We start from the raw sequence: 57,671 nt of genomic DNA on the forward strand, positions 1-57,671 counted from the left end.
CTCCGCGGTGCTGGCGGGCCTCGCCCCCCGGAGCCTCACCCTCCTGCTGGCGGCCTTCTCGGCCTTCGCCATCGCGGAGGAGGTGCCGGGGACGGACCGCCCCGGCCATTACCGGACGCTTCTCAGCGAGCACCGGGTGTCGGGGCCCATCGTCGTCCTCCACTCGGCCCATGACCGGGCCCTCGGCTCGATCTACCCCGCCGTCACCGGCGCGGGCCAGCTCGATCGCGCCCCGAACCCGGGGCGCCTGGGGCACGTCCGCGAGGTGGTGGCGGCCAGCGCGCTCGGCTTCGCGGGCGCCCGCGGCGTGCTGGCGCCCCAGTTCGACCTGCTGGAGGTCCAGCGCACCGGGCTGCCCTGCCAGCCGGTGATCAACGTGAATGCCTCGAAGGTCGTCCGCGAGAGCCAGTGGCTCCTTGGCGCTCATAGGGACATCTACCACCCGGAGATCGCGATGCTGATCCTGATGGCGGCGGGCCAGATCAAGGGGAGCCCCGAGGGCCCGCGCCGCCCGCCGCTCAGCCCGTGGAGCGAGCCATGACCTGCCGGGTCGCCGCGGGCCCGCCCCCGCCGCAAACCGAGTGGCTGATCCTCGCCTACATGGCCGGCGACAACAACCTGGAGGGCGAGCTGCTCGGAGACCTCGCCGAGATGGAGCGCGTGGGGTCGCACCCGGGCCAGGTCGAGATTCTTGCCCAGGTGGACCGCTCGCCCGGGCAGGACGCGTCCAAGGGGAACTGGCACGGCGCCCGGCGCTACTACGTGCTGAAGGGTACCGACCCGCGCAAGCGCGCCTCACGGCTCATCGCCGACCTCGGCGAGACCAATACCGGCGGCCCGCGGGTGCTGGAGGACTTCATCGCCTTCGGGGCCAGGAACCTGCCTGCCCGGCGTACGGCGCTGATCCTCTCCAGCCACGGCTCGGGCATGTACACCCCGCCCGAGATGGGCTCGGCCCGGCGCGACCCATCGTCCCCGCATCGGCGTCGCCGCCGGCCCTTCTTCCACCCCACGCGCGAGCGACTCCGGGAGACGGCCCCCAGCACCCGCGGCATCGCCTACGACGACACCTCGGGCGACTGCCTCGACATGCTCGAGCTCAACCGCGTGCTGGCCCGCGCCCACCGCCTCCTCGGCCGGAAGGTGGATCTCGTGGGCATGGACGCCTGCCTGATGACCATGATCGAGGTCGCCTACCAGATCAAGGACCACGCCCGCGTGCTCGTCGGCTCCGAGGAGCTCGACCCCGGCGCCGGCTGGCCCTACGCGGCGATCCTGGGAGACCTCGCCGCGAAGCCGACCCTGGGCTCCGGGGAGCTGGGCGCCACCATCGTCCGCCGCTACATTGAGTCCTACGAGGGCACCGGCCTGGATGCTACCCAGTCGGCCATCGATCTCGACCAGCTCGACGACCTGGTGGAAGCGGTGGAGGCCCTCGTGCTGGCGCTACTCGCCGGGCTCCGCAGCGCTGGCATGCTCGCTGTGCTCCGCCTGGCCTGGCACCGCACGCTGCGCTTCTTCGATGATGCCTACGTAGATCTCCACCACTTCGCCACGGAGCTGGCGCGCGCCACCGATCGCCGGAGGATCCGTCACGCGTGCGAGGATGTGCGCCGGCGTATAGAGGGCAGAGCCGCGCGAAGCCCCCTCTTCGCCGAGGAGCATACCGGACCGCGGGTGGACCCCGCGCGCGGGCTCTCCATCCACTTCCCGGCATTCCGGAACCCGGCCTTCCACTACCGCGAGATCGACTTCGCCCGGCGCACCCGATGGGCCGACGTCATCGACGCCTACCTCGGGCGGGGAAGATGAGGTGGCCTCTGGGGCGTGCCAGAGACACCAGAGCGGTTGACGGCCCTCAGTTCTGCGGCCGCGGGTGGAGTGGGAACCCCTGGGTTGCCCGGCCCCGCGGACGACGAGGGAAACCGGCGGCCGGCCGGCGGAGGCATGGGAGGCCATCGGCTGATGCCGGCTGCGAAGAAAGCGAACAAAGCGAAGAAAGCGAGCGGGCACGGGCCGGACCCGGGGCTTCTTTCGCTTTGTTCGCTTCTTTCGCGGCCGCGGAGGGTGGGAGATTGAGCTACGTGGCGCTGGCCAAGGCCGCCTGCAAAGGCCCTCTCTGCGTTGTCGGTGCCGCGCGAGCCGGGCGGCGGGCCCCCCGGGCGTCCTCCGGTCGACCGCCGGCCCCAGGCGGGCGAGGGAGAGCGCCAGGCCTCCAGCTCTCGATCGCCCTCTGGCTGCCGCGGAAACGGCTCCGGCCGGGGCCCGCTCCCATTAACCGCGCGACGACCCCCTTGCACCCGTCGGGAGGAGGAAAGCCTCGAGATCAGCCGGGAATTGATTCCAGGTCAGGGGTTGCTCGAACACGTCCTCTATCCTGAAGTTGTTCTGCTTGCCGCGCACAACACCTCCCATCGCGGCTCGCTTGGCCGCCGTGGAGGTCAGGATCGTGAACCTGGGTTTCCCGGCGGGCTGGGTCAGATCGGCGAAGCACCATCGAAGAAGGGGGTCCCGGCTCTCGAGGAGATGAGAGGGAAGCAGAAGGAGATCGACTTGAGGTCCTTAGCCGTTCCGATCGCCGAAGCCGATACCCCCCGCCCGATGACCGGCGAAGGCCTTGAACTCGATAAGCCTCAGGGGGGTGCCAGGCGAGGGCGCCACCAGCACGCCGACGTCAAGGGCAAATGGCTCCAGGATGGCGTACCGGAGAGGGCCTGCGGCGCTCGCCTCGAGACGGAGCCGGATCCCGGAGACGGTTGCTGCCTGGAAGTCCGCCTCCGACGCGACGGCGGGGTCTACCGTCTGTGCCAACCGCTCATGCCCTCCTTGAGCCCGCCCAACGGTCGACGGCCTCCCGGAGACGGCTCACCTCCTTGTCGTTGCCTGGGGCGCCCCGATGTCGGTCGTCCCCTCCTCCGGGGAGCCCTCACCGCCGACGGCGAGCTCATCGAACTCCTCGGCCTCGAGCATCTGGCGACGCGGGGCCAGCATGCCGACGAGGTAGCGATCTCCCGCACCGAGTTCTGGTCGATCTCCTCCTCTGGCCCCCCGGCGGGTCCGAGGAGGTCGCGCACAACGATGTCCTCGAACTCCGCACGGATCTGGGAGGGGGACGGCGTCGGCAGCACGGGATCAGGCATCGCTCAGGCCTCCGGAGAGCAGGTCAAGGCAGATCCTGGTAGTCCGTCACTGGCGGTTCCGGCGTACGACGCGGTGGCTCGCACTCAGGAGGCGGCAAGTCGACGTCCGGTCCCTCCTCTGGTGGGATCGACAGGCCATAGGCGACCGCGAAGCGCCGGAAATGCTCGCTGGCCATCCCCGACATGTCGAGGTCGTCCGGTAGGGGGACCTCCTCGAGCGAGTAGCGCCTGACACCAGCGTTTCCGAGGCTACGCTCATCGTAGGTCGAGAGGATCGCAGACCGGAAGAATGACGAGCCGCTTCCACCGCCGCCGACGAAGAGCGGGATGGGCCCCGCAGGATTCGCATGGCGCCTCCGATGGTACGCCTGAGCCAGGTCGTCGAGCCCCTTGCGCCACTCCTTCCCATCCACGCGCTTGCTGCACATGATCACCTTCACGATCAGGTTCTGGATCTGCCGTTCGGCGTCATCGAGGAGCCCGGAGAGGTTGTCCCGACTGTGCGGCTCGGCGAGGATCCGCTCGACCTCGGCAACGGCCAACGAGGTGGCCGCCGCCACCACCCCGGCCACGGCTGCCACACCCAGGTGCTCGACCTCGCCGGAATAGAAGTTGACCTGGGAGGGCTTATCCGGAGGCCGGTGGAAGCGGAACGAGGCGCCGTCGAGTGTCCCTGCCCCGACGTCGAAGTACAGGTAGATGCCCTCCAGCGCCCTGGGCGACGTGATGAAGGAGCGGACCGCAGCGGCGATCTCGGCCTGAACGGAGACGTCGGTGGTCCATCGCACCCGCTCCAGGTCTCGGACGGCGGAGCACGCACCGGCCAGCGTCGTCGACTCGGGGACGCCCCGGCGCGCCCATGTGGCCGCAATGCCAAGAACCCGCCTGAATCTCCCCAGGGCCAAGGAATTCGCGTACTTCACCGGCACACCAATGCTGAACGACCACAGGGGAGCCCGCTCCTTCAAGAGATCCTGCCGCTCCGCCGTCACCCAGCGACACGAGCGGTCGATGACCCGGGCGAGGAAGAACGCAGCGAGCGCCTCGACCCGCTCGGGCGAGTCACAACCATCGACCAGCGCGGGCACCCACGCGCCGGTGCCCATCGGGATGTCGAGCCGCGCCAGCCGCATCTTCACGAAATCGAGGGTGACCGACCCCGGCAGCGGCGCGCGGCGTCGCCATTCGGCCTCGCTGAGACCGGCAAGCACCAGGTCGTCGCGCAACTCGATGTGGGATCCCAGCAGAGCGTCTTCCAGGCGGGGCGTCCCCCTCGCGAACGTCACCACCTCAGACTTGTCGCTCCCGAGGTCGCGGAAGCACACCTTCGTATACCGCGTGCCGAAGTCGATCCCCAGGTGGAGAGGCGCCGTCTGCGTTCGAAGGACCCGTACCGATCCCGCGCGAGCTGGCGTGACACTCACTGGGGGCGGAGACGGTTCCGAGGGCGCTGCGGCGCCTTCGGGCGACTGCGGCGCGCGCGGAGCCGGCGTGGATCTCCGGCCGATCCCGAAGAGCCCAAGCAGGCGCGCCCACCAGGATCCGCCCTCGTGCGACTCAGGAGACATCGATCACTCCGACCGCCAGGAACTGCATCGTCTCATCGACCGTCCGCTGCTCGGCGATTCGCCGGAGCTTGAGCTCCAGCTCGTCGTCGTGCATGCGGATGAGGCCCTCGGTCGGTGGAATCATGGACGCCTTGCCCTCGTGCCGGAATCGCTCGATCCGCTCTCGCAGCTCCGTCACCCGGCGTTCGTGAAACTGGCGAGCGCTCTCTTCATGGACGTTGCAGCGCTGCTCGTTCTCGGCCCTGAATTCCTCGAGGGCCTGGTCGCACGAGGTCAGGAGGGCCTCGACGCACCGTCGGGCGGTTGCGGTCACTCGCGCGATGTCGAGGCGGTTCGCGGCGTTGGGAAGCTCGTGTCCCTGGTGGGCAGCGGCGACCACCAGGCGCTCCGAGGCCTCATCGCCCACGAGACGGTTGTCGACGACCGACGCGACCTTGAAGGCGATGGTGCTTTCCCGGCGGAGGCCGACGAACTCGCGAAGCTGAGCGCAGTAGCCATACTGTCCGGGTGGCACGTCGGCGGCGCTGGCCGGAATACGGGAGGCGGTGACCGGGAAGAATGTCTCGGGCTCAGCCTCGTAATGGCTCGCGATCCACCGGATCGCCGGATGCGTCTGATCGAGGAGCTCGAGTCGGCGGCCCATGACGCCAGCCTGCTTGGGGTCGAAGAAGCACGTGATCGTCCCGGCGCGGTGTAGCTCCGTTGCCCGCGGGCCGTCGTAACGAGCCATGAAGGCCTGGAAGTCATTCCGTGCGGGGTCGGACAGCGTGAGGATGAAGGCTGCCTCACGTGTGTCGTGGGGACGGAGGACGGAGCCTGGGTAGCGCTGTACCAGGAAGTCCTCGACGAAACGCCGCAGCTCGGTCGGCTGGAGCCAGCGGCCCTGGCTGCGTGTCCGGGAGATCTGGGCGAGGATGTAGTCGGAGAACGCCATCAGGTTGATCGCCTCGTGCTCCAGGCGCTCGCGCTGCTGGCGATTCTGGGCGAGGGCCAGCGCGATCTGTTCCTCCCGCTGGCGGATCTCATCGTCCGTCAGGTCGCGCAGGAACGCGTCAACCATGAGCTGCTCGGTCGTCCGGCCGAGGATGTCCTCCAGGTCGCCCAGGCTCTCGCGGAAGATCCCGATCCGATGGTAGAGGCGCTCCAGGATGCGGTCCTCGACGGTGTCCTCCAGGACCAGGTTCACGATGAAGATCCTCTCGGCCGCCTGCCCGAGCCGGTCGATGCGGCCGATGCGCTGCTCGACCTTCATCGGGTTCCACGGCAGGTCGTAGTTCACGAGGAACCTGGCGAACTGAAGGTCGATGCCCTCGCTCCCCACCTCCGACGAGAGGAGGACGCTCGGGCCGTCGGGGGACCTGAACACGTCGAGGACATCCCACTTCTCGTCACCCATCCCCCCCTGGATCAGTCCCACGCGAATGCCGTCGTCGGCGAGGCGACGCCTCAGGTAGGCGAGGGTCCCGCGGAAGAAGGCGAAGATCACCACCTTCTCGCCGGGGTTGCGGGCCAGGAGCTCCCGGAGGTACGAGAAGAGCTGTGCGTACTTGCTGTCCATCCGCTCGAGCGCCAGGTAGTCGACACCGCCCGCGATGGCAGCCGCAGCGTCGTCTGGATTCTCTCCCCCGCGCACGGTGTCCGCCGTATCGTCGAGTTCGGCCGACACGCCGAGATCGTCCCAGAGCAGCTCTTCGAGGTCTCCGGTCTCCCTCCAGGCCTGCAGCGCCGCCACCATGCAGCTCGCCATCCGGCGCTGGCGGGCGATCTCGACGAACAGGGCCACCCCCCGCGCGCCATGGGCGCGCTGGCGGAGGTGGAGCGAGATGCGCTTGTAGAGATCTCGCTCCAAGTTGGTGAGCTGCACCTTGATCGTGATGGCTCGGCGCTCGACGCGGCGGATGATGACGTCGCGCTTTCTCGTGCGTGTCAGGTACTGCCCCAGGAGGGATGCCGACTCGAGCTTGTGCCCGAGACGCACCCTCGTGTCCTCGTCGAGCGCCGCCCGTGCCCCGAGCGCCGTCTGCACGTGGTGCAGCGCGACGTCCCTGGCGAAGTACGGCGATGCGAGAGCCCGGCCCAGCGCCTCCCCGGCGGCGGCGATATCGGGCGGCAGCGCCCACAGATGGCGCTGGGCGGCAACGAGGGGCTTGTTTGCCTCCAGGAGCGCCGTGAAGACATCGGCGAGGAAGAAGACCTGGGGGCTGATGAGACGCAGAAGCTGGTAGAGGTTGTCGTTGTTGAGCTGGATCGGGGTCGCCGTGAGGAGCACCAGGTGCCGGGCGGCGTCCCGCAGCAGGCGGGCGAGGCGGTTACTGGCCGTGCTCGGATTGCGCAGATAATGAGCCTCGTCGATGATGACGAGGTCGAGGAGCCCAGCGTCTTCCGCGGCGGGCGTCCGGTCGAGGAGCCGGGCGATCTGCGCGCGCACGGAGGGGTTAGACTCGTCCTCCCAGTTCGGGTCGGGCCGCAGGCCCTCGAGGCTGGTGATCGCCACGAATGCGGCCCGGCTCCCCCCGCTCCCGGCATCATCCAGGCGTTCCTTGAGGTCCCGCGCGTGGAGGACCTCGGCGCGGATGTTGAAGCGCTGGCGGAGGTCGCCGCGCCACTTCTCCTGGAGCATGGCCGGGCACACCACGAGCAGCCGCTGGGCCTGCTCCCGGGCTTCGAGTTCCTTCCAGATGTACATCGCCTCGATCGTCTTCCCCAGCCCGACCTCGTCGGCGATCAGCAGGCGCCCGTCGGTGGAGTCCAGGAACTTAAGGACGGGCTTGAACTGGTGGGGATAGAAGTCGGTGTTGCTGCTCTCCATGCTGTAGAGGACGTTGGTGAGCTGGCCCCGGACCTTCTGGAAGGTCAGGAGGCGCCGGAGATCCATCGGGGTGCCCAGCTCGCCGCGCTCGAGGCGCTCGAGGGGCGATAACGGCGTGGGACTCTCTCGTTCCAGCACGGCCGCGTGCTTGAAGACGATGTCGTGGGGCCCGAACCGCACCTCCACGCGCAGGCGCTCTCCCTCGCCGGTCACACGGCCCGTCGTCATGCCGAGCCTGCCGGGGTTGTCCCTGAGCCGGACGGCGACCCCCACCCACGCCTCGTCATGCCGCATGGTGATCTCCCGGATACAGCCCTGCTGTGACAGAGAGGGTCGCGGCTCGCCATCCCGCGAGTCCGACGTGGAGAGGCCCGCGGGGTCTTCCTGCCACGGGCGGCAGAGCGCGACCCACCAGGCCCATCTCTCGCCCCAGGTCAGGCTGACATCCGCAGTCAGCGGCGGCCCAAACCGCTGTCTTCCACACGGCGTCGTTCGGCATCACGCTCCACCGGGGGCCGACTCCCTCCAGGTCGCCGCCAGGTCAGCCGCCACGGCCCGCACGCGTGCGAGCACGTCCGGGGGGTGGGCGAGGTCGCGTGGGTGGATGGCCACGCGCCCCCATCGCGCCCCCCCGAGGCTACCGACCAGCACCGGGCTGTAGTTGGAGGGCCCTGCGAATTCAACCGCCCGCGCGAGCGCTCCCGAAAACGACGACGAGGCCCCCACGAAGAACACGGCCGCCCGCAGCACGTTCGGGCTGAATCCCTCTCGCGACAAGTCTTCACCGCGCCGCTCTTCCAGCGCGCGGCGGATCTCTGCCACCCGCCCGGCCGCCGCCCTGTGGAGGGCTTCCTCCCACAACACACCGCGAATCAACGCACGACATAGGACGACAGCGGCGGCGGCCGCATCTCCAGCGAGCGGGTGCCGATGGGTCAGGCATGCCTCGGCCTTTGCAGCGTCGCTCAGTTGCGAATCCTCGATGGCCGCCAGCATGGCAAGCGGTGCGCTGCGATGGGCCGGGTTACAGCCTGCCGTCAGTCCGCCCACCATCGTGTGGACCTGGAGGGATGCGTCCTCGATCAGCACCCCGGAGGACGCTAGCTCCAGTACCCGGGCGGCCGTCGTCCCCGTGTCGAAAGCGCCCTCGCGCCACCACGTGAGATAGCGCGCGCCGATATCCTGTGGATTGAAGGTCCCGAGGTCTCGGAGGCTCTCAGCGACTCGGAGAGCCATGCGGAGGGGTCCCCCGATCCGGTCTCCCGCGGCCAGACCGAGCAGCAGCCCTGCCACACGATCCTCGATCTCACCCACCGTTGATCGGGCTCCGTCACGTCCTGCACGCGAGGACGATACGATGAGGACAATTCGCGAACGGTGATAGCGATCGGGCCTCTCCGCGCCTGGCCTCGGCAACTATAGAGCATGTTGCCGGGACGGTGTCAACGGCCGCGCGAGCAGGGCCACCGGGAGTCGCCCATCGGGAGTCGGTGCCGCGACGAGAACGGAGGACGGGGTGCCTGCCCCCCGCCCGGACGGCCTCCAGGTGGAACAGCCGCACGTTGGCCGCGCGGTCCCGCTGGGTCCAGCAGCGGAGCAGCTCCGGCTCCTGTGGCATCGGTTCCTGGGGGTCCTGGGGCGGCCAGCGTCCGAGTCTGGGAGATTGTGTCACGGGGACGGGGACCCCGGACGGGGCGACCGCGGCCGGCCGGTGCCCGCCGGAGGGCGCTAGAGTTGGCTACGCTCCGCGTACTCGGCGAGCCGGCACAGCGCGTTGACGAGCTCCATCTCCTCGATCGACTGGCAGCGCGCCTCGAGGAGGCGGGGCGAGCAGACGAGGATGGCGAGGCACTGCGCGCGCGAGATCGCGACGTTCAGACGGTTGCGCGAGAACAGGAAGGCCAGGTTGCGGGGCACGTCCTCCCCGCTGGATGCGGCCATCGAGAAGAAGACGACAGGCGCCTCTTGCCCCTGGAACTTGTCCACCGTCCCCACGCGCACACCGGCCGGGAGGCCCGCCCGGAGGCGCCGCACCTGCGCGTTGTAGGGCGCCACGACCATGAAGTCCGCCGGGCGAAGCGGCCGCACCGTCCCGTCGGCGTCTGTGAACGAGCCGCCGACCATGCGGCCGATCTCGCCCGCGATCCGGGCGACCTCCTCGTCCGAGGCGGCGCGGTTTCCCTCATGATCGACCGGCAGAAAGCGGATGCCCGTGCCGAAGTCGGTCCCCCGTCGCGCGGCGGATTCGTCCGACCGGAGCCGGCCGGCGTAGACGATCTCCGAGATGAAGGCGCACACGTCGGGGTGCATCCGGAAGCTCCGCTCGAGGAAGAGACCTCGATCCTCGGGGATGGTCGGCCAGGTCCCCAGGAGGTGTTCAAGGACCGAGACCCCGCTCCCGTCCGGGTGGACCCCTTGCGACACTTGGGCGAGTTGCAGCGGGTCGCCCAGGAAGATCAGATTTCGTGCCGACGTGCCGAGGGCCAGCGTGTCGGCGAGGGAGACCTGCCCGGCCTCGTCGATCACGAGGTCGTCCAGTTGCCCATCGAGCTCCTGTCGGGCAAAGAGCCAGGCAGTGCCGGCAAGTAGCTGGATCCGAGCAGTCGCCCGGACCACCTTCGAGATGTCCGGCTCGCTCGTGATGAATGTTCCGTGGTAGTCCGACTCGGGGTTCCCGCCAGTCGATTTCTTGAGGCCCCGGAAGGAGACGCCTTCGGCGAGCGCGACCTGTTCGACTTCGTCCAGCAGGTTGTGGATCGCCTTGTGGCTCTGCGCGCTGATGCCCACGCGCCGCCGGTTGGCCAGCAGGTGCACGACGAGGCGCGCGCCGGTCCACGTCTTCCCCGTTCCAGGCGGTCCCTGCACGAAGAGGTGGCTGCCAGCGAGCCCGAAGGCGAGCCCCTTCATGGCGGCGAGATCCGTCGTCTGAAGGCGGTCGCCTGCTGGGAGGCCGAGAACGTTCGGGCGTTCCCGGCCGAGGATCGCTCGCAGCGCCTGGTACCCTCCGTCGCCGGCCAGGACGGACTTCGCGACGCGCATCACCGCGTCACGCTGCTGCCGGTCGTCGTAGGGCCCGCCGGGGATCAGGGCCCGGGGGAGCGCGGTGCCAGCGAGCTTCGGGCCGCGTGAGAGTCGAAGCGTTCCCGTCGCGTCGTCGATCTCGAGGATCTCGCCGGCGCCACGTCCGGTCGCCGGATCGTGGGCCGGGCCAGGCGCGAGCTTGTGGTCCTGGGGTGGGAACCTGAGGGTGTGGACCAGTGACCGACTCGACGCGCGGGGGGGCTGGCCCGGGTCGGGCTCGAGCCCACCGATCGACTCCGAATCATCCACCAGCTCGTCTGGCGTCATGCCCAACCGCTCGAAATACCACCACCAGGCCGGGCGCGCCTCCCGTCGGTGGTACTCCAGAAGCTCAGCCGCAAGCCAGCGGGCGGAACGCGGCTCGGCCCCGGCGAGGAGCTGCTCGCGAAGCCGACGGCGCCCCTCCAGGGCCTCGGCGACTTCTTCAGAGGGAGGGCGTGGCTCGGGCGGCGTCGGCCACGGCAGGCTGTCGGGTCGCACCCGATGGAGCCACTCGAGGAGGGCCCGCGTCGCCCGGCAGTCCTCCTCGTTGTAGGCCGCGATCCTGGCGAGGCTCATGCCATCCCCCGTCTCGCGCCACCGCTCGTACTCGAGGATCGCCTCCGTTCCCGACCGGACGGGCGCCGCCCGATGGAAGCCACCCAGCACTTCGAGCTCCTTGAGGGAGTAGCTCGACACGCCGGCCCGGAGTGCCTGGCGGAAGACGGTGTGGAGATCGACGAAGATCTGCCGCCGAAGCAGCTCGTCCACCTCCAGCTCGCGGGTTGCGTGCTCCCCCATGAGCCGCTTGATGGCGCTCGGCTCGTAGGAGCCGAAGTGGTAGACGTGCAGATCGGGGTGGGCCGCGAGCCGCGCGTGGACCAGATCCACGAAGGCCTCGAGCGCGCGCCGCTCGCCCGCCCGGTCGTGTGCCCACAGGGCCTCGTACCGCGGTTCCGCGCGGTCGATGGTCAGGACGCCGAACAGGAACTCGAGGCCTCGCGCGGGCTCGAAGAAGGGGTGGCCTTCGAAGTCGAAGAAGATGTCTCCGGGGGATCGCGGGGGCAGGGCCGCAAAGCCGCGCCCGCTCTCGCAGGGCCGCTCTCGCCACTCGATCGTGCCGGATCGTTGACTGCGGAGTTGGAGGGAGGCCTGTTCTCGCAGTCCCTCGAAGGTTGGGGGCGGGATCTTCGGGATCCGCGTTGCAGGGGGGGCCTCAGCGAGTGCCGTGAGGGAGCGGATCACGGCGCCGAGCAGCCGTCCGACCTGGTCGCGCCTGATGCCGGCCACCCGGACGAGGTGATCCTCGCGCTTCCAGCGCTCCTCGCAGACGGACTGGAACTCGCAGAGCGAGCAGTGCTTGCACGGATACGGTACCGTCGCCGGCCGGCGGGCCACCGCCGCTTCCAGCCGGCGCCGCGCCCGGCGGAAGTAGGCCGAGACGTTCGCGAGCCTGATCGCGACGCCTTCCGCGGTTCCAAGCACGACGTAGGCGAGCTCGGGCTCGATCCCCTGGAGCCCCGCGACCGCCTCGCTGTAGAAGCAGAGCTGTAGCGCGTGCTCGGGTCGAGGGTGCCGAGCCAGCTTCGTGTCGAGCACCCGGTAGCTCCACGCTCCCAGCGTCGAGGGGCGATCGATGCGCTCGAGGAAGTCCGCAACGCCGCGCCACCCGTGCGAGAACAGCACGGCCTGATAGATGTACGGCGCCACCTCCTGCATCGCCCGAAGTGTCGTCTCGGCGGCCGCCTCGAAGTTGCGCGCTTCGCCCAGACCGACTTCGACCACCTCCGAGCCGGCCGTGCGCAGCGCCTCGAGAAAGCGCCGCTCGTGCTCCTCACCCTTGCGCTGGATGAGCTCGCCGTACGGGTTGTCGAAGCGTGGCCGTCCGAGCTCCCCACGCGCGGCCGCCAGGTCCAGCTGGGTCAGGTGATCGCACGCGACGAAATGCGTCAGGTCGGTCGGGGAGAAGAGGATGTGACCGGCGCTAGCCTGCATCAGTCGACTATCTCGGCTCTCTCGTTCATGCCCGTCACCTCGCTTGGTGGGTTGCGGTGCTCGCCAAGTCATGGCTCCGGCCGCAGCCTGAGCGCTGGCGCCTGGCCTGCCGGTAGATGTCCATTATTGACTCGGCATAATACTAATTGACTATTCGAGCGAGTCATGCGATCCTCGTCATGTGAAACTCCCCGATCGGCGGCGCGCCAGTTCGGAAGCCCGGGCCGAGCTGCGCACGCAAGTGCTGACCTTGCGGCGCGACGGCAAGACGTTCCCCGAGATCAGCCAGATCACGGGGTATGCGCGGTCGTACTGCGTGACGTTGGCGGGGAAGCTCGAGGAACGGCCGGAGCTGGCCGGGGTGGTCGCGCGCGGGGGCCGGCCAAAGGGGACGGGGCGGCATCTGACGGCGAAGCAGGAAGCCCGCGCGTTGCGCTTGATTTGTGGGGGCTGCCCCGATCAGCTCCGGCTGCCGTTTGCGCTGTGGACGCGGCGCGCCGTGCAGGAGCTGTTCCGGGTGCGGTTCGCGGTGCGGATGCCGATTCGGACGGTCGGCCTCTATCTCGAGCGCTGGGGGATGACCCCGCAACGGCCGACCCGTCGCGCGTACGAGCGGGACGATGCGGCCGTCCGGCGCTGGCTGCGCGTGGAGTATCCGAAGATCGCGCGCCAGGCACGGGCCGAGGGGGCGGAGATCTGTTGGGGCGACGAGACAGGGCTGCGCAGCGACGAGTCGCGGCATCGCGGCTACGCGCCGCGGGGGCAGACCCCGGTGCTGCGGATCCGGGTCCGCCGGACCAGCCTGTCGGTGATCTCCGCGATCACCAATCAGGGCACCGTACGATTCATGATCTACGCGGGAGCCTTGCGCCCCGCCATTCTCCTGCGCTTCCTGCAACGGCTGACGCGGGGCCAGCGCCGCCGGATCTTTCTGATCCTGGACAACCTCCGAGTCCACAAGGCGCGGACGGTCATGGCGTGGGTGGCGCGCCACGCGGCGCAGATCCAACTGTTCTTCCTGCCCCCCTATTCGCCGGAACTCAATCCCGACGAGTACCTCAACGGCGATCTCAAGCGGGGCGTGCACACCGGCATCCCGCCGCGGGACGCGGCCGACCTCAAGCGGCAGACGCTGTCGCAGCTCAGGCGCATTCAGCGGTTGCCTGCCCGCGTCCGCGCCTACTTCAAGCATCCGGCCATCCAGTACGCGGCGTAGGTCAACTACAAAGCTGCCGGTTCAATAACCACTCTCGAGCGCAGGCCGGGAGATCAGGATCGTCTGAGATCGACGTTGAAGAGCTGGCGGGCGGCTCCCGCCAGTAGCTCGTGGTACCTTCCCACGAGGAATCCATTGTTTGGGAAGCCGCCCGGCTGCCCGGCATGGCGGTGAAAGATGAAGTTGCTGAAGGGGGCATGGCTCCAGGCGTCGTCGTTGAGGCGATCCCGGACGAGTTCGAGGAGACCGCCCCCGAGCGCTTCGACCTTCTCGAGATCCTTGACCGGGAGGATAGTCAGGGGATGCACGTCAGGCTGCTGGAGCAGATTCCGAGCGCGAAGTTCCTGCTCTATAAGGTCGCCGACGAACTTCTCCATGGGCAAGTAATGGAGCGTGACTAGGACGGGATATACACGTTGAATGGCGTCAACGCAGAGACCTCCTACGGCAAAGCGCCCGGCCCGGAAATCATTGATGGCTCGGTCCAGTTGCGACGCGGCCTTGAGGATAGTGCTAGTGAAGTACTGGTCGAATCCAGCAAGGTCCCCGCTGAGCCGCGTATCAAGGAGCAGATAGCTGGACTTGACCTCGAACAAGACAGCGCTCGGGGGATAGGGGAGCCACCCGTCGCCGGCCTCCAGGTTGTTGCCGTAGCGAATCGAATGGACAAAAAGACCGGGAAACGCTCGGGATAGGAGGTCAGTGACGTATTTCTCGAATAGCTGGCCCAGGAAGTCCCTGAAGCGTTTGCTCTCGGGGCTGCAGAGGCCGTCGCCGATAGCGTGCACTAGGCCGGGCCCGAATTTTCTCTCGAGCAGTTGAAGGCTGAGGCAGGCTGCAGTGCGCTTTCCGATCCTAACGAGAGGGTATCTCTCAGCGGCAAGGAAGTTGTAGTGGCGGAGCGAGGATCGTGACTGCAAGGCACGGTGCAGGCGCCGGTAGCGCGATACGCAGGTCATCAGAGTGGTCATGAACCGGCGCCACGACCGCCGAAGGTGTGTGGGGGGGCGCAGGGTGCGGAGGTTCAGAAGCGAGGGGCCCTGGCGGTCTGCGGCTATCATGTGGACGCTGGCGAGTAGCGCGGCGCCGAAGCGTAGATAGGTGTCGAGACGGAGGCCTGTGCTGGTCTTAAAGACACGTCGGATATCGACGAACTGTGGTGAACCCGCGAGCTGCTCTGGCAGGTGCCACAAGAGTTCGAGGTAGCGAGGGATCACGTAGCGGTATTCCTCATGATCGTAGAAGATGCCGTTCCGGAGGATGAACGGGACGAAGGCGCGACTTTGCTCCGCGGGCGAACGGCCCTGCAAGGTTGTCGGGTCGGCTGCGAGTGGATCGAGCAGGCCGGTAATGTGCAAGAGAGCGCGACCGAACTGAGTAAACGGGGGCTCGCGGAGAGCGGAGGGGGCTCGGAGCCTTGACGAGAGAAGGCTTAGAGTCATCGCGTGGAGGAGTTGCTGCTGGCTAAAGAGATACACGTCGGGGTCTTCTGGGTGGTCCTGGATCCACTTATCAACGCGCTGGCGGGTCTCAAGGTCGAAGAACGCAGGGGCTGTCGTGCGTTGAAGCTCAAGGGCGTTGGCATCGGGACAGTCAGCAAGATTGAGAGCGACCCGCGACAGTACGGCCATTGACTGTCGAAGTGGTACGGACGAAAGCGTGAGCGGCAGCTTGTTGGGGTCGGGGGCCTCACCGAGGATTTCCTTCGACGACAGGGCGACCTTCCAGAATGCTCGAACGACGTCGGCATAGGACCGGACGCGCGGTGGCCCAGGTGCCACGGCGCTAGCGGGCGCGAGGATTCCGCTGGCCGTGACAATCGCCCATCGAGCGCCGAAGGGCTGCCGCGATCGTCTCCCGGCTCGGAGAACCACACGTGGGTTAGTCACCAGATGCCCCGCCTGGAGGCATAGTAGCGAGCGCGATGCGAGATGGGAAGCGGAGCTTTGGCGGCCGCGCGAACTCGGTGCTCTGCGACGCGGCCGTTAGCGTGCACGCGCCCCGGTGGAGTCCGGTGCGCTCGCCTCCTCTTGCGTGCGGAGGGAGTCGGCGAAGAGGTGTGAGAGGTCGTTGCGGCGGCCGGGGGCCTCATGAGGCTGCACGGCGTGACCGCACGCGTCGGACTCCTGCGCCGGCGGAGCCTCTACGCTGGTCGCCGCGGCCTTCGGCGTGCAGGATGAACCAGCACGCCTCGGCCACGGTCACGCGCGAGGTCGGGTACGCGCGTGAGGTGACGCTGACGGTCGCCGGCGCGGCCATCGCCGTGCACGCTCTCCGGTAGCTCCCAGCGCGCTCGCTCCCACGCACGGCTCGGCCGCGGTCCCCCCCGCGGAGCCGCTGTCACCACGCGCGCGCAGACGGGCCCACGAGCCCGCGTGCAGTCAAGTGGTTCCGCCCGTCCGCAGCATTTCTCAGCGTACCGCCCCTTCCGCCCCCGTCAACCCCTCCGGGCTTCGCCCTCCGGGGTCCTCCACTTCGTTCCGGCCCTGCGGGTGACCGGGGCGGAACCGGGAGGAGCCGGCCTGTCTGATCCATCTCCCGCTCCGGCCTCTTGCTGGTCAGTGCGTGTCTCTCACGCGCGCGGCTTCGCTGATCGCGCGAGCGCCCTCGCATTGAGGTGAGGCCGCCTCCTCCCTGGGGCGGTGTGTGTTGGTCAGCTGCGGGGCGGGCAGTCAGCCCGTTCCCGAACAGCGATCCAACTTCCTCAGGGGGTGTCGTCATGGCAGCGCATGGGTTCGTGGCGGTGGTGGGGGCGCGGGTGTTGCCGGAGCAGGTCGCATCGCAGGTGGCCGAGGTCGTCGGGTTCTTTCTCAGGCGCGGGTGGGGCATCGGCTCGGGGGGCGCCCGGGGCGCGGATGCCTTCGCTCTCCAGGCGGTGCTTGGCGCGGGGCCGACCGCGTGCGCGCGCTCGGTGGTGTTCCTGCCGGGTTCGCTCGGCGGTGCGCCCGACGGGGCGCTGGGCACCTTCGCTGGGCGCGGGGGCCGGGTGGTGCCGGGGTCCGGGGTGGGGCGCACGGCGTTGCTCGGCCGCTCGCGCAGGCTGGCGCGGGCCTCGGCGGGCGTGGTCGCCTTCCTCTGGGGGCCGTCGCGGGGGTCGGTGTTCACGCTGCGGGAAGCCATCCGGTCGGGGAAGCCGGCGGCGGTGGTCCTCGCCGGCGGCGGGGCGGCGCTGCCGGCCTTCTCCGGCGGCGCGTGGGCGCCGTGCTCGATCGGTCCCGTCGCGGCCTTCCGCTGGGTGCCGGCGCCGGAGTCGCGTGAGCCCGATGCGGCGCAGCCGGCGCGCAGGCCCTGGCTGGCCCGGGTCTTCCAGGTGCCCGAGGGGGAGCCGACCCACGCGCTCCTCGAGCACATCTCATCACTGAGCCAGGGCGACCGGCTCTGGTTCGAGCGGGGCGTTCTGGCTGGCGACACGGTGGTCGTGGCCCACGAGGCCCTCTCCGACACCCCGGCCTTCCTCGCCACCCGGCGGCTGATGGCCCGCTTCCGGTGCACGGCCCGGGAGGGGGCGGGGCTTGCCGAGCTCTTCCTGGCGCTGGATGCCGGCCCCGCCGTCGTCGCCCACTACGAGGCCGAGGCCCGGCAGCGCAGCGCGGCCGTGATCATCGAGGACCTCGCCCAGTTGGTGGCCCGGCTGGCGCTCGCCGAGGCCGTTCCCGACGAGGACGCGCTCGATCACGCCGACTGCCTCGCCGACAGGGCAGTCCTCGTGTCAACAGACGGACAGGTTGCACAGCGGGCTGGGCAGTCGGAGGGGGCGAGTGCGCAGCTGGCGTGGCATGCCCTGGGAACTGTGCAGTCCGAGCGGGCCACCTGCCCAGTCTGCCGTGCAGTTTTCGAGGCCGACGACGAGGCCGCCGAGCTGCCGATCTGCCCCGAGTGCGGCACGCGGGACACGTGGGAGGCCCGCCAGGGGGGCCGGTTCCGGGGCATCGTCGGCGCCATCGACGGCTGCCCGTCGATCGAGGAGCTGGCGGCGCTGGGCAAGCGGCTCTACGCCCTCGCCCTCTCCCATGACCAGGCTGGCGTCGCCTGGTCCCACTACCATCTCCGCAAGCAGGTGCTCGAGGCGGTGCCGCTCGGCCAGCCGGCGCAGGTCCTGCTCGCCGAGGTTGAGCACGCGAGCCGGCGCTTCCTGCCTCGGCTGGGCGCCTGCCTGTACCGGGTGCAGCGCATCCCGAGCATCCCGGTGTCGGCCCCGGAGTGGCGGCGGATCTGGTCGGCCTACCGGGCGCGGCGGGGGGCCGTCAGCGCCTGACCCGGCGCGCTCCCGCTACCCGTCGCGCGTGGGAACGGCGCGGCACCGAGTCGGCGGCCGGCGGCGGGGCCTTCGCCGTGCAGGGTGTGGCAGCACGCCTCGGCCCCGGTCACTCGGCAGGAGCGGGGTCCGCGCGGCCCTTCGCCGCATAGGCCGCCTCGAACCAGGTGGGAGGCACGTTGTGCCGCTCCGCCACCTGACGCACCGCCGATTGCACCTCCCAGTAGTCCTTCTTGGTCATCCCCTTCAGGGTGCCTACAGCGGGGATGGAAGAATCAATCTCGTTCAGCTGGTCGGCGACCTTCTGGTCGATCGGGAGATGCAGGAACGCCCGGAGCCGTAGCCAATCCCCTTCCTCGAGCAACTCGCGGTTCGCCACGATCTCGTATACGACGATGTTCACCAGCTTCGCGAAGTACGCCCAGCGATCATTGCGGAGGCCGTTCTTCGAAAACGCGCGCCAGCAGGCGAGCTCCACGATGCCCGTGAGCCACTCATCGTATTTGTCGCGCGTTTGGATCTTGGCGATTTCTGCCGGTCGGAGGTGCTGAAAGAGCGCGTCCTGGAGTTCGCGGTTGGTACCGCGGCGGAAGAGGCGGGCCATCGCGCCCTTCTCGACGACGTACTTGATGCGCCGTCTAACGAGCGCATTCCGGTACTCCTCGGTGGAGAACGGGGCCGAGGGGGACATGCCTCGCTGATACCACGGCTCCCCAGAAGAGGGAAGGCAGTTCGAGAACAGAGGCCGCGCCAGCCTCTGCCCTCCGCCATCTCCCGCTCGACCCGCGAGCCGCTCGATCTGATCGGGTCTGGTCTGGGAGTGACCCACGGGCGAAGGGAGGTGGCACTGCACCCACCCGTCGACGATCACCCCCAACACGCAGAGAAAGGAGCACGCGATGAACAGCGTCAACGTGGTCATGTTGCTGGGGCACCTCACGCGCGATCCCGAGCTTCGCTACACGCCCTCGGGGGCGGCAGTGTGCCAGATGGGCCTGGCGCTCAACCGCCGCTGGAAGGACCAGGGCGGCGAGGCGCAGCAGGAGACGACCTTCGTGGAGATCACGACCTGGGGCAAGCAGGCCGAGACGGTGGCGCAGTACCTCACCAAGGGCCGCGCGGTGGCCGTCGAGGGGCGGCTCCAGGAGGACCGCTGGGAAACGGAGTCGGGCGAGAAGCGCTCGCGGCTCAAGGTCGTCGCCCAGCGGGTGACCTTCCTGTCCTGGGCGGGCGCCCAGGCGCCGACCTCGGCCGCCGGCGACGAGCCGGCGCCGGACTGGGTGACGGAAGGAGCGGAGCGATGATCCCCGCCGGCCCGAGTGTCATCACCCTCGAGATGCTGCGTCTCATCCGCCGGGCGCTCGCGGAGACCCCCGAGCTGACTCAGGCGATCACGGTGCTCGCGGACCGCGTCGACCGGCTCACGGCGGAGCTGGCGCTCGGGGAGCTCAGCGAGCTGACCAAGCTCGCAGCCCGCGCGCTCCGCCACCTCGACACCATGGACATCGGCCACAACGGCCACGGAGGTCAGCCATGAACCGCGCGTTGCTGGAGAAGCCGTTCGAGCCCGGGCAGATCCGCCAGCGCAAGGGGCGGAACGGCCTGCTTGACTACGTGGAGGGCCACAGCGTGATCCAGCGTCTCAACGAGGCGCTGGAGGGCGCCTGGTCCTTCGAGATCGTGCAGCACGAGATCAGGGAGGAGGAGGTGCTCGTCATCGGTCGGCTCACGGCCGGGAACGTCGTGAAGATGGCCTTTGGCGGCTCGCAGGTCACGCGGGAGCGGGAGAGCGGCACGGCCATCTCGCTCGGTGACGACCTTAAGAGCGCCAGCACGGACGCGCTGAAGAAGTCCGCGACCTTCCTCGGCGTGGGCCTGCATCTCTACGCCGAGAAGCCCCTCGGCGGGCGAGGGCCTGCGCCCGGCCGAGGCTTCGCCCCCCGCGCCGTCGCCAGCGCACCGTCAGCTGCGGCCCCGGCCCCGCGCGGGGTCAGCAGCGCACCGGCTGCGGCGCCCGCGGCCCCGCAGCCGTCGGCGAGCACGCCAGCCAACGGGAGCCGGCCCGGCAACGGCAGCGACCGCGGCAACGGCGGCCGCGCCGGCAACGCGAGCCGCACGACCAACGGCGCCGCCACGCCCCGGCAGCTGGACGCGATTGTCAAGGTCGCGCTCGCCAAGGGGCTCGACCCGGGGGCGGTGGACGCGATGAGTCTCCGCGTCTTCAACAGGAAGCCCGACGCCCTCACCCACGAGGAGGCGGCCGGCCTCATCAGGGAGCTCTCGAACCTCAAGCGCCGCGTCGCCTGATGGCTCGCGGCTTCACCTGCTCACGGGGAGGGCGCCGACGCGCTCTCCCCCGTCGTGCGTTCACGAGGAGAATCCATCATGGTCCCCACCGAGATGCGCTCGCAGCCGCATGTCTCGTTCTCTCAGCTCGACCAGTACCTGCGCTGCCCCTTGAAGTACAAGCTTATGTACGTGGATCGCCTGCGCCCCGACTTCGTCCCGGCGGCGCTGGCCTTCGGCTCCGGGATCCACGGGGCGGCGGCCTTCTTCCTCCGCGGGATCCAGCAGGGCGCCCCGCCGAGCCTCGCCGACGTGCAGGCCTTCTTCGAGGGCTACTGGGGCCTCGAGACCGCGAGCCGGCCCATCCGCTTCGGCGAGAAGGATACGAAGGAGAGCCTCCTCGACCTGGCCACCCGGATGCTCGAGGTGTTCCACAAGAGCCAGATCCCCGGCACCGAGATCGTCGGCGTGGAGCAGGCGTTCGACGTGCCGCTCATCGACCAGGAGACGGGCGAGGTGCTGGACCGCTCGCTGGTCGGGAGCCTCGACCTGCTGGAGCGCGATGCCGAGGGGCGGCTCGTGGTTGTGGATCTCAAGACATCAGCCCGCAGGTATACCGATCTCCAGGTGGAGGCGAGTCTGCAACTATCCGTCTACTCGTACGCGACGGCGATGAACGGGCTGGCCGACCAGGAGGACCTGCGGCTGCGCTTCGATCTGCTGACGAAGACGAAGCAGCCGGAGCTGCACCGCTACTGGACCCAGCGGGACCGGGCGGCCAACGTGCGCCTCTTCCACCTGGCGGCGGAGATCCTGCACGCGATCGAGCTGGGCGTGTTCGTGCCGAACCCGGGGTGGCAGTGCAAGGAGTGCCCGTACCGGAGCCGGTGCTGGGCCGGGAGATGACCCTCAGGGGCGGGGAGAGATTTTCCCCGAGAGGAGGCGTCTGGCGCTGGCACGCCAGTCGATCGCGTTTCTGCGTGTGAGCGGCACCAATTCTAAGGCGAATAGCCATCCGGCCGCTAAGTCACGATTGCCCGATTCAATGCCATGCCGGAACGCGTCCTGGAGCGGACGGAACAGTTCCTTGTCGACCGGAGCGACGGCAACTTGTAGGACGTGGGTGTTCACCACGGCTGCGACCTTGCCAAGGGGGCATCCGGTAGCCAAGGCGGCGAGGTCCCTTATCAGGGGGTGAGCCTCGATTGCCCGCTGGCCGGTCGGCGAGGTACTGGGCGGTCCCGTCCGGCTGACATCGGGGCGGGGCTTACCCGAAAGGGCTGTCGTACGAGGGCCCAGTGTGCGTGCGTCTGCATCCGTGAAGGTCCCCGTAAAGGAGACAGGCTCTACCGCATGCGCATAGAGGGCGCGGCTGCCGTCAAGCTCGTCCTCAACAGGGCGGCAGTGAACAACCTGCCCAACAGAGACATGCAAGACGTCGGGCACGTTAACGGCTACCCAGCGATTCCCATTCAAGCAGATGTCGACAAGCTTCAGGCTGATCCGGGAGCGCGTGACAGTGTCCGGACGACCGCGCCAGCCAGTTCTCTCGCTGACTCTCGTTACGACCCCGAGCACCGAGGGCGAAGGACCGTCGCCCTTGTTCGGCCAGCCATAAGGCTCGTCCGGGCTCAGGGGGCTAAGCTTGGGTCGGGGGATGATTTTCGGCGGAGCATAGAGGCCGACAAGTCGCATGAGGCTGGGTGACTTGGATGCGGTTCGGCGTCCAACGTCCGAAGACAGGCATGGGTGCTTGGGCCAAGGTGGGCCAAGCTCATCGAAGAAGACGACATCCCCGTTCCCATTGGTATGGAAGAAGATAAACGCCCCGCAGATCGGGCATGTCGTCGGGTGGGTGAAGCGGACCCCCGAGTCGCTTCGCGCGTGACCCCGCTGCCAAGCTTGTGACGCGCGCTCTACTGGAGCCGTCGGCGGGCTCCAGCCCTCGCGAATGGTCTCACCTCCGTAGGAGAAGTCGCTGGAACACGACCCGGACAGGTGGATGGGGGTCACCTGCCCATCCACGTACCGGAAGATGATTTCGCCGCCGCAGTTGTAGCAGGTGGACATGCCGTTCCCCCCCGGGGTCGTCCATGTCAGATGAGCCGCTCCGCTAGCGCAGGCCTTACCGTCATGCGGCCATAGGCGGGTCAGGGACTTGGGGAAGAGAGACCAGCGTCCTGATTGTCTTGCGCGGCGGCGCGGACCTTCACCGCAACGACGCACAGGGGAACGGCCGGACCGCGCGCCTTGGGCGCTTCGCGAGCCGCCACACTTCGATAGCCCGCCTGTAATGCGCTTTCAGCGCGGCGCCTCCCCACTTGAACTCCAAGAACACCCAACCGTTCCGGAACCCCAGCTGGCGCATAGACGCTCGAACCAGCCGCTTGAGGTCTCGTTCCCGCATGGGCGGAACGTACGGCGGCGAAAGAACGGCGTCAAGGACGAAGGGGCCGGATCGGGGCGAGGCCCATGCAGTTGGACGATCGCCGAGATCCCCGAGGTGATCGAGATGGGTGTCTTCCTCCCGAAGCCAGGTTGGCAGTGTAAGGGTTTTCCCTAGTGGCGCCGGCATTGGGCGGGGCTGAAGGGGATGAGCCGTAGCGGAGCCCCCCTGCTGTGTCCTATCCTGTCACAGGTACGACGAACCATCGCGGAGGAGACTCAGGGGGATGCGTGGTGCAGGCCGGACGAAGGTGGACAAGGCCGCCTCTCCTGTGATCGCTCCCCGCCTGGGGGAGCGGGGGAGCTGCTGACACAATGAGGCTCGAAGATCTCAAGCCGAACGCGGCCGTACGCGGGATCCTCCCGGACTGCCTCGTCACCGTCGTGAGCGTCCAGTGGTTCGGCACGGAGGCGCTCGAGCTCACGTACAAGGACCCGGCGGGCCGCCCGGCCAACACGCTCCTCTACCGCCACGACGAGCCCCGCTTGGAGGTCGTCGAGCAGGGCCGCCCCTGGAGCTTCGACGGCGACGGGGCGCTCTTCCGCCTGGTCTCGGAGGCGCACCGGATCCGGCTGGCGCACCTGTTCGACCCGGTGCTGGCTGTCCACACCTCGCTGGTGGACCGCTCCCGCACCAGATCACGGCGGTCTACGAGGCGATGCTGCCGCGCCAGCCGCTCCGCTTCCTGCTGGCCGACGACCCGGGTGCCGGCAAGACGATCATGGCGGGGCTCCTGATGAAGGAGCTGGTGGCCCGCGGCGACCTGCAGCGGTGCCTGGTCGTCTGCCCGGGCAGCCTGGCCGAGCAGTGGCAGGACGAGCTCTATCGGCGCTTCCACCTGCCCTTCGAGATCCTGACCAACGACAAGCTGGAGGCCGCCCGCACCGGCAACTGGTTCATGGAGACGAATCTCGTCATCGCCCGGCTGGACAAGCTCTCCCGCAACGAGGACGTGCAGGACAAGCTCAAGGCCCCGGACTGCCGCTGGGACCTCGTCGTCTGCGACGAGGCCCACAAGATGTCGGCCACGTTCTTCGGGGGCGAGATCAAGTACACCAAGCGCCACAGGCTCGGCCAGCTCCTCGGGACCCTGACGCGGCACCTCCTGCTGCTCACGGCAACCCCGCACAACGGCAAGGAAGAGGACTTCCAGCTCTTCATGGCGCTGCTCGACGGCGACCGCTTCGAGGGCCGCTTCCGGGACGGAGTCCACACCGCGGATGTGTCGGACCTCATGCGCCGGATGGTCAAGGAGGGGCTCCTCAAGTTCGACGGCACGCCGCTCTTCCCGGAGCGGATCGCCTACACGGTGCCGTACAAGCTCTCGGACGCCGAGGCTCAGCTCTACAAGGCCGTGACCGACTACGTGCGCGAGGAGTTCAACCGGGCCGAGGCGCTCCAGAACGACAAGAGGGCCGGCACGGTCGGCTTCGCGCTCACCATCCTGCAGCGCCGTCTCGCGTCATCCCCCGAGGCGATCTATCAGTCGCTGCGCCGCCGGCGGGAGCGGCTCGACAGGCGCCTCCGCGAGCTGGAGCTGCTCCAGCGTGGAGGCGAGATCGCCCCGGCGGTCACTCCCGTGGCCCCGACTCTGGATCCGGAAGACGTCGAGGACCGGGAGGACGCGCCGGACAACGAGGTCCAGGCCGCCGAGGAGGAGATCCTCGACCAGGCCACCGCCGCGCGAACCACTCGGTGCGCCGCAGCGGGGAAGACAGGAAGTGGCGAGAGTTGGCGAGCCTGCTCGGGGAGATCTTCACCGAGACGGCCCTGGCCGGCCGCGTGTCGGAGCCCGAACCAGGTCCCAGAGGCTCGGGCGCCATCCCGAAGCCCGAGTCATCCCCCCGCCAGAAGCTCGTCCTGTTCACCGAGCATCGGGACACGCTCGCGTATCTCGAGCAGCGCGTCACCACGCTCCTCGGTCGGAAGGAAGCCGTCGTGATCATCCACGGCGGCCTGGGGCGCGAGGAGCGCACCAAGGCCCAGGAGTCCTTCCTGCACGACCCCCACGTCCAGGTGCTCCTGGCCACCGATGCCGCCGGCGAGGGCATCAACCTCCAGCGGGCGCACCTGATGGTGAACTACGACCTGCCATGGAATCCGAACCGGATCGAGCAGCGCTTCGGGCGCATCCACCGGATCAACCAGACCGAGGTCTGCCACCTCTGGAATCTGGTGGCCGAGGAGACGCGGGAGGGAGACGTCTACCGGACGCTGCTGGAAAAGCTCGAGCAGGCGCGACAGGCTCTCGGCGGCCAGGTGTTCGACGTCCTCGGCAAGCTCCAGTTCGAGGGCCGGCCGCTCCGCGAGCTGCTGATCGAGGCGATCCGCTACGGCGAGCAGCCCGAGGTGCGGGCGCGCCTCAGCCGCGTGGTGGCCGAGGCCGTGGACCGGCAGCAGCTCCAGAGCCTGATCGAGGAGCGGGCCCTGGCGCACGACGCCATGGACGCGAGCCGTGTCTACCGGATCCGAGAGGACATGGAGCGGGCCGAGGCCCGGCGGCTCCAGCCGCATTACATCGAGTCCTTTTTCCTGGAGGCCTTCCGGTACCTGGGCGGAACGCTGAGGCAGCGCGAGCCCCGCCGGTACGAGGTGACGCATGTCCCGGCGCCCGTCCGCAACCGCGACCGGCTCATCGGCGTGGGCGAGCCGGTGCTCCCCCGCTACGAGCGCATCGCCTTCGAGAAGCCGCTCATCCAGCCCCAGGGCCAGCCGCTGGCTGCCTTCGTCTGCCCCGGCCACCCCCTGCTCGACGCCACCATCGACCTCACGCTGGAGCGCCACCGCGACCTCCTCCGCCGGGGCACAGTGCTGGTGGACGAGCGGGACCCTGGCGTGACGCCTCGCGTTCTCCTCTACCTCGAGCACGCGGTCCAGGACGCGAGCCTGACCCGAACGGGCGAGCGTCGCGTCGTCTCCAAGCGCGTGCTCCACGTGGAGCTCGATGCCGCGGGCAGCACCCGGCACCTCCACTACGCGCCCTACCTCGACTTCCGGCCGCTCGCTGCCGATGAGCCGGGCGTTGACGCCCTGCTCGCCCGCCCCGAGTGCGGCTGGATCACCCGGGACCTGGAGCAGGCCGTGCAGACCTACGCCATCACCCAGGTGGTGCCGGCGCACGTGGCCGAGGTACGGGCCCGCAAGGAGGAGCTTGTCGCCAAGACTGAGGCTGCCGTCAAGGACCGGCTCACGAAGGAGATCAGCTACTGGGATCACCGCGCCGAGGAGCTGAAGCTCCAGGAGCAGGCGGGGCGGCCGAATGCCCGGCTCAACTCCAACGAGGCCCGCAGGCGCGCCGACGCCCTGCAAGCCCGCCTCGAGAAGCGGCTCGAGGATCTGAGGCTCGAACGCCAGCTCGCCCCCCTGCCGCCCGTGGTCCTGGGCGGCTTCCTGGTGGTGCCCGCCGGGCTCATTGTCGCCATGACCGGCCGAAGTGCCTCGCCGGTAGCCACGTCCGCCGACACCCAGGCATCCGCCGCGCGGGCACGCGCCCTCGTGATGGAGACCGAGCGGAGCCTCGGCTTCCAGCCTACCGACCGCGAGCACGAGAAGCTCGGCTACGACATCGAGAGCCGCGTCCCGGGCACGGGCCGGCTGCGGTTCATCGAGGTGAAGGGCCGGGTGGCCGGCGCCGCGACCATCACGGTCACGAAGAACGAGATCCTCTACTCACTGAACAAGCCGGAGGACTTCATCCTGGCCATCGTCGAGTTCCGGGAGGACGGTGGCCACCGTGCGCACTACGTGCGTCGCCCCTTCCAGCGCGAGCCCGACTTCGGCGTCACCAGCGTGAACTACGACTTCGCTGAACTGCTTGCACGAGCAGAGCCTCCGCGATGACGGGGCCGCCTGCGTACTTCGAGCGAATCCGCCTGAAGGCGGCGCGACGATGGGACCAGCTCGAGCAGGACCCGGAGCTCGCCGGTCCATGGCATCAGCTGTTCAGGCAGGTTCAGAGCCCACGGCATGTCCTCTCCGAACTTCTCCAGAACGCCGACGACGCGGGCGCGACCGAGGCCTCTGCCCGGATTGAGAACAACGTGTTCATCTTCGAGCATAACGGGGAGGATTTCACCGAAGAGCACTTCGCATCTCTGTGCGGCTTCGGCTACTCGAACAAGCGAACTTTGCACACGATCGGGTTCCGGGGCATCGGGTTCAAGAGCACGTTTAGCCTGGGCGATTGTGTTGAGCTCTTCACGCCGACGCTTGCGATTCGTTTTGACCGCAAGCGCTTCACTGAACCCCGCTGGGTATCGGGGGGCTCGAACACAGATGGAAAGACGCGCATCCGCGTTGAGATAGGCGACGAGCGCCGCCGAGGCGAGGTCGAAAAGAATCTCGAAGAGTGGTTCAAGAGCCCGGTGTCCCTGCTGTTCTTCAAGCATATTCGCAAGATGCAGGTCGGCGAGCACGCGGTGCATTGGGGTAGCGTAGGGCCGGGCCCCATCCCCGACAGCGAGTGGATGGCCCTCGATGAGCAGAAGGATGGTGCATGCCTGCTTCTCCGATCTGAGGCAGAAACATTCCCCGACGAAGCTCTCACTGAGATCAGGCAGGAACGCATGCTCGGCGTCGAGGAAGAAGCTGACTTTCCACCCTGCAGGATCGAGATCGTCGTGGGAGCGAAGGGGCGGTTGTTCGTGGTGCTACCGACAAGAGTCGAGACTGAACTGCCGTTTGCGTGCAATGCGCCCTTCATCCAGGATCCAGCCCGCCTGAAGATCAAGGACCCGGAGACGTCGGCTACGAACCGCTGGCTGCTTGAACGCGCGGGACGACTGGCCGCCGCAGCAATGCTCAACTGGCTGGGGCAGTCGCAGCTATCCATCACGGAGCGGGCTGCCGCCTACGGTTTGTTCCCGGACGTCAATCGGGACGACAATTCGCTGGAGGGCGTGTGCGGAACCATTGTCGAGGAGGCGTTCGCGGAGGCCATCGAGGGCAGGCCGCTGCTTCTGACGGAGGGTGGTGAACTCACCCTGGAGAATCAGAGCGTTATCATCCCGAGGACGGTCGTCGATACTTGGCCGGCCGAAGAGGCCGCGAAACTCCTCGATGAGAGCGGCCGACCGCCTTTGTGCCAGCAGGTCGAGACGGCTGACTGCAAGAAGCTATTGCGCTGGGGTGTGGTCGAGGAGATCGACAAGCAGAAGTTCCTCGCCTCGCTCCAGAGCAAACCCTGGCCGAAGCCCCGAACCTGGCGTCACCTGCTGAACCTCTGGGCCTACATCGCGCCGGAAGTTACCGGCTATCGGCACGATGTCAGGGGCGAAGATCTCCGGATCGTGCCGGTTCAGGGTAAGGACGTCCTGTATGCCGCGACCGCGGTGGTGCGCCTGGGGGAAAGGAGGCTCCTTCAGTCGGAAGACGACTGGGAGTTCCTGGCGACCCACCTGATCGTCTTGAACCAGGGCTGGCCGCGGTTCCTGTCCGAAGAACGACGAACTACAGAAGATCAGAGGGACGGGACCGCGAGGGAAAGGGCTGAAGCGGCCCACGCCGTCCTTAAGCAACTAGGCCTCGACGACACGAGTGATGTCAACCGGGTCATCGATCGGGTCGCAGCTGAGTTCTTCTCGCAGAAGCGGATCAGTGTGCAGGAGTGCGTCCGGCTCGCGCAAATCGCCGCAAAGCTTGGTGCGACGGCTGGCGACTCCTTCCACTATGTGACGAGAGACCGGCGCTTCAAGTCGGCCAAGGGGACCATTCTCTTCGATGGAGACGGGACCCTGGAGGAACTTGTCCCGGCGCAGCAAAGGGAGGCGCAACTCCTGCATGACGACTACATAGCGCGGTTCTCTTCTTGCTCCAGAGAAGACTGGTCGAGGTGGGTGTCATCCGGCCGGGCTGGCCTCCTTACGTTCATTCCGTTCAGCCCGAAGCGCTTCAATATGTACCGGAGGCGGGACGTCGAGCAGGAGGCGCGACGCCGAGGACTTGGGGAGAAGCTCCACTATCCGTACGTAACTGACGGCTTTGTTGTCGAGGACTGGGACTTCGACGAGATCTACTGGAGTCATTGGCAGGCGCTGGCCAGGAACGACGGCCGCTTGTGGACGAAGGTTGCGGAACGGCTCCTGTCCCAACGCGACGTCTACTGGAACAGGGCAAGGAGCGCCCGGCTCCTGCAGGTCGCGACGACGGGCAACGAACGATCGATGACCTACGATCCGCTCCTGCCGGGCTGGGCGCTTCGCCTGAGAGATGTGCCCTGCCTTCCCGACACCCGCGGCTTCCATCGGAAGCCCGGCGATCTTCTGCGGCGAACACCGGAGACGGAACCGTTGATGGACGTTGAGCCGTTCATCTACGGGCGTCTCGACACGGAGGCAACACGACCTCTACTCGATCTGCTTGGCGTGAGGCGTACCCCGGCGGGCCCGGACCGTCTTCTGGAGTGCCTTCGGGCGCTGGCGACGGCAGAGGCCCCGCCGGTGCACGAGGTAGACAAGTGGTACCGGCGGCTCGACCAGATGGTCGACACGTGTGCGACCGCCGAGTTCCAGAAGATCCGGCAGGCGTTCCGGATAGAGAAGTTGATTCTGACGCAGGATGGTGGCTGGGCTACTGCCGCCGCGGTATTTCTATCGTCGGGTGAGGAAGACGTGCCCGGCGTCGCTGTCGTTCGTTCATCGGTCGGCGACCTCACGCTTTGGAGAAAGATCGGGCTGGCGGAGCGACCGACTGCAGATCTGGCGATCCAGTGGCTGAAGGAGTTGCCATCCGGGCAGGTGCTATCCCAGGACGAGGCGAGGCGCGTGCGCGCTCTGCTCGTCCGGTATCCCGTTCGAGTGTGGGAGGAGTGCGCGCACTGGATCAACCTTGCCGGAGAATGGGCGCGCACGGGAGGACTGTCATACGCCCTTACGATGCAGTCTTTGATCCCCTGGGCACATCTCCACCCATGGGTGAAGCAGAAGACCGGTGATTTCCAGCGCCTTCCAGGGGAAGTGACGAGCGCCCCGCCGTTTTCTAGCCTGCCTCCCCTTGCGTTGCGGGTCGAGGAGCGCTTGGCCGGACACCCTACGCTGCCCGGGCGAGCTGAGATGAAGGAATGGCTAACGACAGTCGGTACTGAACTCCGACGGGTGGAACTCGATAGCGATCGGGAGACCGAGCGCGTTCGTGCTCTCGCGCACATGCTCGCGAGAACAACCTGGTACACCACGCCAGGAATCGAGATCATTCCCTACATCGACCGGACGCCTGCCGGGACCCCGCGGTGGGCCGATGTCCTCTGGCTCGGCCAGGCACTGTATGTCGATCAGCTGCCGAGAGCCAAGCTCGCAAGGCGTGTGCCGGAGGAAATCGGCAAGGCCTTCGGGCGGGCAGATATCAAAGCAGCGCTCGACTACAGCTTCGAGCGTGCCCGCGAAGATGTGCGGGAGTACCTTTGGGAAAACTTCACGCTCTCCAAAGATGCAGGCGCTCCTGAGACAGAGAGCGACGGATCGGGTGCGGAGCAGGCTGACAAGACGGGTGCCCGGTCGACTGAACCCGGTGCGGGGACCGATGAGACAGTCGGACTCCACGATTCGTCCCGTGGGGGAACGCAAGGCGCCTCCGGAGCGGACGCCGAGGGCGGCTACACAGAGACCGAGCAGTCGGACGGTGACCAGCACGAGACGATGGACGGTACCGGCCACGTGGTCGGGCCGCGTCGGAAGACGCCAGATCGCGCCAAGGCGAGTATCATCGAGGGCTTCGCAAGGGCGCAGGGCTTCCGTAAGGACAGCGACGGGCGCTTCTGTCATCCAGACGGGAGCTGGATTGGCCGTGCCGAGGGCGCCCGCTTTCCATGGGAGCGGAGAACCGCCACTGGCGACCTCGTTCGCTACTACTGGGCGAAGGACCACTGCCTGGAGCGCGAGCCACTGGAACTCGAGGCCGACGTCTGGGGGCTGATCGAGCAGCACCCTGGAACCTACGCGCTCATCCTTTCAAACGCAGCGGGCAGTGCGGTCGAGGTCACCGGTGATCGCCTCCGCGCCATGCGTGATGGTGGCGAAGTCACCCTGTACCCTGCAGCCTACAGGCTCGTATACAAGCATGACAGACAAGCATAGGAAGAAGCTCATCGAGGTCGCGCTGCCGCTGGAGGCGATCAACGAGGAGTCTGCTTTGCGGAAACGGAAGGCGCCCTCAGGGTACCCGACCACGCTTCACAAGTGGTGGGCGCAGCGGCCGCTCGCGGCAGCCCGGGCGGTGATCTTCGCCCAGATGGTGGACGACCCATCTGGCCACCCTGACCTCTTTCGGACGGAGAAGGCGCAAGAGAAGGAGCGGCAGCGCCTCTTCCGCATCATCGAGGAGCTGGTCCAGTGGGAGAACACGACCAACGAGAAGCTTCTGGAGCGGGCGCGGGTCGAGATCTGGCAGAGCTGGCGCGCGGCCTGCGCGGACGACGCCGGCCACCCCCGCGCGAAGGAGCTGTTCAACCGGCACAAGCTGCCCGCCTTCCATGACCCCTTCGCCGGCGGGGGCTCGTTGCCCCTGGAGGCGCAGCGGCTGGGGCTCGAGGCCTACGCGCGCGACCTGAACCCTGTGGCGGTGCTGATCTGCAAGGCGATGATCGAGATCCCGCCCAGGTTCGCGGGGAGACCGCCGGCGAACCCCAGTGCTCGGGGGAAGCTGGATCACAGCAAGGGCTGGCGCGGCGCGCAGGGGCTGGCCGAGGACGTCCGCCATTATGGCCAGTGGATGCGCGACGAGGCCGACAAGCGCATCGGCCACCTTTACCCGAAGGTCGAGGTCACGGCCGAGATGGCGAAGGAGCGGCCCGATCTCAAGCCGCTCGTGGGCCAGAAGCTCACCGTGATCGCCTGGCTTTGGGCGCGCACGGTGAAGAGTCCCAACCCCGCCTTCGCGCAGGTAGACGTGCCGCTCGCCTCCACCTTCATGCTCTCCGCCAAGTCGGGCAAGGAGGCCTACGTCGAGCCGACGATCGAGGGCCGCGGCTACCGCTTCACGGTGAAGGTGGGCAAGCCCAAGCACGTGGAGCGGGCGAAGAACGGCACGAAGCTCTCGCGCGGAGCGAACTTCTGCTGCGTGATGTCGAGCACGCCGATTGCGGGCGACTACATCAAGGCCGAGGGCAAGGCCGGGCGCATGGGCGCGCGGCTGATGGCGATCGTTGCCGAGGGCAAGCGCGGGCGGGTCTACCTGCCGCCGACCGAGGAGATGGAGGCTGTGGCGCGCCACGCGCAGCCGGAGTGGAAGCCGGAGACGCCGCTCGCCCCGGACCCGCGCGCGCTGTGGACGCCCCCCTACGGGCTGGCGACCTTCGGCGACCTCTTCACCCCCCGCCAACTCGTGGCGCTGACGACATTCTCCGACCTGGTGCAGGAGGCGCGCGAGAGGGTGCAGTGTGACGCGCTAGCCGCGGGTCTGCCCGACGACGGCGAGCCGCTGGCTGCCGGCGGCACCGGGGCGACGGCCTACGCCGATGCAGTATCCGTTTATCTTGCCATGGCGATCAGTCGACTTGCGGATTACGGCTCATCGATTTGCACATGGCGTCCCAAGGACAATGCGATGCGGTCGAGTCTGGCAAAGCAAGCGCTGCCGATGGCTTGGGATTTCGCTGAGGGTTCACCGTTTGGTGGATCTAGTTCCGGCTTCACAGAGTGCGTAGACGTGGTCGCGAAGGTTGTCGCTGTCCCTTGTGGGAATCAGCGCGGCGTGGCGCAGCAGCGAGATGCATCGAGATCCACCGCGGAGGAGGCACGCGCCTGGGTCATCAGCACTGATCCGCCCTATTACGACAACATCGGCTACGCCGACCTGTCAGACTTCTTCTACGTGTGGCTGCGGGGATCGCTGAAGGCTGTCTTCCCTGATCTGTTCGCGACGGTCGCCGTGCCGAAAGCCGAGGAGCTTGTAGCGACTCCCTACCGTCACGGTGGGAAGGAGAAGGCAGAGTCCTTCTTTCTCGACGGAATGACTGAGGCGATGCGACGGCTGGTTGAGAAGGCTCATCCCGCTTTCCCCGTGACCATCTATTACGCGTTCAAGCAGTCGGAAAGCGACGGCGAGGCAGGCACCGCATCTACAGGATGGGACACATTTCTGGGTGCTGTTATAGGGGCAGGGTTCAGCATTACCGGAACCTGGCCGATGCGCACGGAGGGCGACAATCGGCAGATTGGAGTAGGCGCTAACGCTCTCGCCTCCAGCATCGTGCTCGTCTGCCGCCCGCGCGCGGCGAACGCGCCCACGGCCACGCGCCGCGAGTTCGTCACCGCGCTCAAGGCCGAGTTGCCCGCGGCACTCGCCAACCTCCAGCGTGGCAACATCGCCCCGGTAGATCTGGCGCAGGCGGCCATCGGGCCAGGTATGGCGGTCTACACCCGATACGAGAAGGTGCTCGACGCCGAGGGCAAGCCGCTCACCGTGCGCGAGGCGCTGGCGCTGATCAACCAGACGCTTGATGAGGCGCTGGCCGAGCAGGAGGGCGACTTCGACGCCGATAGCCGCTGGGCGCTGGCCTGGTTCGAGCAGCAGGGCTTCGCCGCGGGGGAGTACGGCGTGGCCGAGACGCTGTCCAAGGCCAAGAACACGAGCGTCTCCGGGATGGTGGCGGCCGGCATCGTCGCCTCGAAGGCCGGCAAGGTGCGTCTGCTCCGCCCCGACGAGCTCCCCGCAGAATGGGACCCGGCCACCGACCCCCGCCTCACGGCGTGGGAGGTGGTGCACCAGCTTGTCCGCGCGCTCGAAGCCGGCGGGGAGGGTGCCGCCTCGGAGCTGGTGGCGAAGCTCGGGACCAAGGCCGAGGTCGCGCGCGAGCTGGCCTACCGGCTCTACACGCTCTGCGAGCGGAAGAAGCGCGCGGCCGAGGCGCTGGCTTACAACGGCCTCGTCCAGAGCTGGCCCGAGATCACCCGCCTCGCCCGCGAGGGCGACAAGGCCGACGCCGCGCAGCCTGACCTCTTCGGGCGGCCGTGACTCCGGCCGAGCGCGCACCGCTCGTCGTCGTGATCGCCGGGCCCAATGGCGCCGGGAAGAGCACGACGGCGGGGCGGCTGCTGCAGGAGGCACTGGCAGTGAGCGAGTTCGTCAACGCCGACCCCATCGCGACCGGGCTATCTGCTTTCCGACCCGAGTCGGTGGCCCTCGCCGCGGGCCGCGTGATGCTGGCGCGGATGAAGGCGCTCGCGCAGGCGCGGCGGGACTTCGCCTTCGAAACGACGCTCGCGAGCCGCAGCTTCGCGCACTGGCTTGGAGCGCTGCGAGGGTCGGGTTACCGGGTGCACCTGGCCTTTCTCTCGCTGCCGGGCCCGGATCTGGCGGTCGCCCGGGTGGCCGCCCGGGTGCGCCAGGGCGGGCACGATGTGCCGGAGCCCGTCGTGCGCCGCCGGTTCGCGACCGGACTGAGGAACTTCTTCATGCTCTACGAGGCACTGGTGGACACTTGGCAGATGTTCGACAACGCCGCGGTGGCTGGGCCGCGGTTGATCGCGAGCGGTCGAACCGGGCAGCCCACCCATGTGCTCGATGTCGGAGCCTGGGCGCGCCTGCAGGAGCAAGGACGATGAGCACCGTGCATGATGCCGACCCGACGCCGCTGGAGCGAGTCGAGGACATCCCCCGCATCCTGAAGGCGATGACGGAAGCCGTGCGCGAGGCGCTGCTGCGCCACAAGCGCCTGGGGAACCCGGTGGCGGTGTGGCGTGACGGCCGGGTCGTCTGGCTCCGGCCCGAGGAGATCCCCGGGGAGACGCCGGGGCCGGACCGCGGGGGGGAATGACGCGATGGCGATCACCAACCGCGACCGGGTCGGCAAGGCGCTCGAGCTGCTCACGGCGGGCCTCGTCCCGTTCGTCGAGCGGGAGCTGAAGGCGCAGCACGCCCAGCAGTGGCTGGAGCAGGTCCGCGAGGCGGTGGGGCCGACCCAGGAGAAGCTCTTCCGGAGCGAGGCCGAGGCCCGGTGGGACGCGGCGGCGCTGCTCGCGGTGATGTGGAACCAGTGGAACGTGGTCTTCCGGAAGACCCTCGGCCAGGCGGAGCGGACGCTGGTGTCCGAGCTGCGCGACATGCGCAACAAGTGGGCCCATCAGCAGCCCTTCTCGAGCGACGACACGGACCGGGCGCTCGACTCCGTGGCGCGGCTGCTCACCGCCGTCTCGGCGCCGCAGGCGGACGAGGTCGGGCGGATGAAGATGGAGCTCAGGCGCCTCATGTTCGACGAGCAGGTGCGCACGGAGAAGCGGAAGGCGGGGGGCTCCCTGATCGAGGTGGCCGGGACGACGGTCCTCAAGCCCTGGCGAGAGGTGGTGAACCCGCACCCGGACGTGGCCAGCGGCCGTTACCAGCAGGCGGAGTTCGCCGCGGATCTCTGGCAGGTGCATCTGGGCGAGGGGACGGACGAGTACCGGAAGCCCGTCGAGTTCTTCCGGCGCACCTACCTGACGGAGAGCCTCAAGCGCCTGCTGGTGGGGGGCGTCCAGCGGCTGTCGGGCCAGGGGGGCGACTCGGTCGTCCAGCTCCAGACGAACTTCGGCGGCGGCAAGACGCACTCGATGCTGGCGCTCTACCACCTGTTCTCCGGCGTGGCGCCGGGGGAGCTGGCAGGCGTGGACACGGTCCTGGCCGGGGCCGGGGTCAAGACCTTGCCCCGTGCGAAGCGCGTCGTGCTGGTGGGGAACAAGATCTCCCCCGGGAACCCCCTCACCAAGCCCGACGGCACCGTGGTGCGGACGTTCTGGGGCGAGCTGGCCTGGCAGCTCGGCGGCAAGAAGGCCTTCGCCCGGGTCCAGGCCGACGACGAGCGGGCCACGAGCCCGGGGGACGCGCTCCGGGAGCTGTTCAGGGAGCATGGCCCCTGCCTGGTGCTGGTGGACGAGTGGGTGGCCTATGCGCGGCAGCTCCACGACCAGAGCGACCTGCCGGCGGGGAGCTTCGAGACCCAGTTCACCTTCGCCCAGGCGCTGACCGAGGCGGCGCGGGCGGTGAGCCACTGCCTGCTCGTGATCTCGCTGCCGGCCTCCGACACGCCGGGCTCGCCGCACGCCCAGGCGGACGACCTGGAGGTGGGCGGCCTCCGCGGCCGGGAGGCGCTCGACCGGCTGCGCAACGTGGTGGGGCGCCTGGAGGCGTCCTGGCGGCCGGCGACGGCCGAGGAGGGCTTCGAGATCGTGCGCCGGCGGCTGTTCGAGCCGCTGCCGGGGCCGGAGGCCTTCACGCAGCGGGATGTGACCGCGCGCGCGTTCGCCGACCTCTATCGCGCCCAGGGCGCCGAGTTCCCGCCAGAGTGCCGGGATGCCGACTACGAGAAGCGCCTGCAGGCCGCCTACCCGATCCATCCGGAGATCTTCGACCGGCTCTACACGGACTGGTCCACCCTGGTGAAGTTCCAGCGCACCCGGGGAGTCCTCCGGCTGATGGCGGCGGTCATCCACAGCCTCTGGGAGCGGGGGGACCGGAACCCGCTGATCCTGCCATCGACCATCCCGATCGACGACCCGCGCATCCAGTTCGAGCTGACGCGGTATCTCTCGGACAACTGGCCCCCGATCATCGAGAGGGACGTGGACGGCCCGGGCGCGCTGCCGCTCAAGATTGACGCCGAGCAGCCGAACCTGGGTAGGCTCTCGGCCACGCGGCGCGTGGCGCGGACCATCTACCTGGGTTCGGCGCCCATGACGGGGGCCGCCAACCGCGGGCTCGAGGACCGGCGGGTGAAGCTCGGCTGCGTGATGCCGGGGGAGCCGCCGGCCGTGTTCGGCGATGCGCTGCGGCGGCTGGCGGCGGCCGCGACCTACCTCTACCAGGACGGCCCGCGCGTCTGGTACGCGACCCAGCCGACCGTGACGAAGCTGGCCGAGGACCGCGCCGAACAGCTCAAGCGGGACCCGGACAGGGTGGCCCAGGAGCTGGAGCGCCGGCTACGCGCCGACCTCAGGAGGCAAGGCGACTTCGGGCGGATCCACCCGCTGCCGCGCTCGAGCGCCGAGGTGCCGGACGATCTCGACGCCCGACTCGTCGTGCTGAGCGCCGAGCAGCCGTACAGCAAGGAGCCCGGCAATGCCGCGGCGGCGGCGGCCACGGGCATCCTGGAGACCAGGGGCAACGCCCCCCGTCTCTACCGGAACACGCTCGTGTTCTTGGCCGCGGACAGGGTGCGGCTGCAAGACCTGGACGAGGCCGTGAGGAAGTACCTCGCCTGGGAGTCTATCGTGGCCGAGAAGGAGACACTGAACCTCGATCCTCACCAGGCCCGCCAGGCCGAGACGCAGAAGCAGGCGGCCGACGGGGCCGTGACCGCCCGGCTGCCGGAGACCTACCAGTGGCTCCTGGTGCCGACCCAGGCGACGCCGCAGGCGGCTGTCGAGTGGCAGGCGATGCGCCTGACGGGGGGCGACGCGCTGGCCGCGCGAGGGAGCAAGAAGCTGAAGAACGACGAGCTCCTGGTGACGGCGCTGGCCGGGACGCGCCTCCGGATGGAGCTCGACCGGGTGCCGCTGTGGCGCGGGGATCACGTCGCCATCAAGCAGCTCGCCGAGGATTTTGCCCGGTACGTGTACCTACCACGGCTCAGGGACACGGGGGTGTTGCTGGGCGCTGTCCGGGACGGCCTCGGCTTGCTCCTGTGGCAGCAGGACGCCTTCGCCTACGCGGATGGCTTCGACGAGGCCGCCGGCCGGTACCGGGGACTGCGGGCTGGGTCCGGCCAGGGGCTTGCCGGCTCCGACGCGGCCGGGCTCCTTGTGCGGCCCGAGGTCGCTCAGCGGCAGCTCGAGGCCGAGGCCGGGGCGGCGGCCGGTGGGGGGGAAGCCGCGCCCGGGAAGCCATCCGGGGGCGCCGGGGGCGCGCGCCCCGGCAAGGGGGGCGAGGCTACGTCGGGCGGGGGCTCAGCGCCGGCCGCGCCCCCGAAGCCTCCCCGGCCCAAGCGCTTTCACGGGACCGTGACCCTCAATCCCATCCGTGCAGGTCTCGACGCGAGCCGGGTGGCCGACGAGGTGATCGCGCATCTCACCGGGCTTCCGGGCGCCGTGGTGAAGGTCACGATCGAGATCGAGGCGGACATCGCCGGGGGCGTCCCGGAGAACGTGGAGCGCACGGTCACGGAGAACGCGCGGACGCTCAAGTTCACGAACCAGGGGTTCGAGGCGGAGTAGGCGAGGACGTCTGCGGCTCCTGACGCCACTCGTGCGCGGTTCCCGCCGCGAGTTGTCACTCGGCGACACCGGCAGAGGCGGGGGGGCGCTAACGGGCTGAGTGGGAGACATGCCAATCGCTTGGTGGTTCCAGTTCTGTGGGCTCGTCGCCGGCTTCCTGGGGGCACTGCTCCTGGTGGTTGCTCAACAACCTGGGGAGCGTGGGGCGGGCTTCGAGCGGAAAGATGGGAGGGTGGCAGAGTTTGTAGTTCTCCGATGCCCCCGTACCTGGTGGACCGGCCTGGTTCTGTTGTGTGTTGGCTTCGCCACGCAGCTCCTTGCGCTCTTCCGGTAGTCGGGTCGGGCGATCCCCTGAGCCATCTACGGGGGGGAGTCCGTGTATCAGACGGCCGCACGAGAAGGGGGAACCGCATCACGTTCCGACGAGTTCAGATGACGCCTGTGGCTGGGCCCTCGCGTACCAACTCCAGGGACGTCACCAAAGCCGGCGGCGGACATTTCACGCCGACGCCATTCCCTGAGGCCCAGGAACAATGAAGGGGAAGCGTCTAGACCTGAGCTTCGACGGGTACCTCAAGGCGCAAGAGAACAACTTGGCCCAGATCAGACGCCTGCCCGTCTTTCGCGAGCTGGTCCTCCCCGACAAGGAGCTCTACGAGAAGGCGGTGGGGCTTGTCCCTCCGGCTGCGCCGCCCAGCTTCGGACGGGTCCTTCTTCTCGGTCACAAGGGCCTGCTCTCTGCGGCTGCCCTCATAGCGCGCGGACTGCCCGACGACGCTGCCGGCGTCACCCGGCGAGTCATCGAGGCGGTCCGGACTGGCCGTGCGATCAAGCATGACCGAGCCAACCTTGATCGGTGGCTCGCCTTCGAGAAGCGCATGGCCCGCTGGGCAGCACGCGCGCGGAACGCCAGACCGAAGGGGCCGGTCCGTCCCGCGCTCACGTTCCCGCAGCCCCACCCCGTCCTCGACGAGCTCGCCAAGCACCTGGGGATGCTCTCCGACGCCTGGATCCATTTCACTCCGGAGTTTCTGGACCAGCAGAGCTGGCGGGAGGACCAGAAGGGCGCAATGGTGACGATGCGCCTCAACTACTTCACCGAGAGCCAGGCGGTCATCGAACGCGAGCTACTCAGCCTCGGTACGATTCACCTCCTCTGCCTGGGCGTCCTCGACGAGTGTTTCGATTCGGCCTTTTCGGCGGATGAGGGCTGGAAGCAGGCTCGCCTCGACGTCCACCGGCGGGGCAGCGAGTTCGCTCAGTTACAGCAGGAGCGCGCAACAGCGAGCCATCAAGATCAACCGTGATCGCCGCAGGACTCCCGCCCGCGGAGGCTCGTGGTTTGGCGGATCATGATCACGGGTGACAGGGTGGCCATGGGTGCGATGGCAGGAAGTTCACAGCCCTCGTAACTCGGTCTCCTGCGCGAACCCGATTCCTGCTACGATCCCCCGCGAGTCCCCGCCGCGAGATCGTCAACCAATTGCAGGGGGGGGGGAGCAGGGCCCAGAGGACGCAGCACCCGTCCGGCGGGCGGACTCACGAAGTAGTGGCCAGCGGTCGGATCGAGCATCGATCCGGACCCGGTGCCCGGAGGTTCGAGCACCCAGAGCCCAGATTCCACGGCACGCGCCGTGGCTCTGGGCTCTTGTGTTCTACCCCGGGGAGATCGGGGATGGCGGCGGAGGCGACGCGAAAGCTGTTGTGCCCATGCGGCAAGCAGCTCGGGACGTTCAAGCAGGACGGCTTGTGGCTGGCCTGCCGGTTCTCGCCACACAAGATCATGGTGCCGTACACGCTGTCCGACTTCGGGCAGGCCATCGTTCTCGTGGAGGCCCTGCGCGAGCAGGGCCGCGAGGAAAGGAGGGAGCGCCCTGTCTGAAAGATTGGACATTGACCCGCCTCGCGGCGCGGCAGTAGAACGGTCGCGCAGCGAGGATCGGGGCAGAGGGGCCAGAGGCCCGGGGTCGCCATCGCAGTCGAAGTAGTGCCCAGCGCCCAGCCCCACGGGGTAGCCCTCGTGCGGCTGGGCGCGGCCATGTCTGCTGCCGGATACATCGGTGGCGATGGGGTGGGCGCGCATGGCGGGACCGGAGCTGCCCTCCTTTCACGGGATCATCGGCCGGAGCGCGGCGATGCTGGCGCTGGGCCGGGACATCGAGACGTTCGCGCCGCACGATGTACCCATTCTGATACAGGGGGAGTCGGGGACCGGGAAGGAACTGGTGGCCCGGGCCATCTGCCGCGTGAGTCGGCGGCGCGAGCGCCCGTTCAAGGTGGTCAACTGCGGCGCCCTCGCGCGCGAGCTGCTCCTGAGCCAGCTGTTTGGCCACGAGCGGGGCGCCTTCACGGGCGCGGTGACGCAGAGGCGGGGGACCCTGGCACTTGCCCACGGCGGCACGGTGTTCCTGGACGAGGTCGGGGAACTGCTGCCGGAGGCGCAGGTGGCGCTGCTCCGGTTTCTCCAGGAGGGGACGATCGAGCCGCTGGGTTCCTCCCAGCCGGTGGAAGTCGACGTTCGGATCATCGCCGCGACTCATCGGGACCTCGAGGGCATGGTCGCGGCGGGGAGCTTCCGCGAGGACCTCTACTACCGCCTCCGGTGGGTGGTCTTCAAGGTCCCGCCGCTCCGGGAGCGCCGCGAGGACATCCCCCTGCTGGCCGAGCACTTACGGGTCGCGTTCAACGCGCAGTTCGGGCTCACGGTCGCCGGGTTCAGCCCGATGACAGTGGCGCTCCTTGACGACCATCCCTGGCCAGGCAACGTGCGCGACCTCGAGGCTGTGGTGGCCCGGGCCGCGATCTCCCGGGCGAGCGGCGTGATCGAGCCTGAGGATCTCGCGATGCCCGGGCGCCCGGCCCCTGGGGCGAAGGCGCCAGGCAGGCGCCCGGGGCGCGCGCCCGACGGAGCGGAGTCCTTGACCTGGCCCGCACAGGAGGCCCTGCGGATGGCCGCTGCCCGCGGCGAAGTGCGGCGCGCCGATGTGATGCAGCGCTGTGGGGTCTCGCGGGAGCTGGCGCGGCGCACCCTCGTTGACCTCGTCCGGCAGGGCCTCCTTCGGCGTATTGGCGTCGGCCGTGGGCGCGGGATCCACTACGTCCGGCTGCGGGCTCGGGCCGCTCGCAGTCAGTGATGGCCGCGCGCGCGTCTTCTGGTGGGAAACGCAACGGGTGGCCGAGAAAGCGCACGAAAACGCAATGGCCTTGAAGGGACGCGAGGTGCGCCTGTGTCGGTGACCGCGCTCTGGCGTGCAACGGCGCGCCCTTGGAGCGTACCCGCCTCGCTCCCGGCCGCCGGCACGGGCCTTGCCGGTCCCCGTTGGCATGCGCGCGATTCGAGGGCAGGCCCGCGGTCAGCAGCACGAGGAGGATCGAGGTGATGACCGGGCCAGGCCGGCCGCGCGGCGTCTCCTCAGCCCGGACGATGCGGCCACCTACCTCGGGCTCGGGAGCCGCTGGGCTGTGCGGCGGCTGGTCGTGGGAGGCCAGATCCCCGTGGTGCGGTTTGCGGGGAAGTGGCGCTTCGACGTCCGGGACCTCGACGCGTTCATCGCGGCCCACAGGAGCCCGCCTGGCAGCGATCTGCCTGAGGCGATTCGGACGCCGCCGCCGCGCGGGCCCCGTCCCGGATCGACACCGCGTGCCCGTCTCGCGCCGTTCCCCTCTCGCGGGCGACAGTTTGGTGACAGATCGGTGACACCCCGTGCGCAAGTGCTTGATCCAGCGGGGCTGGAGGAGGGGGCAACGGATAATCAATCCGGTGCGCCGGCCCGGATTGATTCTCGTTTACAGGCTTCGGAGGCGGTGGTAGACAGGCCTCGCAGCATTGCTTCAGGAGGCGTCGCGGATGACCCGTAGAGCGAGAAAAGGGTCGGGGCATCTCTACCGCCGGAGCCGCGTCTGGTGGATCAAGTGGACCGACGCCACCGGCAAGGCCCACTTCCGTTCCTCCGGGACCGCGGATCGCGCCGTCGCGGCCACGATGCTCCGCGAGCAGGTCGCCCACAGGGACCGAGGCATGCCCGTCCTGCCCGACCCTCGCCGCCTCTTCATCGAGACGCTGCTCGACAACCTCATGACGGAGTACCGCGCCAATGGCCGGCGCAGCATCGACCGCGTGGACCTCTCCCGGCGGCACCTGCTCCATTACTTCCGTGGGCACTCCGCGGCGAGCGTCACGGGCGCCGACATTCCTCGGTACGCGGACCGTCGACTGAACGAGAAGGCTTCGCCGGCGACCATCAACCGCGAGCTCGCGGCCTTGCGCCGCGCCTTCAGCCTGGCCGTGCGCCAGGGGTTGCTCCTCGTGGCCCCGTCGATTCCGGCGCTGCGCGAGGACAACGTGCGCACCGGGTTCTTCGAGCCCGAGCAGTTCGCCGCCGTCTGCGGCCGCCTGGGCGAGGTGGAGGCCGACATCGCCCGGTTCTGCTACCACACCGGCTGGCGGAGCAGGTCCGAGGTCTATCCGCTGACCTGGGCCCAGGTGGACTGGGCTGGCGGGTTGATCCGTCTCGAGCCGGGGACCACGAAGAACCGCGACGGGCGCTCGTTCCCGATCACGCCGGCCCTGCGCACTGTGCTCGAGCGGCGGCTGGACTTCACGCGGCGGTGCGAGCGCTCGCAGGGCCGGATCATCCCGTGGGTTTTCCACCGGAAGGGCCAGCCGGTCAAGACGATGGCGAAGTCGTGGCAGACGGCATGCACGAACGCGGGCGTGCCCGGCCGCTTCCTCCATGACCTCCGGCGCACCGCGGTCCGGAACCTGGAGCGCGCCGGGGTCTCGCGGTCCGTCGCCATGAAGATGACCGGGCACAAGACCGAGTCGGTGTACCGCCGCTACGCGATCGTGAGCGAGAGCGATCTCCGCGAGGCCGGGGCGAAGCTCGCGGCGCTAGGCCCACACGTGGGCCAGATGAGGTCGTAACATTCAGCCTCGCCCCCCCCCTCCTGTTAGGTGCCCGCGTTCGTGTCGGCGGGCGCGCGGGCGGCACGAGTTCGCGCTGAACCTCTGCCGCGGTGCTCGCTCAGCCGGTGCTCCTGCCTATAGACCTCTTCCCCGGTCTCAGGGTCCGTGATCCGCTTCGAGTACCAGTCGTTCGCCCAATCGATCAGCCAGTCGATCCGCAGCCATCTGCCCGTCTTACGCTCGAAGTGGTCCCCGACCCTGCGCTCGGAACTGACCTTCGGCTTGCCCGCCTCGCGGATCCTGATGCGCACGTGCTCCTTGAGGTTCACGGTGTCTGCTCCCTGTAGCTCCAAATTCATGGTTGGCTCCAGTGCCCCTGTCACCAGGATAAGTTACAATTTGGGCCAGATAAGTTACAGTTTCGTTCCCCGTCGGCCGGTGGTGGTACACTCACTTTGCTGATTTGGCAGGCAGTTAGCCTCACGGAAGCGTTTGCGGCGCCGGTGCACGCCCCGGACTTCAAATCCGGTGTCCGGCTCTAGACAAGTCGGAGGTGGGTTCGACTCCCACACGCTTCCGCCACATCGACTCCGAGGGGAGCACGCGCATGGCAAAGGGGGCAAAGGACACGAAGCGCCTCGACGATCGGCCCCGTCAGGTCTCGAGCGCCGGGCGGCGGCAGCGGCGCTGGATCATCGGCATCGCGGCAGCCGTGATCGTGGCGGCGGGCGTGGGGTACTTCGGCTACGAGGCGGGGGCCAATCGCCCGGGCGTGGAGATGCCGGATCAAGGCAATCTCCACATCCAGACAGGGAGCGAGCCCCACGTGCCCTACAACTCCGATCCGCCGACCTCGGGCCCGCACCTGCCCTACCTCGCGCCGTGGGGCGTCCACACCGAGCCCGTCGCGAAGGAGCTCCAGGTGCACAACCTCGAGGATGGCGGCGTCATGGTCCAGTACAGCTGCCCGCAGGGGTGCCCGGAGCTGGTGGAGAAGCTCAGCGCCGTCGTCTCGCAGTACCCCGACAAGGTGATTCTCGCGCCCTACCCGGGCCTGAAGACCCGCATCGCGCTGACGGCGTGGAGGCGGATCGACGCCTTCGAGGACTTCGACGCGGCGCGCATCCACCGTTTCATCAAGGCGTATCGCGGGATTGATCACCACCGGGGGTAGAATGGCGCCATGTGGGGGCCCGCTCGTCCCTCGCCTCTGGCGGCCCTGGCCCTGGCCGCGCTCGGCGTGATCGCCCTCGGGGCGTGCGCGCGTCCCTTCATCTCGCCCATCCTGCCCCCGCCCTATCGCGACGAGGTGGAGGCCCCGTACGACGCGACGTGGAAGGCGCTGATCCGCGCGCTGGCCGTGGACAACGTGCCGCTGCGCACCGTGGCCAAGGACTCGGGCGTCATCTCCTCCGACGACATCGTCTCCCCCATCGGGGTCTTCGCCGACTGCGGCCGGCTGGGGGCGGTGGCGCTGGAGGGCGAGGCCCTCGTGACCTTCACGGTGTTCGTGCAGTCCAACGGCAGGAGCGCCACCGATGTCCAGGTCAACGCCAAGATGCGCACTCAGGCCCACCGCCGCGGCGACTCGGGCAGGCTCCGCTCCGAGCCGGTCTACCAGTGCGCCTCCACGGGGCGCTGGGAAGCGAACCTGGTGGACGTGGTCCGGCGGCTGGTGAAGGAGTAGCCGCCGTGCCGCCCCGGCTGCCCGAGCTGATCCGGCGCGCGCGTCGCCTGGCGCTGCAGCGGGATCGCCTGGTCCACGAGCTGGCACGCGAGTGGACGACGGCGCTCAAGGGGCAGGGCTTCTCGCCGAGGGACCTGGACGAGCTCTGGGCGGGACTCACCGAGGAGGCCGTCCGGCGCCTGCAGCGGACGCCGGCGGGGAACGTCGGGGTGGAGGCGCTCCGCCGGGAGGCGAACGAGGTGATCGCCCGGGTGAAGGAGCGCGTGGAGACTGGCCTTGCCGCGGGAGGATGAGGGGAAGAGCGGCCCCCGCCTCAGGGAGGCGCTCCGGAGACTCCCGTCGGTGGACGCCATCCTCGGGGCGCTCGGGTCGGAGCACGCCATCCGCGGTATCCCGCGCCGGCGCGTGACGGAGGCGGTGCGTGAGGCGCTGGCCCGGGAGCGGCGGCGGCTGCTCGGGGCGGGGGAGGCCCCGGGGGAGACCGCCGACGCGCTCGAGATCGGCCGTCGCGTGGTCGCCGAGCTCACGCGGGCAGGCGCCTTCTCGCTCGCCCCGCTGATCAACGCCACGGGCGTCGTGCTCCACACCAACCTGGGGCGCGCGCTCCTGTCGCCGCTGGCCCAGGAGCGGCTCCTGGGCGTGGCCGCCGCCTACTCCAATCTCGAGATGGACATCGCCACGAAGGAGCGCGGCTCGCGCTATGCCCACGTGGCGGGGCTGCTGCGCCGGCTCACGGGCGCGGAGGCCTCGCTCGTCGTCAACAACAACGCCGCGGCGGTGCTCCTCGCGCTGGAGAGCCTGGCGCGCGGCAAGGAGGTGATCGTCTCCCGTGGCGAGCTCATCGAGATCGGCGGCGAGTTCCGCATCCCCGACATCATGCGCCGCTCCGGGGCCGTGCTGCGGGAGGTGGGCACGACGAACCGCACCCACCTCAAGGACTATGTCAATGCAATGGGCCCGGAGACGGGCCTCATCCTGAAGGTGCACACCTCCAACTACCGGGTGGTGGGCTTCACCGCCGCCGTGTCGTCGCGGGAGCTGGTGGAGCTGGGCCGCGCCCGCGGCATCCCCGTCATGGAGGACCTGGGCTCGGGGTGCCTGGTTGACCTGAGGCCCCACGGGTTCCCCTGGGAGCCCACGGTGCCCGAGGTGGTCGCCTCCGGCGTGGACCTGGTCTCCTTCTCCGGGGACAAGCTCCTCGGCGGGCCCCAGGCGGGGATCCTGGTTGGGCGCGCCGATCTCATCGACCGGCTCGCCCAGAACCCGGTGAACCGCGCGCTCCGCATCGACAAGTTCACGATCGCGGCGCTGGAGGCGACGCTCTACGCCTACGAGGCGGGCACGGCGCTGGCGACGATCCCCACCCTTCGCATGCTGACCGAGCCCTTGGCCGCGATCCGCCGGCGGGCCCGGGGGCTCCTCCGCCGCCTCCCCGCCGAGGTGCAGCGGGCCCTCGGCGCCGAGGTCGTCGAGGCGCGTTCCCAGGTGGGCGGGGGGGCCCTGCCGACGGTGGAGCTGCCGACGGCGGCGCTGGCGCTGGGCACGGCCGCCCGCCCGGCCCGAGCGCTCGACGAGGCCCTTCGCGCGGCGCGGCCGCCCGTGCTCGGGCGGCTGCTGGACGACCGGCTGCTGCTGGACTGCCGCACCGTCCTGCCGGCGGACATCCCCGCGCTGGCCCGTGCCGTTTCCTCCTTGTAGATGAAGCACGTCGTCGTCGGGACCGCGGGGCACATCGACCACGGCAAGACCTCGCTCGTCAAGGCGCTGACGGGCACGGACACCGACCGCCTCCCCGAGGAGAAGGCCCGCGGCATCACCATCGACCTGGGCTTCGCCTTCCTCGAGGAGCCCGACGGGCTCACCATCGAGATCGTGGACGTCCCCGGCCACGAGCGCTTCGTCAAGAACATGCTCGCCGGGGTGGGTGGCATCGACCTCGCGCTGCTGGTCATCGCCGCCGACGAGGGCGTGATGCCCCAGACCCGCGAGCACCTGGCCATCTGCTCCCTCCTGCACATCAAGACCGGGCTCGTGGCGCTCACGAAGACCGACATGGCGGAGCCCGACTGGGTCGAGCTGGTGCGCGACGACGTGGCCCGGCTCCTCGAGGGCACCTTCCTCCGGGGCTGCCCCATCGTGCCGGTGTCGTCCAAGACGGGCGAGGGCCTCGCCGCGCTGCGTGCGGCCCTCGTGGCGCTGGCGCGGGAGGTCCCGCCGAAAGGCACCGACCAGACGGCGCGGCTGCCCATCGACCGCGTCTTCACCGTCCGGGGGTTCGGCACGGTGGTGACGGGCACGCTCACGGCCGGCCGTCTCGCGGTGGACGAGCGCGTCGAGGTGTACCCGCGGGGGCTCTCGTCCCGGGTGCGTGGGCTCCAGGTGCATGGGCATGCCGTCGAGCGGGCGGAGGCGGGACAGCGCACGGCCGTGAACCTGCAGGGCGTGGAGCGCGCCGCCATCGAGCGCGGGGATGTGCTGGCGCCGCCCGGAGCGCTCCTGCCGGCGCTCCTCCTGGACGCGACGCTCGAGCTCCTGGAGGACGCGCCGCGCCCGCTCAGGACGCGCGATCGCGTCCGCTTCCACGTGGGGACCCAGGAGGTGATGGCGCGCGTGCTCCTCGTGGGGCAGCCCGACCTCGCGCAGGGGCGCACCGCCTACGGCCGCTTCCGGCTCGAGAAGCCGGTCGTCGCCCTGCCAGGAGACCGCTACGTGATCCGCAGCTACTCGCCCATCGTGACGATCGGCGGCGGCACGCTGCTCGACGTGGCGCCGCCCCGCTTCAAGCGGAAGGCCCCCGCGCTGCTGGCCCACCTCGAGCTGCTGGAGACGGGGACGCCCGCCCAGGTGATCGAGGAGCATCTCAAGCAGGCCGGCGCCGCGGGGCTCCATCTCGCCGACCTGCGCGCCCGGACGCCCTTCGGTCCCGACCGCCTGCGGGCGAGCCTCGCCGAGCTCCAGGGGTCCGGCGCCCTCCTGGCGGTGGACCGTGAGTGGTACATCCAGCGGGACGCCGGCGACCGGCTGCGCTCGGAGACGCTCGGCCTCCTCGAGGCCTTCCACCGGGAGAACCCGCTGCGCGGGGGCATCTCGCGGGAGGAGCTGCGGAGCCGGGCGGGGAATGCGCAGGAGCGGGTGTTCGCCCAGCTCCTCACGGCGCTGGAGGGGGAAGGGGTGGTGCGCAGCGAGCGCGATCAGGTGCGGCTGGCCTCGCACGCGATCCGGCTCAGCTCCGAGCAGCAGCGGGTCGTGGAAGGCGTCGAGGCCGAGTTCCGCCGCGCCGGTCCCGCGCCCCCGAGCCCCGAGGAGGCGCTCGGACGCTCCGGCGTCAAGGGGACGGAGAAGCACGAGCTCTTCCAGCTCCTCGTGGCGGATGGGCGGCTCGTACGCGTCAAGGAGTCGCTCTACTTCCACGCCGCGGCGCTCCAGGAGATCCAGGCAAAGCTCGTGGCGCACCTCAGGGCGCACCGGGAAATCGGACCAGCCGACATGAAGGACCTCCTGGGCGTGAGCCGGAAGTACGCCATCCCGCTCATGGAGTACTTCGACGCGCAGCGGGTGACGGTGCGCCAGGGCGAGCGCCGCGTCCTCCGCGGCGGGTAGCGCGCGGGGCCCCCCGGCGCCCCGTCTCGTTGACAACCCCCTGCGCCCAGCGTAGGGTAAGGGCGCCTCGGCAAGAGGAAAAAAAGGAGTCCTGCCATGTTCGGTCTGGGGTATCAAGAGCTGCTGATCATACTCGTGATTGTCCTCATCCTCTTCGGGGCGCAGCGGCTGCCGGATCTGGCGCGCTCCCTGGGGTCGAGCGTGAAGGAGTTCAAGAAGGGCGTCGCCGAGATCAAGGACGACGGCAGCTCGGCGGCCAAGAAGGACGACGAGAAGAAGGCCTGACCCCCCCCCAGCCTCGCGCCGCCGCTCGTGCCCGCCGACCGCTACGTCGTCGGAATTGACCTCGGCGGGAGCAAACTGCGTGGCGGGCTCCTCTCGGAAACCGGTCAGCTCGCCGGCCGCATCGAGACACAGACGGAGGCCTGGAAGGGCCCGGCCGGCGTTCTCGCCAACCTCAAGCGCGTCATCGCCCAGCTGCTGGATTCCACCGACCGCTCCCGCGTGACGGGCATCGGCATCGCCGCCGCGGGCATGATCCACCCCAAGACCCACGCCGTCGTCTACGCGCCCAACCTCGAGTGGCGGGAGGTGCCGGTGCGCGACGAGATCGAGTCCGCCTTCGGCCTGCCGACCTACGTGGAGAACGACGTGCGCGCCGCCGCCTGGGGGGAATACCGCTTCGGCGCGGGCCGTGGCGTGCAGAGCCTGATCGCGGTCTTCGTCGGCACCGGCGTGGGCTCGGGCGCCGTGATGGATGGTCTCCTCCTGCGCGGGTTCACCAACGCCGCGGGGGAGATCGGCCACACGCAGGTCGTGATGGATGGCCTGCCCTGCCCCTGCGGCCAGCGGGGCTGCGTGGAGGCCTACGCCTCGGGCTCGGGCTTCGCGCGGCGACTCCAGTCGGCACTGGCGGGCGGGACGGCGACGTCCCTGGCCGAGGAGACCGGGCGCGATCCGTCCCGGCTCACCGCGGCGCTGGTGGCGCGGGCCGCCGCGGCGGGCGATCCCTTCGCGAGCGAGCTCTGGCAGGACGCCGAGCACTACCTCGGCATGGCGCTCGCCAACTACGTCACGCTGCTGAACCCGGAGCTGCTCGTCCTCGGCGGGGGCGTCATGACCGCGGTGCCCGCGCTGGCCGAGTCCCTCGCCCGGCAGGTGCGGGCCCGGACGACCGTCATGTCTCGGGACCTGCGTGTGGTGCGGGCGGGACTCGGCGACTCGGCGGGGATCTTCGGAGCCGCCGACCGCGTCTGGGTGCAGGGGTGATCCGCCGCCTGCGGGCGGCGCTTGCGCGGCGCCTCGACGCTTCCTGGACTGCCACGGCCGGGGCCTGGGGCCGGCACGGCGACCTGGGGCTGGCGCTCGGGCTGGCGCTGGCCACCCTCCTCTCGCGCTGGCCGTACCGCGCGCGGATGCTCTACAACTGGGACGCGGTCCAGTTCGCGCTGGCGCTCCGGGAGTTCGACATCGCCAAGCACCAGCCCCACCCGCCGGGCTATCTCCTCTACGTCGGGCTGGGCCGGCTCGCCAACGCCACGCTCGGGGATGCCACCCAGGCCTATGTGGCGCTCGCCATGCTCTTCAGCGCGGCGACGACGTTCACGGTCTACTGGCTCGCCCGGACGCTGTACGATCGCTTCACGGCCACGGCCGCGGCCGCCCTGCTGGCGGGCAGCCCGCTCTTCTGGTTCTACGGCTCCGTGGGCCTCACCTACGCGGGCGAGGCTTTCGGCGCCTCCCTCGTGGCGCTCCTCGCCTACCGCGCCCTCTCCGGTCGCCCGCTGTGCCTCTATGCCGGGGCGCTCGTGCTGGGCCTGGTGGGTGGGATGCGCCAGTCGGTGCTCGTGCTCCTCTTCCCGCTCTGGGCCGGCTGTGCGCTCGTCGGCGTCCGCTCGGCGCGCCGGCTCCTCGCGGCCGGGGCCGTCCTGACCGGGACCGTGCTGGCGTGGCTGCTCCCGCTGGTGTGGCTCTCCGGCGGGTGGCGCGCCTACCTCGCCGCCTCCGCCCAGCTCTACGGCTCGGTGGTGCTCGCCACCTCCGTCCTGGGCGGCGACCTGGACACCACGCTCAGACAGACGCGCCACGTCCTGGAGTCGGTGGCGGTGGCCCTGGGGCCCCTGGGCCTCGCCGTCCTCGCGCTGCCCTACTACGCGCGCCGCTGCGGCTGGCACGCGCGGGAGTGGTTCCTCCTGGCGTGGGTGGCGCCTCCGGCCGCCTTCTACACGCTGGTGCACTTCGGCCAGGCCGGCTACGTGCTCACCTTCCTGCCCGCGCTCGTGGTGCTCTTGAGCCGCGTGCTGGACGAGTGCGTCGCGGCCTGGTCGGAGCGCCTCAGGCGGCCTCAGTGGCGCCTGGCCCTGGCGCTGCTGGCGCTGGCCCCGCTCCTGCTCATCAACACGGGCTTCTTCGTCAGCGCCCGGCCCGTCCCGCGTGCCTTCGAGCACCGCACCGGGGAGGCCTGGATGTGGCGCGCCCGCGACGAGGCCCACGACTGGATCATGAGCCGCACGGCGGCGGCGCTGCGCGAGCACGAGGCGGTGATCCGGACCTACGTGGAGACGATCCGCGCCGTCTATGACCCCTCGGACACCGCGCTCCTGACGGAGCTGGGGAACCCGCGCTCCTACCCGTGGCTGCGACACGCGATGTTCTATATGCCGGAGTACGAGATCTACCAGGTCTCCCTGGGCGGGGAGCCTCTCGGCTTCTACGCGCCGCAGTCCTCGGCGACCATGATCCTCTCGCCCGGCACGACCATCGCCGTCCCCCGCCGGATCAAGCAGCTCGTCTGGTTCGTGGATCACTGGGATCCTTCGCGGCCCCGGCCGAGGGGGCTCGTGGAGATCTCGCTGCCCTATGGGCGCTTCCTGTACGTGCTCCCCCTGGGCCGGAAGCCCGTGGAGCACGCCGGCTACACGTTCATCCCCGGCCGCAAGTGATCCGCCGCTGGCTCTGGATGGCGCTGGCGCTGGCCCTTGCCCTCGGCGTCTTCCTCCTGAGAGAGCGTCAGCTCGCCGGGGGAAGCGGCTTTCCCCTGGACGATTCCTGGATTCACCTCCACTTCGCGCGGAACCTGGCCGAGGGGCACGGCTTCGTCTACAACCCCGGCGTCCAGGTGCCGGGCTCCACCGCGCCCCTCTGGACGCTCCTGCTGGGCGGCGCCTTCGCGCTGACCGGCAGCGTGCCCCTCCTCGCGAAGTTCCTGGGCGTGGCGGCGATGTTCCTCACCGCGCTCCTGACCTGTGCGCTGGTGCGGCGCTGGACCGGGCGCGACGGGCTGGGGCTCCTGGCGGGGGTGCTGGCCGGCCTCACCGGCCCGCTGGCATGGGGTGCCTTGTCCGGGATGGAGGTCTCCCTGGCGGCGCTGCTCGTCACGGGGGGACTTCTCGCTCACTCGGCGGGCCGGGACGGCGCCGCAGTGGCTCTCCTGGCCCTGGCCGTCCTGGCTCGTCCCGAGTCGGCGCTCGTGCTGCCACTGGTGTGGGGGGCGGGCGGGTTCTCGGCCCGGCGGAACCTGGTCTTCGGGGTGACGGCGGGGCTCATGCTCGCGCCCTGGGTTGCCTTCAACCTGGTGACCACGGGTATGCCGTTGCCCGCCACGGCCTCCGCGAAGATCGAGGGGGGGCTCATCGGCTTTCTCGCAGGCGTTCGGGAGCCCCTGGCGACGGCGCTCCTGGGGCGGCCCTGGCGCTTCCTCGCCGAGTGGGTCCGCTGGCTCGTGTCGGTGAATGTCCTGCTCCCGCTGTTCTTGCTTCCCGGGCTCTGGGTCCTCTGGCGGCGCCACGGGCGCACGGCGGCGCTCCCTGCCCTCGTCCTCCTGCTTCACCCCGTCGGCATGGCGCTCCTGGCCCCGTACCGCGGGCCGGCGTTCCAGGAAGGCCGCTACTCGATCCACCTCCTGCCGCTGGCCGTCGGCGTCGCCGTGTCCGGGGTCACGCTCCTGCGCGGCCGGTTCCTCGCTCCGGCGCGCGCCGCCGTGGCGATCCTGCTGGTCGGCGCCTCGCTCTGGGCGCTCTGGCCGGCGGCCTCGCGCTACGGCTGGGCCGTCCAGAACATCAATGCCATGCAGGTGGAGATCGGCCGCTGGGTCGCCGACCACACCCCGCGCGGGGCACGCCTCGGGCTCAACGACGTGGGCGCCATCGCCTTCATCTCCCGGCGCGAGGTCGTCGATGTCATGGGACTCGTGACGCCCGCCATCATCCCCTACCGCCGGGAGGGCGAGAGCGGGGTGCTGCGCTACCTGGCGCGCGCCTGTCCCGACTACCTCGTCATCTTCCCCGCCTGGTTCCCGCGGATCTCCGCCATGACGGCGGACTTCGCTCCGCTCCACCGGGTGAGGCTCGAGCACAACACGGTGGCCGGAGCCGACGAGATGGTGGTCTACGGGACGCCCTGGAACCGCTGGGACGCGGCTCCCCGCCCGTGCGGGAGGCTGGCGGGCGAGCCGGCATGAGGGTATGATCGGCGTGCACGTGCCGCCGGATGCAGGGGGTGCCGGGTGACCCGTCGAGCTCTTCTCACGTTGACGCTCACGCTCGTCCTGTGCACCACCGGTGCGCCGCCTGCTGGCGCCCAGCTCTACCGCTGGACCAATGAGCACGGCGAGGTGCACTTCACCCAGGGGCTCGAGAGCGTGCCCGAGCGCCACCGGCCCGGGGCCAAGTTCCTGGGCTACCCGGAGTCGCCGCCGCCGCCCCGGGCCGAGCCGCCATCGCCCCTGGCGCCGGCCGCCCGCCGCACTACGCGTATCCCGTTCGTGCCTGGCAGCCCGGTGCTGGTGGACGTCCGCATCAACGGTGGCCGCAGCGTCCGGCTCATCCTGGACACCGGGGCCTCGATGACGGTGATCAGGCCGCGCGCGCTGTGGGCGCTCGGGGTGGACATGACGGGGGCGCGGCCCGCCGAGGTCAGGGGCGTGACCGGCACCTCCAGAGCGCTCACGGTGCGGCTCGAGAGCGTCGAGGTGGGAATGGCCAAGGCCGGGCCGCTGTGGGTGCTGGCCCACGACGCCTCCATGCCGCAGGGTGACGGTCTCCTCGGCCGGGACTTCCTGGACCGCTTCACGGTCACGCTCGACAGGCAGGAGCGCGTCGTCATCCTGAGCGAGCGATAGCGACGCGGTATGATCACGGCGCCATGAGGCCGCCCATGCTCGCGGCGCTGGCCTGGCTCATCGTCCTCGCCGGCTTGGCGCCCGCCGCAGGGGCCCAGACGTACCGCTGGACCGACGAGCGCGGCCAGGCGCATTACGGCCAGGGGCTCGACAGCGTGCCCGAGCGATATCGCGCCGCCGCCCGCCGGCTCAGCCTGCCGGCGCTGCCGCCCGAGTCCAGCCCGGCCTCGCCCGCCGCGCCCGCCGGCGCCGCGCAGATCCGCTTCACCCCGGGGCAGCCGATCTGGGTGAGCGCGTGGATCAACAATGCGGGAAGCGCGCAGCTCATGCTCGACACGGGCGCCTCCGTGACGACCATCAGCCCGCGGGTGCTCGAGCAGCTCGGCGTCAGCAGCCGGAGCGCGCTCCGCGGCTCCATCAAGGGCGTGACGGGCGTCGCCGACGCCCTCTTCGTCCTGCTGGACAGCATCGAGGTCTCGGGGGCACGGGCAGGCCCGATCCGCGTGGTCTCCCACGACTCGGAGCTGGGGCAGGGCGACGGACTCCTCGGGCGAGACTTCCTCGACCGGTTCACGGTCAACATCGACAATGCGGCGGGGATCGTCACGCTGACGCCCCGGTAGCCTTCCAGCCGCCGGCGGGGGTTTCTTGACCCTAAACCCACACCGGTGTTACGTTTCAGCCTCTATGGACTACAAGAGCACGCTCAACCTGCCGAAGACCGCCTTCCCCATGAAGGCCAACCTGCCGAAGCTCGAGCCGGAGATGCTCGAGCGATGGGAGGCCGCCGACATCTATGGCCGGATCCGCCAGGCTTCCGCGCGGCGGCCCCTGTGGATACTCCACGACGGCCCGCCCTACGCCAACGGCCACATCCACATGGGCACGGCGCTCAACAAGATCCTGAAGGACTTCATCGTCAAGTCCCGCACCATGCTCGGGCAGAACGCGGTGTACGTCCCCGGCTGGGACTGCCACGGCCTGCCCATCGAGCACCAGGTGGACAAGGAGCTGGGGCTCGACACGGCCTCGCTGGACGTGCGCCGCGCCATGGATCCCGTGGAGAAGATCCGCCGTTGCCGCGAGTACGCCGCCAAGTTCATCGACATCCAGCGGGACGAGTTCCGCCGCCTGGGGGTGTTCGGCGACTGGAAGCATCCCTACATCACGATGGAGCCGGCCTACCAGGCCACCATCGTCCGCGAGTTCGGGCGCTTCGTGGGGCGCGGGATGGTCTACAAGGGGCTCAAGCCCGTGCACTGGTGCATGCACTGCAAGACGGCGCTGGCCCAGGCCGAGGTCGAGTACGAGGGCCAGACCACCCCGTCGGTATACGTCAAGTTCCCCGTGAAGGCGCCGAGCCCGGCCCTGGCGCGGGCGCTCGGGGGCCGGGCCGCGTCGCTCGTCATCTGGACCACGACGCCCTGGACGCTCCCGGCCAACCTCGCCATCGCCATCCACCCCGGCGAGACCTACACGGCCATCGAGGTGGACGGGGAGTGGCTCATCGTGGCGCAGGCCCTGGCCGAGCCCGTGGGCTGGCTCGACGGAGTCCGCGGCCGCGCCCAGGCCGCGCCCCTGTCACTCACCGGCGAGGCGCTCGAGGGCACGCTGGCCCGCCACCCGTGGATCGAGCGAGAGGTGCCCGTGATCCCCGCCGACTTCGTCGCCATGGATGCCGGCACGGGGCTCGTCCACATCGCCCCCGGCCACGGCGAGGAGGACTACGAGCTGGGGCGCAAGGCGGGCCTCCAGGTCTACAACCCCGTGGACGACGACGGGCGCTTCACGCCCGAAGTCGCGCATTTCGGCGGACTCACGGTGTGGGAGGCCAACCCCCGGATCATCGAGCACCTGCGGCGGGCGGGCGCACTCGTGGCGTCGGTCGAGTTCGAGCACACCTATCCGCACTGCTGGCGCTGCAAGAACCCCACCCTCTTCCTCGCCACGGAGCAGTGGTTCATCGCGCTCGACAAGACGGGGCTCCGCCAGAAGACGCTCGAGGCCATCCGGCGCGACGTCCGGTGGATTCCGCCCTGGGGCGAGGAGCGCATCTTCAACATGGTGGCCCACCGCCCCGAGTGGGTGATCTCCCGCCAGCGCGTCTGGGGCGTGCCGATCGTCGCCTTCTACTGCGAGCGGTGCGGCGGCCTCCTGCTGGAGGAGCGCCTCGTCGAGCACGTGGCGGCCATCATGAGAGCCGGCCGGGGCGCCGACGAGTGGCACGCGCGCGAGGCGGTGGATCTCTTGCCGGCGGGCACCGTCTGCGGCGCCTGCGGCGGGGCGGCCTTCCGCAAGGAGACGGACATCCTGGATGTGTGGTTCGACTCCGGCTGCAGCCACGCGGCGGTGCTCGAGACGCGGCCCGACCTGCGCTGGCCGGCCGACATGTATCTCGAGGGCTCGGACCAGCACCGGGGCTGGTTCCACTCCTCCCTCCTGGAGGCCGTCGGCACCCGCGACAGGCCGCCCTATCGCTCCGTCCTCACTCACGGCTTCGTGGTGGACGGCGAGGGCCGGAAGATGTCCAAGTCGCAGGGCAACTACGTGACGCCCGAGGAGCTGCTCCCGAAGTACGGGGCCGAGGTGCTCCGGCTCTGGGTCGCCGCCGAGGACTACACGGAGGATATCCGCCTCTCGGACGAGATCCTGACCCGGCTGGCGGAGGCCTACCGCCGGGTGCGCAACACCTGCCGCTTCCTGCTGGGGGCGCTGGCCGATTTCGACCCGGACCGCGACCGCATCTCCTATGCCCGGATGGACGAGCTGGACCGCTGGGCCCTGCTGAGGCTCGGCGAGCTCATCGCGCGGGTGCGCAAGGCGTACGACGCCTACGAGTTCCACGTGGTGTTCCATGCCGCCCACAACTTCTGCGCCGTGGAGCTCTCGGCGCTCTACCTCGACATCATCAAGGACCGTCTCTACGTCTCCGCCCCCGACGACCCGCGGCGCCGCGCGGCCCAGACCGTCTGCTTCGAGGTGCTGACGGCCCTGACCCGGCTGCTGGCGCCCATCCTCACCTTCACGGCGGACGAGGTCTGGTCGCATATCCCCGGCAGCGGCAAGCCCTCGAGCGTGCACCTGACGCTGTTTCCCGAGGAGCGGGGCGAGTGGCTCGACGAGCAGCTCGCCGCCGACTGGGACCGGCTGCTGGAGGTGCGCGGCGAGGTCTCCCGCGCCCTCGAGGGGGCGCGCAAGGCCGGCCGTATCGGCAAGGGCCTCGACGCCGTCGTGTACGTCGTCACCGCGCCGGAGGAGCAGTGGCTGCCGCTGCTGGAGAGCAAGGGCGAAGGGCTCCTCGCGGCGCTCTTCAACGTCTCCGGCGTCAAGGTCAAGCAGGGGCCGCCCGCCGGCGCCGGGCTCGCCCACGAGAGCCAGGACATCCCCGGGCTCCTGCTGACGGTGGTGGCGGCCCAGGGGCTCGGCTGGAGGAAGTGCGAGCGCTGCTGGATGTGGACGGGGCATGTCGGCGAGGACGCCGCCCACCCGACCCTCTGCGAGCGCTGCGCCCCCGTCGTCCGCTCGCTCATGACATGAAGCTCGTCTGCTGGCTCGCCGGGGTGATCCTGGTGCTCGACCAGCTCACCAAGGCGGTGGCCCTGTGGCGCCTGGCGCCCGGCGTGCCGGTGCCGGTGCTGGAGGGCCTCTTCTCCCTCACGCTCGTCATGAACCCGGGGCTGGCCTTCGGCATGCTGTCCAGCGCCCCCGACGGCTGGCGGTGGATCGCCGGGATGCTCTCGCTCGTCGCGCTCGCGATCCTCTCCGTGATCGCCGCCCGCCTCCTGCCCACGGGCGGCGTCTGGACGGCGCTGTCGCTCGGCCTCGTCTTCGGCGGCGCGGCCGGGAACCTCATCGACCGGGTCCGCTTCGGCGCCGTGGTGGACTTCCTGGACTTCTACTGGCGCGGCTACCACTGGCCGGCCTTCAACGTGGCGGACTCGGCCATCACGGTGGGCGTGGCCCTCCTCGCGCTCCGCATGATGCTCACGCCCACCGCCCCGTCCGACCGCGCGCCCCGCTGACGGGGTAGTCAAGTGTGTTGTTGCCGCTATGGTTGATCCGCCACGGACGGAAGGGGGCGGCCCGCATGACGTCTTCACGATCGCTCGGGCCGACCGCACCAACCGCGCCGCCCCGGAAGCCGCGGGGGCGCAGATGATACACCGCGGGGCCACGCGGGAGAACACGGCCCGCGGGGAGTGGCTGTCCTCGCGAACCTCGCAGGAACTCAGGGCCGCCAACCCCGACGTCAGCCGTGGCGCCTCGTGTTACATAGACCGATCTTCCCCTCGTAACGCAGTTCCAGTGATATCAGGTTAGCCGGCCCATCCGAAATCGGGGAGAGTGAGCGGATCATGGAGGAACGACCGAAGCCTCCCGGCCTCGTCTCTGACTGGACCACCTTGCGCGATGCCTACGAGGCGATGACGTGCGATTCCGGACACCGATGGGTATATCGAGGGCA

General features: G+C 69.5%; 40 protein-coding genes, 1 tRNA gene and 1 pseudogene (1 of these 42 running past the window's edge). 34 read left to right on the forward strand and 8 right to left on the reverse strand.

The genetic code is table 11. The annotated features are described in order from the left end of the window. A partial coding sequence (locus HYV93_00485) for a hypothetical protein (GenBank protein ID MBI2524438.1) occupies positions 1–541 on the forward strand: 541 nt, incomplete at its 5' end. Beyond that, on the forward strand, positions 538–1,812 hold the full coding sequence (locus HYV93_00490) for a hypothetical protein (protein ID MBI2524439.1): 1,275 nt from the start codon (positions 538–540) through the stop codon (positions 1,810–1,812). The genes HYV93_00485 and HYV93_00490, both read left to right, overlap by 4 nt. 750 nt (positions 1,813–2,562) lie before the next feature. On the opposite strand, the gene HYV93_00495 is transcribed toward HYV93_00490, so the two are convergent. From HYV93_00495 to HYV93_00515, 5 genes are all read right to left on the reverse strand, one after another. Further along, a complete protein-coding gene (locus HYV93_00495) occupies positions 2,563–2,811 on the reverse strand; it encodes a hypothetical protein (GenBank protein MBI2524440.1) in 249 nt (82 codons plus the stop codon). 352 nt (positions 2,812–3,163) lie between these two features. Further along, positions 3,164–4,426, reverse strand: coding sequence for a hypothetical protein (locus HYV93_00500; protein MBI2524441.1), 1,263 nt, complete (start codon positions 4,424–4,426; stop codon positions 3,164–3,166). 271 nt (positions 4,427–4,697) lie between these two features. Beyond that, the gene (locus tag HYV93_00505) at positions 4,698–7,811 is read right to left on the reverse strand and encodes a DEAD/DEAH box helicase (GenBank protein ID MBI2524442.1); all 3,114 of its coding nucleotides are present in this window, start codon (positions 7,809–7,811) and stop codon (positions 4,698–4,700) included. A gap of 204 nt (positions 7,812–8,015) precedes the next feature. Continuing rightward, positions 8,016–8,831, reverse strand: coding sequence for an ADP-ribosylglycohydrolase family protein (locus tag HYV93_00510; protein ID MBI2524443.1), 816 nt, complete (start codon positions 8,829–8,831; stop codon positions 8,016–8,018). A gap of 414 nt (positions 8,832–9,245) precedes the next feature. Then, positions 9,246–12,572, reverse strand: a complete 3,327-nt coding sequence (locus tag HYV93_00515; protein MBI2524444.1) for a TM0106 family RecB-like putative nuclease — start codon at positions 12,570–12,572, stop codon at positions 9,246–9,248. 181 nt (positions 12,573–12,753) lie between these two features. Here HYV93_00515 and HYV93_00520 point away from each other — a divergent pair, with 181 nt between their 5' ends. Then, the gene (locus HYV93_00520; protein MBI2524445.1) at positions 12,754–13,788 is read left to right on the forward strand and encodes an IS630 family transposase; all 1,035 of its coding nucleotides are present in this window, start codon (positions 12,754–12,756) and stop codon (positions 13,786–13,788) included. 53 nt (positions 13,789–13,841) lie between these two features. Here HYV93_00520 and HYV93_00525 read toward each other — a convergent pair whose 3' ends face one another. After that, positions 13,842–15,419 carry a hypothetical protein gene (locus HYV93_00525; GenBank protein MBI2524446.1) on the reverse strand — a complete coding sequence of 526 codons (1,578 nt, stop codon included), beginning with the start codon at positions 15,417–15,419 and terminating at the stop codon, positions 13,842–13,844. Positions 15,420–16,507: 1,088 nt separating this feature from the next. Here HYV93_00525 and HYV93_00530 point away from each other — a divergent pair. Continuing rightward, positions 16,508–18,043, forward strand: coding sequence for a hypothetical protein (locus tag HYV93_00530; GenBank protein MBI2524447.1), 1,536 nt, complete (start codon positions 16,508–16,510; stop codon positions 18,041–18,043). Positions 18,044–18,152: 109 nt separating this feature from the next. On the opposite strand, the gene HYV93_00535 is transcribed toward HYV93_00530, so the two are convergent. Beyond that, positions 18,153–18,965, reverse strand: coding sequence for a hypothetical protein (locus HYV93_00535; protein MBI2524448.1), 813 nt, complete (start codon positions 18,963–18,965; stop codon positions 18,153–18,155). On the opposite strand from HYV93_00535, the gene ssb reads away from it, so the two are divergent. The 15 genes and pseudogenes from ssb to HYV93_00610 all read left to right on the forward strand — a co-directional run bounded on the left by ssb (position 18,943) and on the right by HYV93_00610 (position 42,818). Next, positions 18,943–19,347, forward strand: a complete 405-nt coding sequence (ssb, locus tag HYV93_00540; GenBank protein ID MBI2524449.1) for a single-stranded DNA-binding protein — start codon at positions 18,943–18,945, stop codon at positions 19,345–19,347. The genes HYV93_00535 and ssb overlap by 23 nt on opposite strands. Continuing rightward, complete coding sequence (locus tag HYV93_00545; protein MBI2524450.1) at positions 19,344–19,580, forward strand: hypothetical protein; 237 nt, start codon at positions 19,344–19,346, stop codon at positions 19,578–19,580. Before ssb ends, HYV93_00545 begins: the two co-directional genes overlap by 4 nt. Continuing rightward, complete coding sequence (locus HYV93_00550) at positions 19,577–20,350, forward strand: hypothetical protein (protein MBI2524451.1); 774 nt, start codon at positions 19,577–19,579, stop codon at positions 20,348–20,350. The genes HYV93_00545 and HYV93_00550 overlap by 4 nt, the downstream gene beginning before the upstream one ends. A 78-nt stretch (positions 20,351–20,428) precedes the next feature. After that, a complete protein-coding gene (locus HYV93_00555) occupies positions 20,429–21,235 on the forward strand; it encodes a PD-(D/E)XK nuclease family protein (protein MBI2524452.1) in 807 nt (268 codons plus the stop codon). A gap of 1,854 nt (positions 21,236–23,089) precedes the next feature. Next, positions 23,090–26,615, forward strand: a pseudogene (locus HYV93_00560) (DUF3883 domain-containing protein). Beyond that, positions 26,612–30,844: an ATPase gene (locus HYV93_00565; protein MBI2524453.1), complete on the forward strand. Its 4,233-nt coding sequence runs from the start codon at positions 26,612–26,614 to the stop codon at positions 30,842–30,844. The pseudogene HYV93_00560 and the gene HYV93_00565 overlap by 4 nt, the downstream one beginning before the upstream one ends. Continuing rightward, a complete protein-coding gene (locus HYV93_00570; GenBank protein MBI2524454.1) occupies positions 30,828–33,722 on the forward strand; it encodes a DUF1156 domain-containing protein in 2,895 nt (964 codons plus the stop codon). Before HYV93_00565 ends, HYV93_00570 begins: the two co-directional genes overlap by 17 nt. After that, positions 33,719–34,312: an AAA family ATPase gene (locus tag HYV93_00575; GenBank protein ID MBI2524455.1), complete on the forward strand. Its 594-nt coding sequence runs from the start codon at positions 33,719–33,721 to the stop codon at positions 34,310–34,312. The genes HYV93_00570 and HYV93_00575 overlap by 4 nt, the downstream gene beginning before the upstream one ends. Beyond that, the gene (locus HYV93_00580; GenBank protein MBI2524456.1) at positions 34,309–34,524 is read left to right on the forward strand and encodes a hypothetical protein; all 216 of its coding nucleotides are present in this window, start codon (positions 34,309–34,311) and stop codon (positions 34,522–34,524) included. Before HYV93_00575 ends, HYV93_00580 begins: the two co-directional genes overlap by 4 nt. Before the next feature lie 4 nt (positions 34,525–34,528). After that, positions 34,529–37,894 (forward strand): ATP-binding protein, encoded by a 3,366-nt coding sequence (locus HYV93_00585; protein ID MBI2524457.1) that lies wholly within the window; start codon positions 34,529–34,531, stop codon positions 37,892–37,894. Between the two features lie 533 nt (positions 37,895–38,427). Further along, positions 38,428–39,201, forward strand: a complete 774-nt coding sequence (locus HYV93_00590; GenBank protein MBI2524458.1) for a hypothetical protein — start codon at positions 38,428–38,430, stop codon at positions 39,199–39,201. Positions 39,202–39,569: 368 nt separating this feature from the next. Beyond that, positions 39,570–39,776: a hypothetical protein gene (locus HYV93_00595; protein MBI2524459.1), complete on the forward strand. Its 207-nt coding sequence runs from the start codon at positions 39,570–39,572 to the stop codon at positions 39,774–39,776. 184 nt (positions 39,777–39,960) lie between these two features. Further along, the gene (locus tag HYV93_00600; protein ID MBI2524460.1) at positions 39,961–41,028 is read left to right on the forward strand and encodes a sigma-54-dependent Fis family transcriptional regulator; all 1,068 of its coding nucleotides are present in this window, start codon (positions 39,961–39,963) and stop codon (positions 41,026–41,028) included. Between the two features lie 190 nt (positions 41,029–41,218). Further along, the gene (locus HYV93_00605; GenBank protein MBI2524461.1) at positions 41,219–41,752 is read left to right on the forward strand and encodes a helix-turn-helix domain-containing protein; all 534 of its coding nucleotides are present in this window, start codon (positions 41,219–41,221) and stop codon (positions 41,750–41,752) included. Next, complete coding sequence (locus HYV93_00610) at positions 41,742–42,818, forward strand: tyrosine-type recombinase/integrase (protein MBI2524462.1); 1,077 nt, start codon at positions 41,742–41,744, stop codon at positions 42,816–42,818. Before HYV93_00605 ends, HYV93_00610 begins: the two co-directional genes overlap by 11 nt. A 26-nt stretch (positions 42,819–42,844) precedes the next feature. Here HYV93_00610 and HYV93_00615 read toward each other — a convergent pair whose 3' ends face one another. Further along, the gene (locus HYV93_00615) at positions 42,845–43,129 is read right to left on the reverse strand and encodes a hypothetical protein (protein ID MBI2524463.1); all 285 of its coding nucleotides are present in this window, start codon (positions 43,127–43,129) and stop codon (positions 42,845–42,847) included. Between the two features lie 155 nt (positions 43,130–43,284). Between HYV93_00615 and HYV93_00620 the strand changes: the two genes are divergently transcribed. From HYV93_00620 to HYV93_00690, 15 genes are all read left to right on the forward strand, one after another. After that, a tRNA-Sec gene (locus HYV93_00620) sits at positions 43,285–43,382 on the forward strand. Positions 43,383–43,407: 25 nt separating this feature from the next. After that, positions 43,408–43,974 (forward strand): DUF3105 domain-containing protein, encoded by a 567-nt coding sequence (locus HYV93_00625; protein MBI2524464.1) that lies wholly within the window; start codon positions 43,408–43,410, stop codon positions 43,972–43,974. Between the two features lie 9 nt (positions 43,975–43,983). Further along, positions 43,984–44,487, forward strand: coding sequence for a hypothetical protein (locus HYV93_00630; protein ID MBI2524465.1), 504 nt, complete (start codon positions 43,984–43,986; stop codon positions 44,485–44,487). A 5-nt stretch (positions 44,488–44,492) separates the two neighbouring features. Further along, entirely contained in the window at positions 44,493–44,780 is a 288-nt protein-coding gene (locus HYV93_00635) for a hypothetical protein (GenBank protein MBI2524466.1), read from the forward strand. Then, a complete protein-coding gene (locus HYV93_00640; GenBank protein MBI2524467.1) occupies positions 44,764–46,185 on the forward strand; it encodes an L-seryl-tRNA(Sec) selenium transferase in 1,422 nt (473 codons plus the stop codon). Before HYV93_00635 ends, HYV93_00640 begins: the two co-directional genes overlap by 17 nt. Next, positions 46,186–48,087, forward strand: a complete 1,902-nt coding sequence (gene selB / locus HYV93_00645) for a selenocysteine-specific translation elongation factor (protein MBI2524468.1) — start codon at positions 46,186–46,188, stop codon at positions 48,085–48,087. 96 nt (positions 48,088–48,183) lie between these two features. Then, positions 48,184–48,372, forward strand: a complete 189-nt coding sequence (gene tatA, locus HYV93_00650) for a twin-arginine translocase TatA/TatE family subunit (GenBank protein MBI2524469.1) — start codon at positions 48,184–48,186, stop codon at positions 48,370–48,372. Between the two features lie 27 nt (positions 48,373–48,399). Further along, positions 48,400–49,356, forward strand: coding sequence for an ROK family protein (locus HYV93_00655; GenBank protein MBI2524470.1), 957 nt, complete (start codon positions 48,400–48,402; stop codon positions 49,354–49,356). Then, positions 49,353–51,029, forward strand: a complete 1,677-nt coding sequence (locus tag HYV93_00660) for a DUF2723 domain-containing protein (protein ID MBI2524471.1) — start codon at positions 49,353–49,355, stop codon at positions 51,027–51,029. The genes HYV93_00655 and HYV93_00660 overlap by 4 nt, the downstream gene beginning before the upstream one ends. Then, on the forward strand, positions 51,026–52,546 hold the full coding sequence (locus HYV93_00665; protein MBI2524472.1) for a hypothetical protein: 1,521 nt from the start codon (positions 51,026–51,028) through the stop codon (positions 52,544–52,546). Before HYV93_00660 ends, HYV93_00665 begins: the two co-directional genes overlap by 4 nt. Before the next feature lie 45 nt (positions 52,547–52,591). Then, positions 52,592–53,206: an aspartyl protease family protein gene (locus HYV93_00670; protein MBI2524473.1), complete on the forward strand. Its 615-nt coding sequence runs from the start codon at positions 52,592–52,594 to the stop codon at positions 53,204–53,206. 23 nt (positions 53,207–53,229) lie between these two features. Further along, a complete protein-coding gene (locus HYV93_00675) occupies positions 53,230–53,829 on the forward strand; it encodes a clan AA aspartic protease (protein MBI2524474.1) in 600 nt (199 codons plus the stop codon). A gap of 64 nt (positions 53,830–53,893) precedes the next feature. Further along, positions 53,894–56,743, forward strand: coding sequence for an isoleucine--tRNA ligase (ileS, locus tag HYV93_00680; protein ID MBI2524475.1), 2,850 nt, complete (start codon positions 53,894–53,896; stop codon positions 56,741–56,743). Further along, positions 56,740–57,228 (forward strand): signal peptidase II, encoded by a 489-nt coding sequence (lspA, locus tag HYV93_00685; GenBank protein MBI2524476.1) that lies wholly within the window; start codon positions 56,740–56,742, stop codon positions 57,226–57,228. Before ileS ends, lspA begins: the two co-directional genes overlap by 4 nt. Before the next feature lie 333 nt (positions 57,229–57,561). Further along, on the forward strand, positions 57,562–57,671 hold the 5' end (the start) of the coding sequence (locus HYV93_00690; protein MBI2524477.1) for an FRG domain-containing protein. 718 nt of this gene lie beyond the right edge of the window; only the first 110 of its 828 coding nucleotides appear in the window; the start codon lies at positions 57,562–57,564; its stop codon lies off the right edge, out of view.

The sequence above is a fragment of the Candidatus Rokuibacteriota bacterium genome (assembly GCA_016188005.1).
In the GTDB taxonomy this organism is placed as follows: domain Bacteria; phylum Methylomirabilota; class Methylomirabilia; order Rokubacteriales; family CSP1-6; genus UBA12499.

What these genes read in the sequence shown, in the direction of transcription:
- HYV93_00625 (MBI2524464.1), top strand. Translation starts at nt 43,408, where the DNA reads ATGGCAAAGGGGGCAAAGGACACGAAGCGCCTCGACGATCGGCCCCGT.
- HYV93_00545 (MBI2524450.1), top strand. Translation starts at nt 19,344, where the DNA reads ATGATCCCCGCCGGCCCGAGTGTCATCACCCTCGAGATGCTGCGTCTC.
- HYV93_00530 (MBI2524447.1), top strand. Translation starts at nt 16,508, where the DNA reads ATGGCAGCGCATGGGTTCGTGGCGGTGGTGGGGGCGCGGGTGTTGCCG.
- lspA (MBI2524476.1), top strand. Translation starts at nt 56,740, where the DNA reads ATGAAGCTCGTCTGCTGGCTCGCCGGGGTGATCCTGGTGCTCGACCAG.
- tatA (MBI2524469.1), top strand. Translation starts at nt 48,184, where the DNA reads ATGTTCGGTCTGGGGTATCAAGAGCTGCTGATCATACTCGTGATTGTC.
- HYV93_00570 (MBI2524454.1), top strand. Translation starts at nt 30,828, where the DNA reads ATGACAGACAAGCATAGGAAGAAGCTCATCGAGGTCGCGCTGCCGCTG.
- HYV93_00525 (MBI2524446.1), bottom strand. Translation starts at nt 15,419, where the DNA reads ATGGCCGTACTGTCGCGGGTCGCTCTCAATCTTGCTGACTGTCCCGAT.
- HYV93_00580 (MBI2524456.1), top strand. Translation starts at nt 34,309, where the DNA reads ATGAGCACCGTGCATGATGCCGACCCGACGCCGCTGGAGCGAGTCGAG.
- ssb (MBI2524449.1), top strand. Translation starts at nt 18,943, where the DNA reads ATGAACAGCGTCAACGTGGTCATGTTGCTGGGGCACCTCACGCGCGAT.
- HYV93_00515 (MBI2524444.1), bottom strand. Translation starts at nt 12,572, where the DNA reads ATGCAGGCTAGCGCCGGTCACATCCTCTTCTCCCCGACCGACCTGACG.
- ileS (MBI2524475.1), top strand. Translation starts at nt 53,894, where the DNA reads ATGGACTACAAGAGCACGCTCAACCTGCCGAAGACCGCCTTCCCCATG.
- HYV93_00505 (MBI2524442.1), bottom strand. Translation starts at nt 7,811, where the DNA reads ATGCGGCATGACGAGGCGTGGGTGGGGGTCGCCGTCCGGCTCAGGGAC.
- HYV93_00555 (MBI2524452.1), top strand. Translation starts at nt 20,429, where the DNA reads ATGGTCCCCACCGAGATGCGCTCGCAGCCGCATGTCTCGTTCTCTCAG.
- selB (MBI2524468.1), top strand. Translation starts at nt 46,186, where the DNA reads ATGAAGCACGTCGTCGTCGGGACCGCGGGGCACATCGACCACGGCAAG.
- HYV93_00610 (MBI2524462.1), top strand. Translation starts at nt 41,742, where the DNA reads ATGACCCGTAGAGCGAGAAAAGGGTCGGGGCATCTCTACCGCCGGAGC.
- HYV93_00590 (MBI2524458.1), top strand. Translation starts at nt 38,428, where the DNA reads ATGAAGGGGAAGCGTCTAGACCTGAGCTTCGACGGGTACCTCAAGGCG.
- HYV93_00595 (MBI2524459.1), top strand. Translation starts at nt 39,570, where the DNA reads ATGGCGGCGGAGGCGACGCGAAAGCTGTTGTGCCCATGCGGCAAGCAG.
- HYV93_00490 (MBI2524439.1), top strand. Translation starts at nt 538, where the DNA reads ATGACCTGCCGGGTCGCCGCGGGCCCGCCCCCGCCGCAAACCGAGTGG.
- HYV93_00600 (MBI2524460.1), top strand. Translation starts at nt 39,961, where the DNA reads ATGGGGTGGGCGCGCATGGCGGGACCGGAGCTGCCCTCCTTTCACGGG.
- HYV93_00605 (MBI2524461.1), top strand. Translation starts at nt 41,219, where the DNA reads ATGCGCGCGATTCGAGGGCAGGCCCGCGGTCAGCAGCACGAGGAGGAT.
- HYV93_00535 (MBI2524448.1), bottom strand. Translation starts at nt 18,965, where the DNA reads ATGACCACGTTGACGCTGTTCATCGCGTGCTCCTTTCTCTGCGTGTTG.
- HYV93_00550 (MBI2524451.1), top strand. Translation starts at nt 19,577, where the DNA reads ATGAACCGCGCGTTGCTGGAGAAGCCGTTCGAGCCCGGGCAGATCCGC.
- HYV93_00565 (MBI2524453.1), top strand. Translation starts at nt 26,612, where the DNA reads ATGACGGGGCCGCCTGCGTACTTCGAGCGAATCCGCCTGAAGGCGGCG.
- HYV93_00630 (MBI2524465.1), top strand. Translation starts at nt 43,984, where the DNA reads ATGTGGGGGCCCGCTCGTCCCTCGCCTCTGGCGGCCCTGGCCCTGGCC.
- HYV93_00675 (MBI2524474.1), top strand. Translation starts at nt 53,230, where the DNA reads ATGAGGCCGCCCATGCTCGCGGCGCTGGCCTGGCTCATCGTCCTCGCC.
- HYV93_00585 (MBI2524457.1), top strand. Translation starts at nt 34,529, where the DNA reads ATGGCGATCACCAACCGCGACCGGGTCGGCAAGGCGCTCGAGCTGCTC.